This window comes from Streptomyces sp. SP17BM10 (assembly GCF_036322405.1).
Classification (GTDB): domain Bacteria; phylum Actinomycetota; class Actinomycetes; order Streptomycetales; family Streptomycetaceae; genus Kitasatospora.
Genome location: NZ_JAQYXB010000409.1, coordinates 1 through 57,456 on the forward strand (window position 1 = coordinate 1; position 57,456 = coordinate 57,456).

General features: G+C 73.1%; 49 protein-coding genes, 1 rRNA gene and 2 riboswitches (1 of these 52 only partly in view). Of the genes, 29 read left to right on the forward strand and 21 right to left on the reverse strand.

Annotated features, from left to right (window positions below; translation table 11 throughout):
• Positions 1–15: 15 nt before the first annotated feature.
• The 12 genes from rrf (at position 16) to PUR71_RS03410 (ending at position 11,850) form a co-directional block, all read left to right on the forward strand.
• A 5S ribosomal RNA gene (gene rrf, locus PUR71_RS03355) occupies positions 16–132 on the forward strand.
• 97 nt (positions 133–229) lie between these two features.
• The gene (locus PUR71_RS03360) at positions 230–850 is read left to right on the forward strand and encodes a CDP-alcohol phosphatidyltransferase family protein (RefSeq protein ID WP_329924789.1); all 621 of its coding nucleotides are present in this window, start codon (positions 230–232) and stop codon (positions 848–850) included.
• A 124-nt stretch (positions 851–974) separates the two neighbouring features.
• Positions 975–3,470: a mannose-1-phosphate guanyltransferase gene (locus PUR71_RS03365; RefSeq protein ID WP_329924790.1), complete on the forward strand. Its 2,496-nt coding sequence runs from the start codon at positions 975–977 to the stop codon at positions 3,468–3,470.
• 145 nt (positions 3,471–3,615) lie between these two features.
• Positions 3,616–4,677, forward strand: coding sequence for a DUF881 domain-containing protein (locus tag PUR71_RS03370; RefSeq protein WP_329924791.1), 1,062 nt, complete (start codon positions 3,616–3,618; stop codon positions 4,675–4,677).
• Positions 4,674–5,006 (forward strand): small basic family protein, encoded by a 333-nt coding sequence (locus PUR71_RS03375; RefSeq protein WP_266273207.1) that lies wholly within the window; start codon positions 4,674–4,676, stop codon positions 5,004–5,006. Before PUR71_RS03370 ends, PUR71_RS03375 begins: the two co-directional genes overlap by 4 nt.
• 31 nt (positions 5,007–5,037) lie before the next feature.
• Complete coding sequence (locus PUR71_RS03380) at positions 5,038–6,099, forward strand: DUF881 domain-containing protein (protein WP_329924793.1); 1,062 nt, start codon at positions 5,038–5,040, stop codon at positions 6,097–6,099.
• 559 nt (positions 6,100–6,658) lie between these two features.
• Positions 6,659–7,201 carry an FHA domain-containing protein gene (locus PUR71_RS03385; protein WP_443077334.1) on the forward strand — a complete coding sequence of 181 codons (543 nt, stop codon included), beginning with the start codon at positions 6,659–6,661 and terminating at the stop codon, positions 7,199–7,201.
• Between the two features lie 131 nt (positions 7,202–7,332).
• Complete coding sequence (gene ftsR / locus PUR71_RS03390; RefSeq protein WP_329924856.1) at positions 7,333–8,070, forward strand: transcriptional regulator FtsR; 738 nt, start codon at positions 7,333–7,335, stop codon at positions 8,068–8,070.
• 74 nt (positions 8,071–8,144) lie between these two features.
• The gene (locus PUR71_RS03395) at positions 8,145–8,621 is read left to right on the forward strand and encodes a bifunctional nuclease family protein (RefSeq protein ID WP_329924794.1); all 477 of its coding nucleotides are present in this window, start codon (positions 8,145–8,147) and stop codon (positions 8,619–8,621) included.
• Between the two features lie 224 nt (positions 8,622–8,845).
• Positions 8,846–9,490, forward strand: a complete 645-nt coding sequence (locus PUR71_RS03400; RefSeq protein ID WP_329924795.1) for a MerR family transcriptional regulator — start codon at positions 8,846–8,848, stop codon at positions 9,488–9,490.
• A 105-nt stretch (positions 9,491–9,595) separates the two neighbouring features.
• The gene (locus tag PUR71_RS03405) at positions 9,596–10,318 is read left to right on the forward strand and encodes a SanA/YdcF family protein (RefSeq protein WP_329924796.1); all 723 of its coding nucleotides are present in this window, start codon (positions 9,596–9,598) and stop codon (positions 10,316–10,318) included.
• Between the two features lie 107 nt (positions 10,319–10,425).
• Positions 10,426–11,850 carry a DNA polymerase IV gene (locus tag PUR71_RS03410; protein WP_329924797.1) on the forward strand — a complete coding sequence of 475 codons (1,425 nt, stop codon included), beginning with the start codon at positions 10,426–10,428 and terminating at the stop codon, positions 11,848–11,850.
• 172 nt (positions 11,851–12,022) lie between these two features.
• On the opposite strand, the gene PUR71_RS03415 is transcribed toward PUR71_RS03410, so the two are convergent.
• Both PUR71_RS03415 and PUR71_RS03420 read right to left on the reverse strand, forming a co-directional pair.
• Positions 12,023–13,519: an MFS transporter gene (locus PUR71_RS03415; RefSeq protein WP_329924798.1), complete on the reverse strand. Its 1,497-nt coding sequence runs from the start codon at positions 13,517–13,519 to the stop codon at positions 12,023–12,025.
• A 200-nt stretch (positions 13,520–13,719) separates the two neighbouring features.
• Positions 13,720–14,826 (reverse strand): PRC and DUF2382 domain-containing protein, encoded by a 1,107-nt coding sequence (locus PUR71_RS03420; RefSeq protein WP_329924799.1) that lies wholly within the window; start codon positions 14,824–14,826, stop codon positions 13,720–13,722.
• A 152-nt stretch (positions 14,827–14,978) separates the two neighbouring features.
• Positions 14,979–15,082: riboswitch (glycine riboswitch) on the forward strand.
• Between the two features lie 240 nt (positions 15,083–15,322).
• Between PUR71_RS03420 and gcvP the strand changes: the two genes are divergently transcribed.
• Positions 15,323–18,223 (forward strand): aminomethyl-transferring glycine dehydrogenase, encoded by a 2,901-nt coding sequence (gene gcvP, locus PUR71_RS03425; protein WP_329924800.1) that lies wholly within the window; start codon positions 15,323–15,325, stop codon positions 18,221–18,223.
• Between the two features lie 112 nt (positions 18,224–18,335).
• On the opposite strand, the gene PUR71_RS03430 is transcribed toward gcvP, so the two are convergent.
• On the reverse strand, positions 18,336–18,527 hold the full coding sequence (locus PUR71_RS03430) for a DUF5999 family protein (protein ID WP_148641485.1): 192 nt from the start codon (positions 18,525–18,527) through the stop codon (positions 18,336–18,338).
• A gap of 371 nt (positions 18,528–18,898) precedes the next feature.
• Positions 18,899–19,471, reverse strand: coding sequence for a hypothetical protein (locus PUR71_RS03435; RefSeq protein WP_329924801.1), 573 nt, complete (start codon positions 19,469–19,471; stop codon positions 18,899–18,901).
• A gap of 367 nt (positions 19,472–19,838) precedes the next feature.
• Here PUR71_RS03435 and PUR71_RS03440 point away from each other — a divergent pair, with 367 nt between their 5' ends.
• Together PUR71_RS03440 and PUR71_RS03445 are read left to right on the forward strand one after the other, a co-directional pair.
• Positions 19,839–21,344: a glutamate--cysteine ligase gene (locus tag PUR71_RS03440; protein ID WP_329924802.1), complete on the forward strand. Its 1,506-nt coding sequence runs from the start codon at positions 19,839–19,841 to the stop codon at positions 21,342–21,344.
• A gap of 148 nt (positions 21,345–21,492) precedes the next feature.
• Complete coding sequence (locus PUR71_RS03445) at positions 21,493–22,281, forward strand: CPBP family intramembrane glutamic endopeptidase (RefSeq protein WP_329924803.1); 789 nt, start codon at positions 21,493–21,495, stop codon at positions 22,279–22,281.
• Here the strand turns inward: PUR71_RS03445 and PUR71_RS03450 are convergent.
• The 5 genes from PUR71_RS03450 to PUR71_RS03470 form a co-directional block, all read right to left on the reverse strand.
• Positions 22,271–22,792: an HAD domain-containing protein gene (locus PUR71_RS03450; RefSeq protein ID WP_443077336.1), complete on the reverse strand. Its 522-nt coding sequence runs from the start codon at positions 22,790–22,792 to the stop codon at positions 22,271–22,273. The genes PUR71_RS03445 and PUR71_RS03450 overlap by 11 nt on opposite strands.
• A 129-nt stretch (positions 22,793–22,921) precedes the next feature.
• Positions 22,922–23,623 (reverse strand): dienelactone hydrolase family protein, encoded by a 702-nt coding sequence (locus PUR71_RS03455; protein ID WP_329924805.1) that lies wholly within the window; start codon positions 23,621–23,623, stop codon positions 22,922–22,924.
• Between the two features lie 56 nt (positions 23,624–23,679).
• Positions 23,680–25,092, reverse strand: coding sequence for a sugar porter family MFS transporter (locus tag PUR71_RS03460; protein WP_329924806.1), 1,413 nt, complete (start codon positions 25,090–25,092; stop codon positions 23,680–23,682).
• A 187-nt stretch (positions 25,093–25,279) separates the two neighbouring features.
• Entirely contained in the window at positions 25,280–25,906 is a 627-nt protein-coding gene (locus PUR71_RS03465; protein WP_329924807.1) for an FMN-binding negative transcriptional regulator, read from the reverse strand.
• A gap of 59 nt (positions 25,907–25,965) precedes the next feature.
• Positions 25,966–26,697: a pyridoxamine 5'-phosphate oxidase family protein gene (locus PUR71_RS03470; RefSeq protein WP_329924808.1), complete on the reverse strand. Its 732-nt coding sequence runs from the start codon at positions 26,695–26,697 to the stop codon at positions 25,966–25,968.
• 35 nt (positions 26,698–26,732) lie between these two features.
• Here PUR71_RS03470 and PUR71_RS03475 point away from each other — a divergent pair, with 35 nt between their 5' ends.
• Both PUR71_RS03475 and PUR71_RS03480 read left to right on the forward strand, forming a co-directional pair.
• Entirely contained in the window at positions 26,733–28,070 is a 1,338-nt protein-coding gene (locus PUR71_RS03475) for an aminotransferase class I/II-fold pyridoxal phosphate-dependent enzyme (RefSeq protein ID WP_329924809.1), read from the forward strand.
• 252 nt (positions 28,071–28,322) lie between these two features.
• Positions 28,323–29,528, forward strand: a complete 1,206-nt coding sequence (locus tag PUR71_RS03480) for a GDSL-type esterase/lipase family protein (RefSeq protein ID WP_329924810.1) — start codon at positions 28,323–28,325, stop codon at positions 29,526–29,528.
• 69 nt (positions 29,529–29,597) lie between these two features.
• On the opposite strand, the gene PUR71_RS03485 is transcribed toward PUR71_RS03480, so the two are convergent.
• The gene (locus PUR71_RS03485; RefSeq protein WP_329924811.1) at positions 29,598–30,956 is read right to left on the reverse strand and encodes an NAD(P)/FAD-dependent oxidoreductase; all 1,359 of its coding nucleotides are present in this window, start codon (positions 30,954–30,956) and stop codon (positions 29,598–29,600) included.
• A 274-nt stretch (positions 30,957–31,230) separates the two neighbouring features.
• On the opposite strand from PUR71_RS03485, the gene PUR71_RS03490 reads away from it, so the two are divergent.
• The 4 genes from PUR71_RS03490 to purB all read left to right on the forward strand — a co-directional run bounded on the left by PUR71_RS03490 (position 31,231) and on the right by purB (position 34,418).
• Positions 31,231–31,986, forward strand: a complete 756-nt coding sequence (locus tag PUR71_RS03490; RefSeq protein WP_329924812.1) for a HipA family kinase — start codon at positions 31,231–31,233, stop codon at positions 31,984–31,986.
• Positions 31,983–32,369: a DUF3037 domain-containing protein gene (locus PUR71_RS03495; RefSeq protein WP_329924813.1), complete on the forward strand. Its 387-nt coding sequence runs from the start codon at positions 31,983–31,985 to the stop codon at positions 32,367–32,369. Before PUR71_RS03490 ends, PUR71_RS03495 begins: the two co-directional genes overlap by 4 nt.
• A 98-nt stretch (positions 32,370–32,467) precedes the next feature.
• On the forward strand, positions 32,468–32,923 hold the full coding sequence (locus tag PUR71_RS03500) for a MarR family winged helix-turn-helix transcriptional regulator (protein ID WP_329924814.1): 456 nt from the start codon (positions 32,468–32,470) through the stop codon (positions 32,921–32,923).
• Between the two features lie 55 nt (positions 32,924–32,978).
• Complete coding sequence (gene purB, locus PUR71_RS03505; RefSeq protein ID WP_329924815.1) at positions 32,979–34,418, forward strand: adenylosuccinate lyase; 1,440 nt, start codon at positions 32,979–32,981, stop codon at positions 34,416–34,418.
• A 7-nt stretch (positions 34,419–34,425) separates the two neighbouring features.
• On the opposite strand, the gene PUR71_RS03510 is transcribed toward purB, so the two are convergent.
• A complete protein-coding gene (locus tag PUR71_RS03510) occupies positions 34,426–35,958 on the reverse strand; it encodes a DHA2 family efflux MFS transporter permease subunit (protein ID WP_329924816.1) in 1,533 nt (510 codons plus the stop codon).
• 311 nt (positions 35,959–36,269) lie between these two features.
• A riboswitch (cyclic di-AMP (ydaO/yuaA leader) is annotated at positions 36,270–36,449 on the forward strand.
• Between the two features lie 2 nt (positions 36,450–36,451).
• On the opposite strand from PUR71_RS03510, the gene PUR71_RS03515 reads away from it, so the two are divergent.
• Positions 36,452–37,408, forward strand: a complete 957-nt coding sequence (locus tag PUR71_RS03515; RefSeq protein ID WP_329924817.1) for a M23 family metallopeptidase — start codon at positions 36,452–36,454, stop codon at positions 37,406–37,408.
• Between the two features lie 187 nt (positions 37,409–37,595).
• Here the strand turns inward: PUR71_RS03515 and PUR71_RS03520 are convergent, their stop codons facing one another.
• The 5 genes from PUR71_RS03520 to PUR71_RS03540 form a co-directional block, all read right to left on the reverse strand.
• Entirely contained in the window at positions 37,596–39,080 is a 1,485-nt protein-coding gene (locus PUR71_RS03520) for a sensor histidine kinase (RefSeq protein WP_329924818.1), read from the reverse strand.
• 273 nt (positions 39,081–39,353) lie between these two features.
• Positions 39,354–40,076: a DUF2470 domain-containing protein gene (locus PUR71_RS03525; protein WP_329924819.1), complete on the reverse strand. Its 723-nt coding sequence runs from the start codon at positions 40,074–40,076 to the stop codon at positions 39,354–39,356.
• Between the two features lie 108 nt (positions 40,077–40,184).
• On the reverse strand, positions 40,185–40,601 hold the full coding sequence (locus PUR71_RS03530) for a RidA family protein (RefSeq protein WP_329924820.1): 417 nt from the start codon (positions 40,599–40,601) through the stop codon (positions 40,185–40,187).
• Positions 40,602–40,623: 22 nt separating this feature from the next.
• Positions 40,624–41,373: an IclR family transcriptional regulator gene (locus tag PUR71_RS03535; protein ID WP_329924821.1), complete on the reverse strand. Its 750-nt coding sequence runs from the start codon at positions 41,371–41,373 to the stop codon at positions 40,624–40,626.
• The gene (locus PUR71_RS03540; RefSeq protein ID WP_329924822.1) at positions 41,370–42,605 is read right to left on the reverse strand and encodes a sugar kinase; all 1,236 of its coding nucleotides are present in this window, start codon (positions 42,603–42,605) and stop codon (positions 41,370–41,372) included. The genes PUR71_RS03535 and PUR71_RS03540 overlap by 4 nt, the downstream gene beginning before the upstream one ends.
• Before the next feature lie 254 nt (positions 42,606–42,859).
• Between PUR71_RS03540 and PUR71_RS03545 the strand changes: the two genes are divergently transcribed.
• From PUR71_RS03545 to PUR71_RS03565, 5 genes are all read left to right on the forward strand, one after another.
• Positions 42,860–44,176 carry an alanine racemase gene (locus PUR71_RS03545; RefSeq protein ID WP_329924823.1) on the forward strand — a complete coding sequence of 439 codons (1,317 nt, stop codon included), beginning with the start codon at positions 42,860–42,862 and terminating at the stop codon, positions 44,174–44,176.
• Positions 44,176–45,807, forward strand: a complete 1,632-nt coding sequence (locus PUR71_RS03550) for an N-acyl-D-amino-acid deacylase family protein (RefSeq protein ID WP_329924824.1) — start codon at positions 44,176–44,178, stop codon at positions 45,805–45,807. Before PUR71_RS03545 ends, PUR71_RS03550 begins: the two co-directional genes overlap by 1 nt.
• Positions 45,804–46,451 carry a bifunctional 4-hydroxy-2-oxoglutarate aldolase/2-dehydro-3-deoxy-phosphogluconate aldolase gene (locus PUR71_RS03555; RefSeq protein ID WP_329924825.1) on the forward strand — a complete coding sequence of 216 codons (648 nt, stop codon included), beginning with the start codon at positions 45,804–45,806 and terminating at the stop codon, positions 46,449–46,451. The genes PUR71_RS03550 and PUR71_RS03555 overlap by 4 nt, the downstream gene beginning before the upstream one ends.
• A 100-nt stretch (positions 46,452–46,551) precedes the next feature.
• A complete protein-coding gene (locus tag PUR71_RS03560) occupies positions 46,552–48,129 on the forward strand; it encodes an alpha-amylase family glycosyl hydrolase (RefSeq protein WP_329924826.1) in 1,578 nt (525 codons plus the stop codon).
• Positions 48,130–48,282: 153 nt separating this feature from the next.
• Positions 48,283–49,356, forward strand: coding sequence for an ABC transporter permease (locus PUR71_RS03565; protein ID WP_329924827.1), 1,074 nt, complete (start codon positions 48,283–48,285; stop codon positions 49,354–49,356).
• Positions 49,357–49,485: 129 nt separating this feature from the next.
• Here PUR71_RS03565 and PUR71_RS03570 read toward each other — a convergent pair whose 3' ends face one another.
• Positions 49,486–50,220, reverse strand: a complete 735-nt coding sequence (locus tag PUR71_RS03570) for a (2Fe-2S)-binding protein (protein WP_329924828.1) — start codon at positions 50,218–50,220, stop codon at positions 49,486–49,488.
• Positions 50,221–50,375: 155 nt separating this feature from the next.
• A complete protein-coding gene (locus PUR71_RS03575) occupies positions 50,376–50,675 on the reverse strand; it encodes a hypothetical protein (protein ID WP_329924829.1) in 300 nt (99 codons plus the stop codon).
• Positions 50,676–50,828: 153 nt separating this feature from the next.
• Between PUR71_RS03575 and PUR71_RS03580 the strand changes: the two genes are divergently transcribed.
• Positions 50,829–52,052 carry a sensor histidine kinase gene (locus PUR71_RS03580; RefSeq protein ID WP_329924830.1) on the forward strand — a complete coding sequence of 408 codons (1,224 nt, stop codon included), beginning with the start codon at positions 50,829–50,831 and terminating at the stop codon, positions 52,050–52,052.
• A gap of 181 nt (positions 52,053–52,233) precedes the next feature.
• Here the strand turns inward: PUR71_RS03580 and PUR71_RS03585 are convergent, their stop codons facing one another.
• Positions 52,234–53,817 carry a purple acid phosphatase family protein gene (locus PUR71_RS03585; protein WP_329924831.1) on the reverse strand — a complete coding sequence of 528 codons (1,584 nt, stop codon included), beginning with the start codon at positions 53,815–53,817 and terminating at the stop codon, positions 52,234–52,236.
• Positions 53,818–54,000: 183 nt separating this feature from the next.
• Here PUR71_RS03585 and PUR71_RS03590 point away from each other — a divergent pair, with 183 nt between their 5' ends.
• On the forward strand, positions 54,001–54,699 hold the full coding sequence (locus PUR71_RS03590) for a response regulator transcription factor (RefSeq protein ID WP_329924832.1): 699 nt from the start codon (positions 54,001–54,003) through the stop codon (positions 54,697–54,699).
• A gap of 309 nt (positions 54,700–55,008) precedes the next feature.
• Here the strand turns inward: PUR71_RS03590 and PUR71_RS03595 are convergent, their stop codons facing one another.
• Both PUR71_RS03595 and PUR71_RS03600 read right to left on the reverse strand, forming a co-directional pair.
• On the reverse strand, positions 55,009–56,673 hold the full coding sequence (locus PUR71_RS03595; protein WP_329924833.1) for a peptide-N4-asparagine amidase: 1,665 nt from the start codon (positions 56,671–56,673) through the stop codon (positions 55,009–55,011).
• Positions 56,674–56,866: 193 nt separating this feature from the next.
• Positions 56,867–57,456 carry the 3' portion of a LysR family transcriptional regulator gene (locus tag PUR71_RS03600; RefSeq protein ID WP_329924834.1) on the reverse strand. Its footprint extends 313 nt past the window's final position, so 590 of the gene's 903 nt are visible here — the last part of the coding sequence; its start codon lies beyond the right edge, outside the window; it ends in the stop codon at positions 56,867–56,869.

Genomic DNA, 57,456 nt, shown 5'->3' on the forward strand with positions numbered 1-57,456 from the left:
ACAGTTTCATAGTGTTTCGGTGGTCATAGCGTGAGGGAAACGCCCGGTTACATTCCGAACCCGGAAGCTAAGCCTCACAGCGCCGATGGTACTGCAGGGGGGACCCTGTGGGAGAGTAGGACGCCGCCGAACAATCATTCGAGAGAAGCCCCCGCCGGTGAACCGGTCGGGGGCTTCTCTGTTGTAAGGTCAGTGTGCATTGTCATCGCACGGTACAGGAGGCCCCCGGGTGGAGGTCCAGGAGACGCGGGTCCAGACCGATCGCGTCCTCACCATCCCCAACTTGCTGAGCATGGGCCGGCTGGTGGGTGTTCCGCTCTTCCTCTGGCTCATTCTCTGGCCGGTGTTCGACGGGCCCAACAACGACGGTTGGGCGTTGCTGATCCTGGCGCTGAGCGGGGTCAGTGACTACCTGGACGGAAAGCTCGCCCGGCGGTGGGGGCAGGTCAGCCGGGTCGGGCAGCTGCTCGATCCGCTGGCGGACCGGCTCTATGTGCTCTCGACCCTGGTCGGTTTGACGTGGCGTGAGATTCTGCCGTGGTGGGTGACGGGCATTCTGCTGGCCCGCGAGGTCTTTATCGCCGCGCTCCTGCCCATTCTCAACCGGCACGGTTACGGGCCGCTCCAGGTGAGTTTCCTGGGGAAGGCCGCGACCTTCAACCTGATGTACGCGTTTCCGCTTCTCCTCCTCGGCAGCGGGCACAGCTGGATCGCGCGGCCGGCCGAGGTGGTGAGCTGGGCCTTCATCTGGTGGGGGACGGCGCTGTACTGGTGGGCCGGAATTCTCTATGCGGTTCAGGCCCGGCAGATCGTGCGGGCGAGCACGAAGGGCTCCGCGTCCACAGTCTGAGACGCGATCTGAGAGAAGTGCCACGGCGCCCCGGTGCGTCGGACGATGCCTTCCGGGTAGATGACCCTCTGGAACGGTTTGATGGGCCTAGTGGTCCAGCACCGCGAAGGAGGACGCACCCGTAATGAAAGCCGTTGTCATGGCAGGGGGCGAAGGCACCCGACTCCGCCCGATGACCTCCAGCATGCCGAAACCGCTGCTTCCGGTCGCCAACAGGCCGATCATGGAGCACGTGCTTCGACTACTGAAGCGGCATGGCCTCTCCGACACCGTCGTGACCGTGCAGTTCCTGGCGTCACTGGTCAAGAACTACTTCGGTGACGGTGAGGATCTGGGCATGCACCTCACCTATGCCCACGAGGAGACACCGCTCGGCACCGCGGGGAGTGTGAAGAACGCCGAGGACGCGTTGAAGGACGACTCCTTTCTGGTGATCTCCGGTGACGCGCTGACCGACTTCAACCTCTCCGAATTGATCGACTTTCACCGGAGCAAGGACGCTCTGGTCACCGTCTGTCTCACCAGGGTGCCCAATCCGCTGGAGTTCGGTATCACGATCACCGACGACGACGGACGGGTCGAGCGCTTCCTGGAGAAGCCGACCTGGGGGCAGGTCTTCTCGGACACGGTGAACACCGGTATCTACGTGATGGAGCCAGAGGTCTTCGACTACGTCGCCGCGGGGGAGTCCGTGGACTGGTCGAGCGACGTGTTCCCACAGTTGCTCAAGGAGGGCAAGCGGGTCTACGGGTACGTCGCGGAGGGCTACTGGGAGGACGTGGGCACCCACGAGAGCTACGGCAAGGCCCAGGCGGACGTCCTGGAGGGCAAGGTCGAGGTCGAGATCGACGGGTTCGAGATCTCCCCGGGCGTGTGGGTGGCCGAGGGCGCCGAGGTCGACCCGGAGGCGGTCCTGCGCGGGCCGCTGTACATCGGGGACTACGCCAAGGTCGAGGCCGGCGTCGAGATCCGCGAGCACACCGTGCTCGGCAGCAACGTGGTCGTGAAACGGGGCGCCTTCCTGCACCGCGCCGTCGTCCACGACAACGTCTACGTCGGGCCGCAGAGCAACCTCCGCGGCTGCGTGGTCGGCAAGAACACCGACGTGATGCGGGCCGCGCGGATCGAGGACGGCTCGGTGATCGGGGACGAGTGCCTGATCGGCGAGGAGTCGATCATCGGGGCCAACGTCCGGGTCTATCCGTTCAAGACGATCGAGGCCGGCGCCGTCGTCAACACCTCGGTCATCTGGGAGTCCCGCGGGCAGGAGCACCTGTTCGGCGTGCGCGGCGTGTCGGGGATCCTCAACGTCGAGATCACCCCGGAGCTCGCCGTCCGGCTGGCCGGTGCCTACGCCACGACCCTGAAGAAGGGCGCCACCGTCACCATCGCGCGTGACCACTCGCGTGGTGCGCGTGCGCTCAAACGGGCGATGATCTCGGGGCTCCAGACGTCCGCGATCGACGTCCGCGACCTGGAGAACGTGCCCATGCCGGTCGCCCGGCAGCACACGGCGCGCGGGAGCGCGGGCGGGATCTTCCTGCGGACCACGCCCGGGGTGCCGGACTCGCTGGACATCCTGTTCTTCGACGAGCGCGGGGCCGACCTCTCCCAGGCGGGGCAGCGCAAGCTGGATCGCGTGTACGCGCGCCAGGAGTACCGGCGGGCCTTCCCCGGTGAGATCGGGGACCTGACCTTCCCGTCCAGCGTCTTCGACTCCTACGCGGGCAACCTGCTGCGGACCGTCGACACGACGGGGGTCCGCGAGGCCGGGCTGAAGGTGGTCGTGGACACCGCGCACGGCAGCGCGGGGCTCGTCCTGCCGAGCATCCTCGGCCGGCTCGGGGTGGAGGCCCTCACGGTCTCCAGCGGGCTGGACGAGGCGCGGCCGACGGAGGACGCGGAGACGCGGCGGGCCGGGCTGGCCAGGCTCGGCGAGCTGGTGGCCTCGTCCCGGGCGGCGTTCGGGGTCCGGTTCGACCCGGTCGGCGAGCGCGTCGCGTTCGTCGACGAGCTGGGGCGGGTGATCGACGACGACCGGGCGCTGCTGGTGCTGCTGGACTTGGTCGCCGCCGAGCGGCGCAGCGGGCAGGTGGCACTGCCGGTCACGACGACCCGGATCGCGGAGCAGGTGGCCGCCTACCACGGCACCCAGGTCATCTGGACCACGACGACGCCGGACGACCTCGCGAAGGCGGCGTCGGCCGAGGGCACGGTGTTCGGCGGGGACGGGCGCGGCGGGTTCGTCGTGCCGGAGTTCAGCGGTGTGCTGGACGGCGCCGCGGCGTTCGTCCGGCTGGTCGGCCTGGTGGCGCGGACGCAGCTCACCCTCAGCCAGATCGACGCGCGGATCCCGCAGGCGCACATCCGGCGGCGGGACATCGCGACCCCGTGGGCGGCCAAGGGCATGGTGATGCGCTCGGTCGTCGAGGCGGCCGGCAACCGGCGGCTGGACACGACGGACGGCGTGCGGGTGGTCGAGGCGGACGGGCGCTGGACGCTGGTGCTGCCGGATCCGGCGGAGGCCGTCACCCACCTGTGGGCGGAGGGCCCGGACGACGAGGCCACCGAGGCGTTGCTCGACGAGTGGGCGGCGGTGGTCGACGGCGCCGGGCGCTAGGCGATGCCAGGGCGGGGGCGTGCGGTTGGTTCGCACGCCCCCGCTGTCTGTTTTCGCATCATTCGGTGCGATCCGTGCTCTATGTCGTGTGCGCAGGTCAGGGGCTGTGCACGAGGCCCTTCGCCGACGTGGGACGATGGTCCGCATGCCAGCGACGCCGAGTGCCAGCAACGGACGGTACAACCGTCCGGACGCCTCGATGTCCCTGCTGACCAACGTGATGGACCACAGCCTCGACGAGGGCTACGCGGAGGCGGCCGAGGCGCGGGGCGGTGAGCGCGACAGCCGGATACCCGTGACGCTCCGGGGGCTGGTCACGCTGGGCGCGGGGCTGGCGCTGGTGGGCACGGTGCTGACGATCGGCGCGGTGAACGCGCACGAGGCGGAGCCGACGCTCGCGAAGGAGCGGGACGCGCTGATCCACCGGGTCAACGACAGCAACTCCGCCGCCGACCACCTCCAGCAGCAGGTTCAGGACCTGCGGCAGAAGGTGGACAGCGCGCAGCGCCAGGCGTTCCCCGCGGGGGGCGGCGGCGCGGACGCGCTGACCGGGCTGGTGGGACTGGGCGAGGTGACCGGGCCGGGCGTGAAGCTCGTGCTGGAGGACGCCGCCGGGACGGGCGGCGGGGGCAACGTGGACCCGCGCGCCGGGCAGGGTTTCTCCAACAGCGGCCGGCTGCGGGACCGCGACCTCCAGCTCGTCGTGAACGGGCTCTGGGGGAACGGCGCGGAGGCCGTGTCGATCAACGGGCAGCGGCTGACCGCGCTGTCGGCGATCCGGGCCGCGGGCGAGGCCGTCCTGGTGGACAACCGGCCGCTGGTGCCGCCGTACACCCTCCAGGCGATCGGGGACGGACCCGCGCTCCTCGCCGCCTTCGAGAAGGACATGGCCGGGGAGTACCTGCGGCTGCTCCAGGAGAAGTACGGGATCAAGTCGACGCTCTCGACGCAGAAGAGCTTGACGCTGCCGGCGGCGGTGGGCGTGACACTGCGGACGGCGCAGCCGGTGACGCCCGAGCCCTCGCCGACGGCGTCTCCGTCGGCCGGGCCGAGCCCGAGTCCGACGCCGTCGGCCGGCGGCGGAACTTCCGAGAGCCCGAGTGCGTCCGTTTCACCGTCCGCCACGGGCGCGAGCCCGAGCACCAGGCGGCGCCCCACGGGCGGGACCACGAAGACCACGACAGCGACAGGAGCAGCTAGACCGTGATTGCCGTACTGGGTCTCGTGATCGGGGTGGTCGTCGGGCTGTTCGTCCAGCCCGAGGTGCCGGACGCCGTCGTGCCGTACCTGCCGATCGCGGTGGTGGCGGCTCTGGACGCGGTGTTCGGCGGTGTCCGGGCGATGCTGGACGGGATCTTCGACGACAAGGTGTTCATCGTGTCGTTCCTGTCGAACGTGGTCGTCGCGGCGCTGATCGTCTTCCTCGGCGACCAGCTGGGCGTCGGCTCGCAGCTGTCCACGGGTGTGGTCGTCGTCCTCGGCATCCGCATCTTCTCCAACGCGGCGGCGATCCGGCGTCATGTCTTCCGTGCCTGAGCCGGGCCGCGGTCCGGCGGCGGAGGAGAACGTGGAGCGGGTGGACGGCGTGGTGGAGGCCGCTGCGGCTGCTGAGGAGAAGGCCGCTGCGGAGAAGGCGGCCGAGGTGAAGCCGGCCGAGGAGAAGGACGTCCCGAAGGGGCCGGTCGCGGAGGAGGCCGAGGAGGCCGTCGCGAAGCCGTCGGGTGCTGCGGAGCCGCCCGCGAGGACTGAGGAGGAGTCCGAGGCCGATCCGGAGGTGGAGCCGGAGGCCGGGTCTGGGGCGGCGCCCGTCGCGGAGTCCGCGCCGGAGCCGGACCGGGCTGCCGAGCCCGTGGCGGAGGCGGCCGCGGAACCCGCCGTCGAGCCTACCGAGGCGAATGACCGGAACGCCGGTCGGCGGCGGCTGAAGGCCGCGCTCTGGCCGCCGCGGCTGTCGCGCGGGCAGCTGGTGGTGGCGCTGCTGCTGTTCTCGCTCGGCCTGGCCCTGGCGATCCAGGTGCGCTCGACCAACGACCACCACAATCAGCTGCGCGGGGCCCGTCAGGAGGACCTGGTTCGGATCCTCGACGAACTGGACAGCCGTCAGCAGCGTCTCCAGCAGGAGAAGGCGGAGCTTGAACAGTCCTTGGGCAAGTTGGAGAACAGCTCCAACCAGGCCAAGGAGGCCCAGGAGCAGACCAGGAAGAAGGAGACGGAGCTCGGCGTGCTCGCCGGCACCGTCAAAGCCACAGGTCCGGGCATCGTACTCACTGTCGATGATCCCCAAGGGCAGGTGAAGGCAGATATGCTGCTGGACACCCTGCAGGAACTCCGGGCAGCGGGGGCGGAGGCGATTCAGATCAACGATGTTCGCGTGGTGGTCAACACCAACTTCACGGACGTGACGGGCGGCGGTGTGCAGATCGACGGCAAGAAGGTCGCGCAGCCGTACCGCTTCACGGTCGTGGGGAACCCGCAGGACCTGACGCCCGCGCTGAACATCCCGGGAGGTGTCGTCCGCACGCTGGAGAGCCACCAGGCGCGGGCGACGATCACCACTGCGCAGAAGGTCGTCGTCGACGCGGTCGTCGACCTGAGGACGCCGCAGTACGCCAAGCCGGCTTCGAAGTGACGGGGCGCCTGGCGAACGGCCCGTCACGTGCGGGCGGCACCCGGTGCGGGGCGCCGTCGTGGCGTGGGCGAGACTGGTTCATACCAGAACGCAACGGAGCAAGAACCGCCGCACCAACCGTCGGAGTACCACTCCAGCAGGCTCGATCCGCGACCGGGCCCGCAGCCTGTCCGAGGTCCTCACCCTGCCCCGCGGGCGGGTCTGTCACACGCAAGGGGATTCGCCCGTGAGTTTCTTCTCTAAGTTGTTCGGTCGTAACAAGGGCCGCGACGCGGCCGTCGAGGCACCGACCGCGCGCCATCGCCGGTCCGACGACGAGCCGGCCGTGCCCGGCATGCGCCCCGCCCCCGAAGCGGGGGAGTATGCCGAGCGTCAGCTGTACCGCGACGGCGGCGCCCAGTACGCGGGGAATCCGGCGGGCTACGGCGCGTCGGTTGACCCCTCCGGGGACCCGCGCATAGGTTTCGCGTCAGGACCCTCAACCTCTGGTGGAGGGTTCGCCCCGGATCCGTACGCCGGGCACAACCCGTCGGGTGTGCCGCGCCAGGAGGCTGTGAACATGGCTGGCCCCACTCCGTGCCCGCGGTGCGGCAACCAGAACCCGGCCGCGGCCCGGTTCTGTTCCAACTGCGGCACGGCGCTGCGCGGCGGTGCGCTGCCCGAGGGGGCGGCGGAGACCACGTCGACCATCTCGATCTCCGGCCTGGAGTCCTACGACCCGAACACCACGACCGGCACCGGCGCCACGCCGGCCCTGTCCGCCGAGGTGCTGGCGGCGATCGACGCGCTGCCGCCGGGTTCGGCGCTGCTGATCGTGCAGCGCGGCCCGAGCTCGGGCAGCCGGTTCCTGCTGGACGCCGACGTCACCACCGCGGGCCGCCACCCGCAGGGCGACATCTTCCTGGACGACGTGACGGTCTCGCGGCGGCACGTGGAGTTCCGCCGCACGCCGGCCGGCTTCAGCGTCGCGGACGTGGGCAGCCTCAACGGCACCTACGTCAACCGGGAGCGGATCGACGAGGTGCCGCTGAACAACGGCGACGAGGTGCAGATCGGGAAGTACCGGCTGGTCTTCTTCGCCGGTCACAACCGGGGGTACTGAACCCAACGTCGGTAGGAGCCCGAGTGAATACGAATACCTCCGATTCATCGCTCGGGGCGGCCACGCCCGCGTCCTCCGGTCCGCAGACGGACCGGGACGGTCGCGGGGTGGTCGCGGGCCCCAGGCAGCCGCTGCGGCCGGAACGCGCGGGCGCGCGGCACCGCGGCGGCGAGCTGCTCAGCATCGGCGCGGTGCTGGCCCACCTGCGCGAGGAGTTCCCCGAGGTCACCATCTCCAAGATCAGGTTCCTGGAGGCGGAGGGCCTGGTCGAGCCGCAGCGCACGCCCTCGGGGTACCGCAAGTTCAGCCCGGCCGACGTCGAGCGATTGGCCTACGTGCTGCGGATGCAGCGCGACCACTACCTCCCGCTGCGGGTGATCCGCGAGCACCTGGACGCGATGGAGCGCGGGGAGGCGCCGCCCGCGCTGCCGCCCGCCGACGCCCGGCCCGGGCCGATGGAGGAGGCGGACCGGGAACTGGTGGCCTCCGCCGAGGCCCTGTCCGGGGTCCGGCTGGGACGGGCCGAACTGCTGGCCGCCGCCGGGGCCGGCGACGGGGACCTGACCGAGTGGGAGGCCTACGGGCTGGTCGCCGCCGGGTCGGACGGCGGGTACGACGGCGATGCGCTGCAGGTGGCCCGGCTGGTCGCGGAGCTCGGCCGGTACGGGCTCGAACCGCGGCACCTGCGGGCCGTGAAGGCCGCCGCGGACCGGGAGGTCGCCCTCGTCGAGCAGGTGGTGGCGCCGCTGCGCCGGCACCGCAACCCGCAGACCAGGGCCCATGCCGAGGCCACGGCGCGGGAGCTCGCGACGCTGGCGGTGCGGCTGCACGCGGCGATGGTCCAGGCCGGTCTGCGGACCCGCCCGTGACGCCCCCACCCCGCTGACCAGCGGCGTCGGGTCTGCGCTTTCATATCCGGGTCCAGAGCCATAGGGTTGCCTGTGTGAATGAGCTCGACGTCGTGGGTGTCCGGGTGGAGATGCCTTCCAACCAGCCGATCGTGCTGCTGCGGGAGGTCGGGGGCGACCGGTACCTGCCGATCTGGATCGGCCCCGGCGAGGCGACCGCGATCGCCTTCGCGCAGCAGGGGATGACCCCGGTGCGCCCGTTGACGCACGACCTCTTCAAGGACGTCCTGGAGGCGCTCGGCCAGCAGCTCACCGAGGTCCGGATCACCGATCTGCGCGAGGGCGTGTTCTACGCCGAGCTGGTCTTCGCGGGTGGGGTCGAGGTGAGCGCCCGGCCGTCCGACGCGATAGCGCTCGCGCTGCGGACCGGTACGCCGATCTTCGGGAGCGAGGAGGTGCTCGCGGAGGCGGGCATCGCGATCCCGGACGAGCAGGAGGACGAGGTCGAGAAGTTCCGCGAGTTCCTCGACCAGGTGTCGCCCGAGGACTTCGGGGGCAGTGGTCCGCAGTAGCGCGGACCGGCCGGTGCACAGAGCGTGCTGTCGTTTTGCCAAAAACCGTCCTCTTACCCACACTAGGGGCACGAAAAACCACTCTCCTGAGTGATGCGGTTTGGTCGGCTCGGCGTGGCGATCGTTGACGGGTCATAGGGGACTGCCTACCGTCAGGAGTGGCTGCCCGGGCGACCGACGCCCGCAGTCTGGGTTGCCCGCAACACGAGTGGACGGAGGTAGGCATGAGCAGCACCGGCGATGACGCGGCCGCGGGAGGCGTGTGCGCCGTGCACGTGCCGCGCACCGCCCGGACCGTGACGGACCTTCCCCGGGTGGGCCGGTTCCCCGCCGTGCAGCCCGGCCAGCCGGCCATCGAGCGGCTGGCACCGACCTCCGAACTCATCGGCTACCGCGGCCCGACGGCCTGCGCGGCGGCCGGCATCACCTACCGCCAGCTGGACTACTGGGCCCGGACCGGGCTGCTGGAGCCCAGCGTCCGTTCGGCCTACCCGGCGACCAGTCAGCGGCTCTACAGCTTCCGGGACATCCTGCTCCTCAAGATCGTCAAGCGGCTGCTCGACGCTGGCGTCTCGCTGCAGAACATCCGGGTGGCCGTCGCCCACCTGCAGGCCGCCGAGCAGGGCGACCTGGCCGGGCTGACGCTCATGTGCGACGGCGCGACGGTCTACGAGTGCACCACGCCCCAGCAGGTCGTCGACCTGCTGAAGGGCGGTCAGGGCGTGTTCGGCATCGCGGTGGGGGCGGTCTGGCAGGAGCTGGAGCTGACCGTCGGGCGGCTGCACGCCGAGCGGACGGACACCGGCGAGACGCTGCTCGGGCACGACCCGGGGGACGAGCTCGCCCAGCGCCGCAACCGGGCGGTCTGACGACCCGGTAGCAGCACGGAACGACGAGGCCGCGGGCCCGGACGGGGAACCGTCCGGGCCCGCGGCCTCGTCGTCGTGCCTGGTGGAACGATCTAGGGAGGGCACGTGAGCGTCGGCTCCGGAATAGCGGGCCTGTTGCGGCGCCGGGCCGGGCAGTGGGCCGTCCGGCTGCGGCAGCGGCGGACGCAGCGCAGGGTCTACCAACTGGCCGTCCTCTGCTGCGGGGTGGCGCTGGCGCCGATGTCCTGGCTGTGGTTGTCGGCGGGGGACCGGGTGGGCACGGTGGAGTCCGCGCCGTCGGCGCCGGTGGCGGTCGTCTTCGGGGCCGGGCTGGACCACGGACAGCCGACGCCCTACCTGGAGCACCGGCTGGTCGGGGCGCTGGACCTCTACCGGGAGGGGAAGGTCCGGGCGATCCTGGTGACCGGCGACAACGGGCGGGCGGAGTACAGCGAGCCCGACGCGATGTTCCGCTACCTGGTCGACCACGGCGTTCCGCAGGACCGGGTGGTGCGGGACTACGCGGGCTTCACCACGTGGGACTCGTGCACCCGGGCCCACCGGATCTTCGGGGTGGACCGGGCGGTGCTGGTGAGCCAGGACTTCCACGTCCGGCGGGCGCTGGCGCTGTGCCGGGCGGCCGGGATCGAGTCGTACGCCGTCGGAGTGCCGGAGCTGCACGACGTGACGTGGCTGTACGGCGGCCTGCGGGAGATCCCGGGGGCCGGCAAGGCGGCGCTGAGCGCCTGGGTGCGGCCGAACCCGGTGTTCCTCGGGCCCAAGGAGGACGGGATCCCGAAGGCGCTCGCGCAGGCCGCCGAGCGGTAGCGGCGCGGCCTGCGCAGGCAGGGGTTCGGCCGGGGGTGTGGCGGGGCCGTGGCCGGGGCGCGGCCGGGTTCGCACGCACTGTCGGACCCTTGCGGCATGATCGGCGGGTGCGGTCACTGCCGAGCATCATCCACCTCGACATGGACGCCTTCTTCGCGGCGGTGGAGCAGGCGGCCAAGCCGAGCCTGCGCGGCAAGCCGGTGATCGTCGGCGGGGTGGGCGGGCGGGGGGTGGTCTCCACCGCGTCGTACGAGGCGCGGAAGTTCGGGGTGCACTCGGCGATGCCGACGGCGCAGGCGCGCCGGCTCTGCCCCAACGCGGCCTTCCTGACCGGGCGGTTCGAGGCCTACCGGCAGGTCAGCGAGATCGTCATGGGACTGCTGCGGGAGCTGTCGCCGCTGGTGCAGCCGCTGAGCCTGGACGAGGCGTTCGTCGATCTGGAGGCCGGCCCGTACGGCCCGGCGCTGGCCGGGGCGGACCACCAGACCGGGGAGCGGCTGGTGCTGGCGCTCGCGGAGGACCTGCGGGCGGACATCCGCCGGCACACCGGCGTGACCGGGTCGGTCGGGGCGGCCGGGTCCAAGCTGATGGCGAAGATCGCCTCCGAGCGGGCCAAGCCGGACGGGCTGGTGCTGATCGAGCCCGGGCAGGAGCGGGCCGTGCTCGGCCCGATGCCGGTGCGGGCGCTGCCCGGGATCGGGCCGGCCACCGAGCAGGTGCTGCGGCGGGCCGGGCTGGTCACGGTGGCCGACCTCACCGACGCCGGGGAGGCGGAGCTCGTCCAGCTGCTCGGCAAGGCCCACGGCAGCGGCATCCACGCCATGTCGATAGGGCTGGACGACCGGCCCGTGGTGGCCGACCAGGACGCCAAGTCGGTGTCGGTGGAGGACACCTTCGAGGTGGACCTCGCCGACCGGGACCGCGTGCTGCGCGAGGTCGAGGTGCTGGCCGCGCGGTGTGTGCGGCGGCTGCGGGCCGCCGGGCGGTCGGGGCGGACGGTGGTGCTCAAGGTCCGCCGCTTCGACTTCTCGACGCTCACCCGGTCGGAGACGCTGCGCGGGCCGACGGACGACGAGACGGTGATCACCGAGACGGCGCGCCGGCTGGCGTCCCAGGTGGACATCACGGGCGGAGTGCGGCTGCTCGGCGTCGGGGTCTCGCAGCTCGCCGACTACACCCAGGAGGACCTGTTCGCCCAGGCCGTCCGGGAGGAGGCCGCGCTCGAACACGCCGGGGAGGAGGGCGCGGGGGCCGCGGAGGAGCCGGAGGCGCCCGTCCTGCGGCGCTGGATGCCCGGGCAGGACGTCCGCCACGTGGAGTACGGGCCCGGGTGGGTGCAGGGCAGTGGCGTCGGGCGGGTGACCGTGCGCTTCGAGACGCCGTGGAGCGAGCCCGGGCGGGTGCGGACCTTCTCGGTCGACGACCCCGACCTGGAGCCGTCCCGGCCGCTGCCGCTGGTCGAGGGGGAGGACTGGGGCGGCAGGCGGTTCGGCGGCGGGGGTGCCGGCGGTGACGACGGGGAGGAAGAGTAGGGCTGACAAAGACGATGAGAGCGGCTGAGAACGCGACGCGGCCCCACCTGGAAGGGGAGTACCAGGTGGGGCCGCATTCCGTGACCGGGCCTCGGGCGGTCGCGATGCCCTCCCGACCGCGTGAGGTCCGGGCCCCCGCGCCCTGTCCCTGAGCGCGGCGGCGGACGCCTCGTCAGGCGTCGGTCTTGACCAGCTCGTCGCTGGGGACCTGCCCGCCCTGGGCACCGGAGGCGGTGACCACGGCGGAGTTCTTGACGGTGCGGATCAGGAACGGGACCACACCGGCGATGATGCAGACCACGGCGGTGGTCCAGAACGCGTGCTTGTAGGCGTCCAGCGTCGGCAGCTGCACCGGGATCTTGATCGGCAGCTTCATGGTGTCGCCGGTCAGGATCGCGGTCATCACGGCGGTGCCGATGGCGCCGCCGACGGTGCGCAGCACGGAGTTCATGCCGTTGGCGATGCCGCTCTGCTCGACCGGGACGGCACCGTTGATGTATGCCGGCATCGCGGCGAAGGCGAGGCCGATGCCGAGGCCGAAGATCGCGGAGGCGGTGTAGATGTCGCCCTCGTGGCTGTGGCGCAGCGCCAGGTAGGCCATCGCGATGGCGCCGAGGACGCCACCGAGGACCAGCGGCAGGCGCGGGCCGCGGCGGGCGATCAGCATGGCGCCGACCGGGGCGGCCACCATCGAGCCGATGGCGGACGGCAGCAGCATGACGCCGGCGTGCAGCACGGTGGCGGTGAAGCCGTAGTGGGCGAGCTTCTCGGGGGTCTGGGCGAAGTTGCTGATGACCATGAACGAGCCGTACATGCCGAAGCCGATCAGCAGGCCGGCCAGGTTCGTGAAGGCGACCGCGGGGCGGGACATCATGCTGAGGTCCACCAGCGGGTGCGCGACCTTGACCTCGATGACGCCCCAGATCAGGGCCACGACGGCGGCGACGGCGAACAGGCCGAGGGTCTTGGTGGAGGTCCAGCCCCAGTGGTTGCCCTGGCTGACCGCGACCAGCAGGGCGGAGAGCCAGCCGGCCAGGGTGAGGGCGCCGAGCGGGTCGGCGCCGCCCTCCTTGTCGGTCACCGGGTCGGTCGGGACGCGGAAGGCGACCAGGGCGACGGCGATCAGGCCGAAGACCAGGCCCATCCAGAAGATCGACTTGTAGTTCCAGTGCTCCAGCAGGAGACCGGTGGCCACCAGGCCGAGGCCGGAGCCGACGCCCATCGAGGCGCTGATGGCGGCGACGCCGCCGGTCACCTTCTGCTTGGGCAGCTCGTCGCGGACGATGCTGATCGCCAGCGGCATCACGCCACCGCCGGCGCCCTGGAGGACGCGGGCGACGATCAGCAGGCTGAACGAGTGGGTGCTGACGGCCAGGGCCGAACCGGCGACCAGACCGGCCAGCGAGATCAGCAGCATCGGCTTGCGGCCCCGGAGGTCGCCGAAGCGGCCCAGGAGGGGAGTCAGCACGGCGGCGGACAGCAGGTTGGCGGTCATCAGCCAGGTGATGTTGGAGCCGGAGACGTCCAGTTCCTTGGCCAGCGAGGGCAGGATCGGGACGACCGCGGTCTGCACCACGCTGAACGACAGCATCGCCAGGATGAGGGCCGGCAGGACCCGGCTGCTGCTCTGCTTCTCGGCCGCGGTGGTGGGCTGAGGTGCCTCACTCACGGTTGCTTCCTCCCGTACATAGTGAATGAACTGAAATAACCATGCAGGGAGATACTTCAGAGTGTCAAATATCGAGTGGTTAAGGTTTGGCAAAGGGGGGTGGTCGGGTGGGGGTGGGGGTGCCTGACGCGGGCTGGGGGAGGGGGCGGGGACATGGCAAAGGCTCCCGGTGGGGGCCGGGAGCCTTTGCCGGGTGGGGCTCAGGAGAGGGGGCGGAGGGAGGTGCCGTTCGGAGCGGGGGTGCCGTTGGGGGCGGTGGGGGTGTCGTCGTGGACCTCGACGTTCTCACGGCGGAGTTCGTCGTGGATGACCTCTTCCGCGGTGTAGCGCTCGACGACGAGGCGGACCCGCTCGATCGGGGCGAGGTACTTGTGGACCACCGGGCGCTCCTCACGCAGGGTGACCTCCTCCACCGCCTCGGCGATCTCCTTCTCGGTGAGGGCCGCCCGTTCGGCGTCGCCCACCGGCATCCGCTCCACCCGGACGCGTTCGCGGACCACCGGGACCCGGCGTTCGACCTGCTCGCTCGTCACGTACTTGCGCAGCTTCGCCGTGCCCAGCACGTGCCACTCGGTGGAGATGTCCAGCCGCTCCTCGCGACACGTGATCTCCACCGGGCCGCTGGGGGCGGACGGGGCCCCGGTCGCCGGCGCGGTCCGGGGCTTGGGCTGGACGAGGGGCTGGGCGGTGGGGGGTTGGGCGGTGGGGGGTTGGGCGGTCGTGGTCGCGGCCGCCATGGGGGTGGCTGCCGGCGCGGGGGTGCTGAGGGTCCGCATGTCGGCCTCCGTGGCGGTCGTGGTGGGAGCGGTGGTGAGGGTGGTCGTGGGGGCGACGGTCGACGTGGTGGCGGCGGCGGTGGTGCCGAAGTCGAGGTCGGGCTTCGGGGGCCCCGCCGCGTCGCCGTTCACCGGCCGGCCGTTCACCGGGGTGTCGAGGCCGTAGTAGCGGTAGAGCTGGAGCTCCTGGGCCGGCGACAGGTGCTGGCCGACGCCGAAGTCCGGCGACTCCTTGACCAGCGACTTGTCGTACGGCACGCGGAGCTCGTCGCCGGAGAACTCGCTCGTGGTGAGCGGGACGAAGGCGTCCCGGCCGAAGATGCCGGTGCGGACGGCGGCCCACTCGGGCTGGCCGGTGGCGTCGTCCAGGTACACCTCGTCGACCGTGCCGATCTTGTCTCCGTTGCGGTCGACCGCCTTGTGGCCGATGAGGTCGCGGGGGTCGATATCGGTCTGCACTCTTTCCTCCAGTGCGCTGCGCCTGCGGAACGCCCGCAGGACGGCGGCCGGAGCACCCGTGCCGTCCGCCACTTCACACCAAAAGCCATCAACCGGACGGCCGCGAGCGGGGTGCGTCCGGACGGGCTGCGGGGTGGGCCGTTCGGGGGACGCGCGTAGACCCCGGGTGACCGGACACACCCGTGATCGAACGGGCTCCCGCTGGTACCCTGGGCCGCGACCGCCGAGCCCGCTCGGGAGAGTCCCCGAAGGCGAAAACCGCTGGTCGGGGCGCCGAAGGAGCAACTCCTCCCCGGAATCTCTCAGGCATCCGTACCGTGTGGGATAGGTCACTCTGGAAAGCAGGGCAGGACCGCCGGCGAGGGAGCCGACGGCCACCACCCTCACCGACGGTGCAAGCCGGCGGAGCGCCCACGGCGCGCCGCGCGGGCGAAGCTCTCAGGTCCCGATGACAGAGGGGGAGGCCTGTCGGGTCCGCCCGCCAGCAGGCCCGTCCGCTGTCCGCAGCGGTGCAGGCCGACCGGCGTGCGTACCCCCGCCGGTCCGTGACCAGGAGGCCTCGACCACCATGAACGCCCAGTCGAACGCGGGACGCCCGAGCGGCGCCGTCACCCTCACCGAGCTCGAGCAGGCCAGCCCCTTCGAGAACCGCCACATCGGCCCCGACGCCGCCGCGCAGGAGAAGATGCTGGCCCAGGTCGGCTACGGCTCGCTGGACGAGCTCGCCGCCACCGCCGTGCCGGAGGCGATCCGTTCCATCACGGGCCTGGACCTGCCCGCCGGCCGCAGCGAGGCCCAGGTCCTCGCCGAGCTGCGCGAGCTGGCCGGCCGCAACCAGGTGCTCCAGCCGATGATCGGCCTGGGCTACTACGGCACCTTCACCCCGCCGGTGATCCTGCGCAACGTCCTGGAGAACCCGGCCTGGTACACGGCCTACACGCCGTACCAGCCCGAGATCTCGCAGGGCCGCCTGGAGGCGCTGCTCAACTTCCAGACCCTGGTCTCCGACCTGACCGGGCTGCCCACCTCGGGCTCCTCACTGCTCGACGAGGGCACCGCCGCCGCCGAGGCGATGGCGCTGGCCCGCCGCGTCACCAAGGTCAAGGGCGGCGTGTTCCTCGTCGACGCCGAGACCCTGCCGCAGACCGTCGCGGTGATCAACACCCGGGCCGTGCCGACCGGCGTCGAGGTCGTCGTCGCGGACCTGTCCGCGGGCATCCCGGCCGAGGTCGCCGAGCGCGGCGTCTTCGGCGTGCTGCTCCAGTACCCGGGCGCCACCGGTGTCGTGCGCGACCTCACCCCCGTCATCGAGCAGGCCCACGGCCTCGGCGCGATCGTCGCGGTCGCCGCCGACCTGCTGGCGCTGACCCTGCTCAAGTCGCCCGGCTCGCTCGGCGCCGACATCGCCTGCGGCACCTCGCAGCGCTTCGGCGTGCCGATGGGCTTCGGCGGCCCGCACGCCGGCTACCTGTCGGTGCGCGCCGAGTTCGCCCGCTCGCTGCCCGGCCGCCTGGTCGGCGTGTCCGTCGACTCGGACGGCAACCGCGCCTACCGCCTGGCACTGCAGACCCGCGAGCAGCACATCCGCCGGGAGAAGGCCACCAGCAACATCTGCACCGCCCAGGTGCTGCTCGCCGTCATGGCGTCGATGTACGCCGTCTACCACGGCCCGGACGGCCTGGCCGACATCGCCCGCCGCACCCACCGCTACGCCGCCGCCCTCGCCGAGGGCCTGCGGGCCGGTGGCGTCGAGCTGCTGCACGGCGAGTTCTTCGACACCGTCACCGCCGTCGTCCCGGGCCGCGCCGCCGAGGTCGCCGCGGCCGCCCGCGCCAACGGCATCAACGTCTTCCAGGACGGCGAGGACCGGATCTCGGTCTCCACCGACGAGACCACCACCCGCGAGCACCTGGCCGGCGTCTGGGCCGCCTTCGGCGTGCCCGCCGTCGAGATCGCCGAGTCCGCCGAGGCGCTGCCCGCCGCGCTGCTGCGCGAGGACGAGTACCTCACCCACCCGGTCTTCCACAGCCACCGCTCGGAGACCGCCATGCTGCGCTACCTGCGCCGCCTGTCGGACCGTGACTACGCGCTGGACCGCGGCATGATCCCGCTGGGCTCCTGCACCATGAAGCTCAACGCGACCACCGAGATGGAGCCGGTGACCTGGCCCGAATTCGGCCAGCTGCACCCGTTCGCGCCGATCGACCAGGCCCAGGGCTTCCTGAGCCTGATCCGTGAGCTGGAGCGGCAGCTGGTCGAGGTGACCGGCTACGACGCCGTCTCGATCCAGCCGAACGCCGGTTCGCAGGGCGAGCTGGCCGGTCTGCTGGCCGTCCGCGCCTACCACCACGCCAACGGCGACACCCAGCGCGACGTCTGCCTGATCCCGTCCTCCGCGCACGGCACCAACGCGGCCTCCGCCGTGATGGCCGGCATGCGGGTCGTCGTGGTGAAGACCCTCGTCGACGGCGACGTGGACGTCGAGGACCTGAAGGCCAAGATCGAGCAGCACCGCGACAGCCTGTCGGTGCTGATGGTCACCTACCCGTCCACCCACGGCGTGTACGAGACCGAGATCACCCAGATCTGCGCCCTGGTGCACGAGGCCGGCGGCCAGGTGTACGTGGACGGCGCCAACCTGAACGCCCTGGTCGGCCTCGCCAAGCCGGGCAAGTTCGGCGCGGACGTCTCGCACCTGAACCTGCACAAGACCTTCTGCATCCCGCACGGCGGCGGCGGCCCGGGCGTCGGCCCGGTCGCGGTGCGCGCCCACCTGGCGCCGTACCTGCCGAACCACCCGCTGCAGGAGGAGGCCGGACCGGCCACCGGCGTCGGCCCGATCTCGGCGGCGCCGTGGGGCTCGGCCGCGATCCTGCCGATCTCCTGGGCGTACGTCCGGCTGATGGGCGGCGAGGGCCTCAAGCGCGCGACCCAGGTCGCCGTGCTGAACGCCAACTACATCGCCAAGCGCCTGGCCCCGCACTTCCCGGTGCTCTACACCGGTCCGGGCGGGCTGGTCGCGCACGAGTGCATCATCGACCTGCGGCCGCTCACCAAGGAGACGGGCGTGACGGTGGACGACATCGCCAAGCGCCTGATCGACTACGGCTTCCACGCGCCGACGATGTCGTTCCCGGTGGCCGGCACGCTGATGATCGAGCCGACCGAGTCCGAGGACCTGCACGAGATCGACCGGTTCTGCGACACGATGATCGCGATCCGCGCCGAGATTGACAAGGTCGGATCGGGTGAGTGGGCGGCCGACGACAACCCGCTGTGCAACGCCCCGCACACCGCCGCCACGCTGGCCGGCGACTGGGCGCACGGCTACTCGCGGCAGGAGGCCGTCTTCCCGGCGGGCGTGAACCCGGCGGACAAGTACTGGCCGCCGGTCAGCCGCATCGACGGTGCGTACGGCGACCGCAACCTGGTCTGCTCGTGCCCCCCGCTGGACGAGTACGGCGTCTGAGTCCGGTCGGGCAGGCGTGAGTGGCAGGGCCCCGGTGGTGACGTCCGCCGGGGCCCTGCCCGTTCTCGTGGGCCGCCCCGCCCGCGATGCGTGCGTTTGGTCGGGCCGCGGGTCAGGCCGCGTGGGCGACCGGGCGGCGCGGCGCGATCACCCGGCCGTCGGGCAGCAGCTCTCCGGTGTCCTCGAACAGGAGGACGCCGTTGCAGAGCAGGCTCCAGCCCTGCTCCGGGTGGCAGGCCACCGGCACGGCCGCCTCGCGGTCCTCGGACTCGGCCGACGGGCACTCAGGACGGTGCTGGCACATACGCGTACCCTCGCTTCGCTCTGCGATCCTCCCCGTGGGGCGGCCTCCGACGGCGTGCCGTCGGGAACCGCCGCGCAGTCGGATCCTGTCCGCGCGCCGATCAGGTGTTGAGCGGCGCTCAAGTGGGTAGGACAGGTGGTCCTTCCACGCTGGTTCCCAGTGTCGGCATACGCGGACGCGCGCGCAGCGATTTGGTGACATGCGCCACAACTCCCGGGCAGAGATCACCCGTTCAGGTGGGGTCGGGCGGGAAATTCGCACGGACGGGTCAGGCGCAAGGTGACCCATCAGGGCCATGGACGGTAACCCGTCCGGGTGAGTGAGGGGTCCGGAGAACCCTGGGGTAGGGGGTGCCGCCAGGGGTGCCCGGGTCAGGAGGTGCCGAGGAGCAGTGGCTTGGTGAGGGGGGCGCGCGCGAGCAGCGGGAGGAGCTCGGCGGCCGGGTAGGCGCGGTGTGCGGTGACACCGAGCGGGGCCGGGGCGAGTGGGATCAGCAGGTCGGCGGCCGGGCTGGTGTCGGGGCTGTGCAGCCACAGTGCCGTCGCGTACTGGCCGGGGAAGGTCAGCAGGCGGGGCTGGTGGCGCACCCGGGAGCCCTGCGCGAGCTGCCAGGCCTGGCGCAGCGCCCGGACGGTGGAGTCCAGGTAGGGGCCGGCGGTGAAGTGGGAGAAGGTGTGGCCCTCGATGTCCAGCACCACTTCCGCGGCGGCGGCCACGTCGGCGCCGTCCTTGATCAGGAAGCGCCAGCCGGTGCGCCGGGCGGCGGTGAGCTCGGGGTGCGGGCCGTCCAGGACGTGGACGGCGAGCGGGTGCGCGGGCAGCAGGGGGCCGGCCGGATGACGGAGCGCTGCGGCAGCGGGTTGGCGCAGCGCGCTCTCCGAGTCGAGTGCGGCGAGGACCGCGCGCAGGGCGCTCGGTGGGGGTTGCGGGGTCTGCAGAGTCATGGCGAGGTCGCCTCTCCGTGTGAGATCGGCGTGCGAGTGCGGCATACCGGCGTGGCGCGGTGTGTCAACGGTGACGGGACCTGGCCGTGTCCGGTTGTGCAGGATCGCGGAGCCGGCGCGGTCGCCGCCGTCGGCGAAGGCCTCGGGCGTGGAGCGGACCGGCCGGAGCGCAGTGCGAATTCTATCGAACAGGTGCGCAGGGTGACCTGTTTATCACAGGCGGTGGCGCCGGGCAAGTCGGCAGATACCCTGAATAGTCGTCAGTTTCCTTGCATTGCAAGCCAGTACGAGCCGTCGGGTATCGATCTTCCGGGTGGGCATGATGTCTGGCACGGTCGGTCGGCCGGTGGCTCAGGAGGAGGGGACCATGGGCGAGAAGGTCGTGGCGACTCGGGCGGATCTGGCGGACCGGCAGCTGTACCGACGGAAGCTCCAGGCCTGTCTCGACGCGCTCGGGCGGATGCTGCGGGAGGACCGCTTCGACCGGCCGCGCGCGGTGATGGGCGTGGAGATCGAACTCAACCTGGCGGACGAGCAGGGCCTGCCGGTGATGCGCAACGCGCAGGTGCTGAGCTCGATCGGCTCCAGCGACTTCCAGACCGAGCTCGGCCGGTTCAACATCGAGGTCAACATCGCGCCGCACCGGCTGGGCGGGCACGTCTTCGAGGAACTGCGCGAGGAGATCGACACCGGGCTGCGCTACGCCGACCGGCGGGCGGCCGAGGCGGGCGCGCGGATAGTGATGGTGGGCATCCTGCCGACGCTGGAGCACGACCACACCGGGCTGGACGCGATGTCCCACAACCAGCGCTACAGCCTGCTGAGCGACCAGATCCTGGCCGCCCGCGGCGAGGACATCTCGCTGGACATCGAGGGCGTCGAGCGCCTCCAGCTGGAGTCGATCACCATGGTGGCGGAGGCGGCGGCGACCTCGCTCCAGCTGCACCTGCAGGTGACGCCGCAGCGGTTCTCCTCGGTGTGGAACGCGGCGCAGGCGATCTGCGGGCCGCAGCTCGCGCTGGGCGCCAACTCGCCGTTCCTGTTCGGGCGCGAGCTGTGGCGCGAGACCCGGCCGGTGCTGTTCCAGCAGGCCTGCGACACCCGTTCGGCCGAGCTCAAGGCGCAGGGTGTGCGCCCGATCACGTGGTTCGGCGAGCGCTGGGTGGACTCGGCGTACGACCTGTTCGAGGAGAACCTGCGGTACTTCCCGGCGCTGCTGCCGATCTGCGACGACGAGGACCCGCTGAAGGTGCTGGCCTCCGGCGGCGCGCCCCGGCTGGCCGAGATGCGGCTGCACAACGGGACGATCTACCGGTGGAACCGGCCGGTGTACGACGTCAGCGGCGGCGTGCCGCACCTGCGGGTGGAGAACCGGGCGCTGCCGGCCGGCCCGACCGTCGCGGACACCCTGGCCAACGCGGCGTTCTACTACGGGGTGGTGCGGGTGCTGGCCGAGCAGCCGCGGCCGGTATGGACCAGGCTGCCGTTCGACCGGGCGGACGAGAACTTCCGGCAGGCGGCGCGGTACGGCATCGACGCCGTCTTCCAGTGGCCGCGCTCGGGCCGGGCGGGGCGCGGCGGCGGGCTGACCACGGTGTCCGCCGTCGACCTGGTGCTCGGGGAGCTGCTGCCGATGGCCCACCAGGGCCTGGACGCGTGGGGCGTGGAGCCGGCCGACCGGGACCGCTACCTCGGGATCATCGAGCAGCGGTGCCTGCGGCGCACCAACGGCGCGTCCTGGCAGAGCGCGACCTTCCACCGGCTACGGGAGCAGTACGGGATGGACCGGCCGGCGGCGCTCGCGGCGATGACCCGGCGGTACATCGAGCACATGCGGGGCGGCGAGCCGGTGCACACCTGGCCGGTGGGGTAGGCGCCCACCGGTGGGATCGGGGGCCGGGGGCCGGGGCGGTGCCCGGGGCAGGTGGGCGGCGGCCGGATCGGGTGGCCGCTGTGTCAGGATGATCGCCCCGGCGGTCGGCCGACGGCCGGAGGCCTGATCGCCGCACTGGAGCCCGCCCGTGACCACCGTCCCGACCGAACCGGGGACCGCCCGGCCCACGCGCCGGCTGCTCGGCGCCGAGCTGCTGATCGTCCTCGGGCTGTCGCTCGGGGCCAGTGGCATCAGCGCGGTCATCGACTTCGCGGGGTCGCTCACCGCGCCGCTCTCGCTCGGCCAGCAGGTCGCGACGCTCAACGGCTCGCGGGCGCCCGGGCGGCCGTGGCTCGACCTGACCTGGCAGCTGTACTACATCGGGCGCGGGCTGATGCCGGTCGTCCTCGTCGGCTACCTGCTGGTGCGCGAGGGCGCTGCGCTGCGGGTGCTCGGCTTCGACCTGCGGCAGAAGTTGCGCGACCTCGGGCGGGGCGCGGGCGTCGCCGCCGCGATCGGGGGGTCCGGGCTGCTGCTCTACCTGGCCTCGCAGGCGGCCGGGTACAACCTGACGGTGGCGCCGTCGGGGCTGCCGGACGTGTGGTGGCGGGTGCCGGTGCTCGTCCTCTCCGCGTGGCAGAACGCGATCCTGGAGGAGGTCGTCGTCCTCGGCTACCTGCTGCGCCGGCTCGGGCAGTTGGGGTGGTCGTGGCCGGCGGCGCTGGTCGCGAGTTCGGTGCTGCGCGGCTCGTACCACCTGTACCAGGGCGTCGGCGGGCTGGTCGGCAACATGGTCATGGGCGCGGTGTTCTGCGTGGCGTACCGGCGGTGGGGGCGGGTGATGCCGCTGGTGGTGGCGCACGCGCTGATCGACACGGTGGCCTTCGTCGGGTACGCGCTGCTCGCCGGGCACGTCAGCTGGCTGCCTACCCCTTGACCGTCAGCCTGCTCTGGGACCTCGGCGGGCGGGCGAGGAGCCGGTCGACATGCCGGCGCTCCAGGCCCTGGCCGGGGTCGATGGGCAGCAGGACGCGGTCGCGGCGCCAGAGCGAACTGCGCACCAGGCGCTGGGGGATGACGTCGTCCATCCAGGCGAACGGGCGGCCGTCGGCGTAGCGCAGCAGCGGGGCCCACTTGCGGGACGAGAACAGCTGCATGAGGGGGACGTGCGGGTCGTCGGGCTGCGGGACGTAGCCGGTGAAGCGGACGAACGGGAGCGCGGGCAGGCCGATCGCGGGGGAGATGTGGGTGTTGGCGTGCTCCTCCCACGTGGTGGCCCACACGAGTTCGTACGTGTCGGCGAGTTCGCGCAGCCAGTCGCCGTGGCGGGCGGAGAGCAGGACCGAGTAGCCGAGCAGGGTGTGGGTGTCGAACCCGGCGTCCGGGTGCGGGCAGACCGGGTTGAGGACGCCGTCGACGTCCAGGAACAGCAGAGGCTTCGGCACCAGTGGCCCCCCAGGTGGCGTTGATTGACTCACCTGGTCGGACGAACAGCGTGCGCCGGTGGTTGCGCACCGCCGGGCGCACGCGGGGCGCAGGGGGCGCTCGTGCAGGCGGGTGCGAGGGGGTGTTCCTGATCACCCCAGGTGGCCCCGGAGGAAGCTGAGGGTGCGGCGCCAGGCGGTGCGGGCCTGGAGGGCGTCGTAGGTGCCGAGCGGGTTCTCGTCGTTCATGAAGGCGTGCCCGGCCGGGTAGAAGTGGATCTCCGGGCGGATGTCGGTGGCCTCGCCGATGCGGGTCGCGGCCTCGTCGACGGCGGACACCGGGATCGAGCGGTCGTGCTCGCCGAAGTGGCCGAGGACGTGGGCGGTGAGGCCGCGGTAGTCGAAGTCGGGGTCGGGCGGGAGGCCGTAGAAGGGAACGACCGCGGCCACCTTGTCGCCCGCGTGGGTGGCGAGCAGCAGAGCGAAGCCGCCGCCCATGCAGAAGCCGACCACGCCGACCGCGTCGCCGACGACGCCGTCCAGGGCGAGCAGGTGGTCGACGGCGCCGGCGAGGTCCGTCACGGCCCGCTCGACGGGCAGTTCGCGCTTGAGCCGGGCGGCTTCGGCGCCGTCGTGGGTCGTCGCGCCGCCGTACAGGTCGGGGGCGAGGACGGTGAAGCCCTCGGCTGCGAAGCGGTCGGCCATCGTGGCGACGTGGGTGGTGAGGCCCCACCACTCCTGCACGAGGACCAGGCCGGGGCCGACGCCCTGCGGCGGGCGGGCCAGGTAGCCGTGCGCGGTGCGGCCGTTGCTCGGGAAGGTGACGTTCTGCCGGGAGCCGCCCTGGTCAGGCATGGCTTCCTCTCGGTGGGTCGGGCCGCGTGCGGCGGTCGTCGGAAGGGATCGGGTGGTCAGCCCATCTCCTCCAGGGCGCGGCCCTTGGTCTCCCTGATGCAGAAGGCCACGAACGGGATGGAGAGGAGTGCGAAGAGCGCGTAGATCACGTACGTCGCCGAGAGGTTCCAGTCGGCGAGGTCCGGGAAGCTCACGGTGATGGCCCAGTTGGCGATCCACTGGGCCGAGGCGGCGACGGACAGGGCGAGGGCGCGGATCCGGTTGGGGAACATCTCGCCGAGCAGCACCCAGACCACCACGCCCCAGGAGAAGGCGAAGCAGAGCACGAAGACGTGCGCGGCGACCAGGGCGACGGTGGCGTGGGTGTTGTCGAGCGTCGCGGTGTCGCCGGTGCCGTGCCGGTAGGAGAACGCCCACGCGGCGGTGCCGAGCGCGAGCGCCATGCCGATCGAGCCGGCGAGGGCGAGCGGCTTGCGGCCGATCCGGTCCACCAGCACCATCGCGATCACCGTGCCGATCACGTTGATGATCGACGTGGAGAGGCTGATCAGCAGCGAGTTGGACTCGTTGATGCCGACCGACTGCCAGAGGAACGACGAGTAGTAGAAGATCACGTTGATGCCGACGAACTGCTGGAACGCCGAGGCGCCGATGCCCACCCAGACGATCGGCAGGAGGCCGAAGCGGCCGCCGAGCAGGTCCTTCAGGCGCGGCTTGTGCGCGGACTCCAGCACGGCCCGGATCTCGGCCACCCGGGCGTCCAGGTCGACGCCTTCGCCCTCGACCTCCTCGAGCACCTTGCGGGCCTGCGCCTCGCGGTGGTCGGCGATCAGGTAGCGCGGCGACTCCGGGATGGCGAGCGCCATCAGCCCGTACACCAGCGCCGGGATGGTCTCCACGCCGAGCATCCACTGCCAGGCCTGGATGCTGCCGAGGTGGCCGGTGGACTCGCCGCCGGCGGCCTGGTTGAGCGCCCAGTTGGCCAGCTGGGAGACGGTGATCCCGAGCACGATCGCCATCTGCTGGAACGACGCGAGGCGGCCGCGGTAGGCGGTGGGGGCGACCTCGGCGATGTAGGTGGGGGCGATGACGGAGGCGATGCCGATCGCGACGCCGCCCACCACGCGCCAGGTGGCGAGCACCTGGATGCTCGGCGGGAACATCGAGCCGAGTCCGCTGATCGCGAAGAGCGTCGCGGCCAGCAGCATCGTGCGCACCCGGCCGAGGTGGTCGGCGAGCCGGCCGGCGGCCACCGCGCCGGCGGCCGAGCCGAGCAGCGCGATGGCCACGACGAAGGCCGTCTCGCCGTTGCCCACCCCGAAGTGCCGCTGGATGCCGGTGACCGCGCCGTTGATCACGGCACTGTCGTAGCCGAACAGGAAGCCGCCCATCGCCGCGGCCGCCGAGATGAACACGACATGTCCGAGGTGGGCCTCTCCGGCGGTGGACCGGGTGTTGAGTGTGGACACGCGCGCTCCCCGAGGTGGACGGGCCCGCCCGGCGGGGACGGCGGCGTGCGGGGCGCCGGATCCGCCGGGCGGGCAGGGTACGTCTCACATTCGACCAGCGGCGGGGGGCGCGGGCCCGGTTTCGTGGGCCGATCGGGTGATGCCGTGTCAGGGGTGGGGCGGGTGCGCCTGCTGGTGCGGAGCGGGTTCAGTCGACGGTGCGTCGCTGGTTGCGGCGCAGCAGCTGGACGCGGGCCAGCGCGTCCTGGCCGCCGCCGCGTTCGGCGAGGCGGTCGGCGATCGCGTGCTGCGCCTCGGCCGGCTTCTTGTCGTCGTACTTGAACTTGGCGCGCACCTGGAGGACCGTCAGGCGCAGTCCGCGCAGGCCCGGGAGCAGCCGGGAGAACTCGCCCTCGCCCGGGACGACCCGGGTGTCCGGGGTCTCGGGCTGGAAGTGGGCCAGCTGGCGGTTGAGGATCTCGGCCTTCCCCGCGGCCGACTCCACGATCTCCGCCGTGCACTCGAAGTGGACGGAGGCGTAGTAGCTGGTGGGCGTGCCGGGGGCGCCGCGCCAGTGACCGGGCGCGAAGGCGTAGCCGTCGGTGACCGCGAGGGTGACGTGCGGATCCCTCCGGACGGCGGCGAGCAGCGGGTTGGGCGCGGCGAGGTGCAGCAGGACCTCGCCGCGGTCGGCGTCGAGCAGGAAGTGCGTCGGGACCAGGACGGGGCCCTCGCCCTGCCCTCCGTTGGCGGCGAGCAGGCCGAAGTCCCGGCCCTCGGCGAGCCAGGCGCGCCACTCGGCCTCGTCGCCGCGGTCCCACGAGCGGATCAGCATGTCCGGTTCTCGTTCTGGTTCTCGTACTGGTTCTGGTCGTGCATCGTCGGGTGCCTCGGTCAGCCGGCCAGCTCGCGCAGGTTCTCGGGGAGCGGGACGGTGGTGGAGGCGGCAGGGGCGGGGGTGCCGAACCCGCTGGTGACGGGGACGACACCGGCCCAGTAGGGCAGGTCGACGTCGTCCGGGTCGTCGTCGGCGCCGTCGGCACGGGACTTGGCGGAGACCTCGTCCAGGTCGAGGCGTATCACGGCGGTGGCGGCGAGCTCCTTGGCGTTGGCCGGGCGGACCTCGGCGGAACGGCCGGGGACGGTCTGGTCGACCAGCGCGTCGAGCGCGACCTTCAGCTCCTGCGGGTCGGTGACCTGGTGGGCGGTGCCGTGGGCCACCACCGAGCGGAAGTTGACGGAGTGGTTGAACGCGGACTTGGTCAGGACGAGCGCGTCGACGAGGGTGACGGTGACGCAGACCTTCAGGCCTTCGTCGCCCTTGGCGCCGCGCAGCGGGCGGCTGCCCGTCGAGCCGTGGACGTAGAGGCGGTCGCCGACGCGGGCGTAGATCGTGGGCAGGACGACCGGCGCGCCGTCGGCGACGAAGCCGAGGTGGCAGAGGTAGGTGCTGTCCAGGATCGCGTGGATCGCGTCCCGCTCCCAGGTGGCCCGGTCCTTGTACCGCGTCGGTGTGGTGCGGGGGGTGCGGGCGTACGCGGTGCTGTCGGGAGTGGTGCTGTCGGGAGTGGTGCTGTCCGGCGTGGCGCTGGTCGACGTGCTGCTGTCCGTGGCGGGGACCGACATGACAAACCTCTATGTACTAGTGCATAATTTGCTTTGTGCTAGGAGACTATCCGCTGAAAGGGCGACGCGCCAGTGAAATCGCGGCCCACATCGAACAGGGCGTCAGCGACGGCCAGCTCGCGCCCGGGACCGCGCTGCCCCCGCTGCGCGACCTCGCCGCCGAGCTCGGCGTCAACGCCAACACCGTCGCGGCCGCCTACCGCCTGCTGCGCGACCGCGGTGTGATCGAGACCGCCGGCCGCAAGGGCAGCCGCATCCTGCCCCGGCCCGCCCTCACCACCCGCGACCAGATCCGGGTGCCCGTGCCCCCGCACGCCCGCGACCTGTCCGCCGGCAACCCCGACCCGGCCCTCCTGCCCGACCTCGCCGCGGCCCTCGCCGCCGCCGCGGAGGCGGCCCGCGCCGAACCCGTCCTCTACGGGCACCCCTTGGTCGACCCGGGCCTGCTCGCCCTCGCGAGTGCCTCCTTCGAGGCCGACGGGCTGCCCGGCGGCCCGGTCGCCGTCGCCTCCGGCTCCCTCGACACCGTCGAGCGCATCCTCGGCACCCGGCTGCGCCCCGGCGACGCGGTCGCCGTCGAGGACCCGGGCTGGAGCAGCCTGCTCGACCTGCTGCCCGCGATGGGGCTGCGGCCCGCGCCCGTCCGGCTCGACGACCAGGGCCCGCTGCCCGACTCGCTCGCCGCGACGCTCGACGAGGGAGCCCGCGCCGTGATCGTCACCAGCCGGGCGCAGAACCCGACCGGCGCGGCCCTCACCGCCGCCCGGGCCGCGGCGCTGCGCGAGGTGCTGGCCGGGCACCCCGACGTGCTGCTGATCGAGGACGACCACGGCCACGGCATGGTCGACCAGGCCTACCACCCGCTGGCCGGCGCCGGGTCGCGGCACTGGGCGGTCGTGCGCTCGGCCGCCAAGGCGTACGGGCCCGACCTGCGGCTGTCCGTCGCGGTCGGCGACGCGGACACCATCGGGCGCGTCTGCGGACGGCTGCGGCTCGGCGCGGGCTGGGTCAGCCACCTGCTCCAGCGGACCGTCGCCGAGCTCTGGCGCACCGACGCCGCGCCCGTCGCCACCGTGGCCGCCGTCTACCGGGCCCGCCGGGCCGCGCTGCTCGGCGAGCTCGCGGTGCGGGGCATCGCGGCGCACGGCGAGAGCGGGCTGAACGTCTGGGTGCCGGTGCCGGACGAGACCTCCGCGCTCACCGCGCTCGTCCAGCGCGGGTGGGTCGCTGCGCCCGGTGCGCGGTACCGGATCCAGTCGCCGCCCGGGATCCGCATCACCACGGCGGACCTCAGGCCGGAGGAGGCGCCGCGGCTGGCGGAGGACCTCGCGGGGGTGCTCGGGGCCGGCGGGGGTGGCTCGAGGCTGGTGTGAGTGCGGGTGCGGTGGGGACGCACGGGGACGCGTGGGGGCTTGTCGGGGGCGCGTCGGGGCTCGGCGCGCGGCGGCTGAACGGGTGGGGCTGATCCGAACCCGTGGGTAACAAAGCGGGAAACCTGCTGCAGATACCTAGCGGTAACCATCGCGCTCATGCCATCTTCATCGCGCCACCGGCGCCGGCGGCCCCACCCTCACACGCGTCTTCCCGTCCCCACCACGGGCAGACCGAGCCGCAGGAGTTCCGCCGTGCCCGAAAACGGTTCGAGAAACACCCGCACGACCCCGCGACTCTCCCGCAGGCTGCTCAGCGCGGCCTTCGCCCTCCCGCTCGCGATCGGCGGCGGTGTCGCCGTCGCCGCGCCGGCCTCCGCCGCCCCGGCCGCTCTCGCCGTGGTGCCGAGCGGGCCCACCGCCAGCGTCACGCTCGGTGACAGCTACATCTCCGGCGAGGCCGGCCGGTGGATGGGCAACTCCGTCGACGGCAGTGGCAACCGGACCGGCACCGACCGCGCCTGGAACGGGAGTTCGTACGACCCGAGCACCGTCTACGGCGCCACCGCCGCGAACGGCTGCGACCGCTCCGACGTCGCCGAGGTGACCGGCGCGTCCGCCGTGGCCGACCAGCAGATCAACCTGGCCTGCTCGGGCGCCGTCACCACCAACGTCTTCCGCGCCTCCAGCGGCGGCCAGCCGCTCAAGGGCGAGGCCCCGCAGGCCGACCAACTCGCCACCGTGGCAGCCCAGAACCACGTCAAGCTGATCACGCTGTCCATCGGCGGCAACGACCTCGGCTTCTCGGACGTCATCTCGACCTGCGTCAAGGACTACCTCTTCTGGTACAGCTACTGCCACGGTTCGCAGCAGTCCGTGATCGACTCGAAGATGCCGGCGGCCATGGCCGGCGTCGGCAAGTCGATCGACGAGATCCGCGCGGTGATGTCCAACGCGGGCTACGCGCGGGGGGATTACCGCCTGGTCCTGCAGTCCTACCCGTCGCCGATCCCCCGCGGCTCCGAGATGCGCTACCCGGAGTCCGGCTGGACCCGCTCCGACACCGGCGGCTGCCCGTTCTGGGACGGCGACGCCGACTGGGCGCGCGACTCGATGGTGCCGCAGATCTCCAAGGCGCTGGCGCAGGTCGCCGCGACCAAGGGCGTGCAGTTCCTCGACCTCTCCGACATGCTGCAGGGGCGCGAGGTCTGCTCCACGGCCACCCAACAGCCGACCGCAGGTGCCGCGCCGTCCGCGGCCACCAGCGAGTGGGCGCGCTTCCTCGACGGCGGGCTCAACACCACCCAGGGCGCGCTGCAGGAGTCGATGCACCCGAACTACTACGGGCAGCAGGCGCTGGGCAGTTGCCTCACCCAGCTGTTCGCGCGGAGCAGCGGCAACTATGCGTGCCGCAACACGGCTGGGCAGGGCGCCGGCGGGATGTATCTCGCTGCGGAGTGACGTGACATGGCCTGGCCTGGCCCTGGTCTCCCCTGTGTGGATGGGGGAGGCCAGGGCCGTCGGGGGCGCTCAGCCCTTGGCGAGCAGTGCCTGGGCGTGGGCGCGCACCTGATCCTTCGTCAAGTACGCGTCCGTGTACTCGAAGTCCTGCAGTCGGGCGGGCTGGCGGGCCAGGAATCCGATCCGGACGAACTCGTCGCCGGCCGTCGCGTTCAGCAGCCAGTTGGCGCCCACCCGGAACTTCGCCACGTTGGTGCGCATCGCCATCAGGTGGTAGCCGCGGGCCACCAGCTGCGCCGGCACTCCGCGCAGCTCCACGCCGACCGGCTTGGACACCGCGTCCTTGCCGCCCAGGTCGACCACCAGGCCCAAGTCCTTGTGGTAGTAAGGCTCCAGCGGCTGGTGGCGGAGCGATGCGATCACGTTGTTCGCGACCGCGCGGCCCTGCCGGGCCGAGTGCTGGGCGGTCGGCGGACACACCGCGCCGTCGCCCTTCGCGAGGTCCGGGACCGCCGCGGCGTCACCCAGCGCGAACACCCCGTCGAACTGCGGCACCCGCATCTCCGCCGTCACCGCGATCCGGCCCCGCACCGTCTCCGCGTCCAGCGTGCCGATCAGCGGGCTCGCGGCCACGCCCGCCGTCCAGATCAGCGTCCGGCACGGGAGCACCCGGCCGTCGGTGAACTTGACCGACTCGGCGCCGACTTCGGCCACCGACACGCCCAGCGACACCTCGATCCCGCGCGCCCGCAGCACCTCCAGCGCCGCCGTGCCCAGGGCGTCGCCGAGCTCGGGCATCAGCTTCGGGGCGATGTCGATCAGGTGCCACTTGATCTGCCGCGCGTCCAGCCGCGGGTAGCGGCGCGCCGCGGCGGTCGTCAGGCGCTGCAGGCAGGCCGCCGTCTCGGTGCCCGCGTAGCCGCCGCCCACCACGACGAACTGCAGCCGGGACTCCCGCTCGTTCTGGTCCAGCGTCGTGGAGGCCAGGTCGAGTTGGGCGATCACGTGGTCGCGGACGTAGGCGGCCTCGGCGAGCGTCTTCATGCCGCGGGCGTAGTCGGTGAGGCCCGGGATGTCGAACGTGCGGGTGACGCTGCCGGGGGCGAGCACGAGGATGTCGTACTTCTGCGCGATCACCTCGTCGGTGATCTTCCGGACGACGCAGACCTTGGACGCCGGGTCCACCCCGATGGCTCCGCCGGGGACGATGTGGGTCCGGCGCAGGCTCCGGCGCAGGGACACCGCCACCGACTGCGGCGTCAGGACGCCGGCGGCGACGTGTGGCAGCAGCGGCAGGTAGAGCTGATAGCTGAACGGTGTGACCAGCGAGATCTCGGCCTCGGAGGGCGCCAGCTTGCGTTCGAGGCGGCGGGCGCACTCCAGGCCGGCGAAGCCACCGCCCACGATCAGGATCCGGGGTCGTTCCATCGCTCATCCCTTTTACCGTACGGGTGTTACCGGGAGGGTGCTTGGTGCTGTCCGCCACACTCGCACGGGGGACGGGGTGGTGCCACTTGGGGCGGGGCGGATGGGGTTCCGCTGCGCGGGGCTTGTGTGTGGGGGTGGGCTTTCGGGTGGGTGGGTTCGCCGGGGGTGGCGGAGGGGGTGGCTGCGGAGAGGGGGTGGTGGGGGTGGGTGCGTTGGGGCGCGGTCGGGGTAATGCGGGGTGGAGTTGGGCTGGGGCACCGATAGGGTGGGGGGCGTGCTTCCTGAGGTGACGGCGGTCCGGTATGTGACGCCACTGCGAGAAGGCGGTTCGATGCCGGGCCTGGTCGAGGCCGACGACCGTCGCTTGTACGCGCTGAAGTGGGTCGGTGCCGCGCAGGGGCGCAAGGCGCTGGTCGCCGAGGTGTTGGCCGGTGAGCTGGGGCGGCGGCTCGGGTTGCCGGTGCCGGAGCTGGTGGCCGTCGACCTGGATCCGGTGCTCGCGCGCAGCGAGCCCGATCCGCAGGTCCAGGAGCAGATGCGGGCCAGTGGCGGGACCAATCTCGGGATGGCGTTCGTCAGCGGGGCCCTCAACTTCGACCCGCTGTGCTTCGAGGTCGACACGGGCCTGGCCGGGCGGGTGCTCTGGTTCGACGCGCTGATCGGCAACGTGGACCGCTCCTGGCGCAACCCCAACCTGCTGGTCGCCACCGGTGGGCTGCGCCTGATCGACCACGGCGCGAGCCTGATCTTCCACCACAACTGGGCGGGCGCCGACGCGTGGATCCGCCGTCCGTACGACGCCTCCGACCATGCTCTGGTGCGCTCCGGACCGGACCTGGCGGCTGCGGACAAGGACCTCGCTCCGCTGGCCGAAGCGGCGGTCGAGGGCGCCGTGGCGCGGATCCCGGACGTCTGGCTGGCGGACGAGCCGGGCTTCGACTCGCCGGACGCGGTGCGTGCCGCGTACCGCGCCCAGCTGACCGCGCGACTGGCCGGTCCCCGTGACTGGCTGCCGGAGGTGCCCGCATGAGCGTCGAACTGCACGACTACGAGTACGCCGTGATCCGCGCGGTGCCGCGGGTCGAGCGCGGCGAGTGCGTCAATGTCGGCGTGCTGCTGTACTGCCGGCAGAACGCGCACCTGGCCGCCCGCACCCACCTGGACCAGGCCCGGCTGCTGGCGCTCGACCCGGTGGCGGACGTGCACGGGGTGCGGAAGGCGCTGTACGGGATCGAGGCGGTGTGCGCGGGTGGTTCTCAGGCCGGGCCGGCGGCGTCGGACAGTCCGGGGCAGCGGTTCCGCTGGCTGACGGCCCCGCGCAGCGCGGTCGTCCAGCCGGGGCCGGTGCATACCGGGCTGACCGCGGACCCGGAGGCGGAGCTGCGGCGGTTGTTCGACCAGTTGGTTCTCTGAGGGTGGTCGCCGGCGCCGCTGCGCCGAGCGGTTGATTCCGTGACGGTTGCCGTGGTCAAAGCTTGAGTTACTGAAGCACTCGGCCGTACCCTGGTCGCATGGGTTCGACAGCGACGACGACCGTACCGACCAACGCCGAGTTGATGGAGGTGCTGGCCGCGGTCGGCGCCGCCTACTTCCAGGACTTCGCGGCGGCCGCGGCCCGGCACGGCCTCTCCTCCTCGCAGGCCAAGGCGCTCGGTGCGGTGCAGGAACCGGTGCCGATGCGCGCGCTGGCCGGGCGGCTGGGCTGCGACGCCTCCAACGTCACCGGGATCGTCGACCGGCTGGAGTCGCTCGGGCTCGCCCACCGCGAGGCGGCGGCGGGTGACCGGCGGGTGAAGATCGTCGTGATCACCGAGCAGGGCCGGGAGATCCTCACCCGCATCCGCGGCGAGATGGCGCGCACCCACCAGGCCTTCGAGGCGATGACGGACGAGCAGCGCGTCGCGCTGCACTCGATCTGCTCCCAGGTGCTGCCGGTGCTGGCCGGCCGGACGGGCGGCGCGCAGTAGCACCGCCCGGTGGCGGGGCGGCCGCCGACGGTCGGCGTGACCTCGGCTGTTAGGCTTGCGAAGCGTGAGCGCGAAGCCCCAGATCCCCAATGTCCTGGCCTCCCGGTACGCCTCGGCGACCCTGGCCCAGCTCTGGTCCCCCGAGCACAAGGTGGTCCTCGAGCGCCACCTGTGGCTCGCCGTCCTGAAGGCCCAGCAGGACCTCGGCGTCGAGGTACCGGCGAACGCCGTCGCCGACTACGAGCGGGTGATCGACCAGGTCGACCTCGGCTCGATCGCCGCCCGTGAGCGGATCACCCGGCACGACGTGAAGGCCCGGATCGAGGAGTTCAGCGAGCTCGCCGGGCACGAGCAGATCCACAAGGGCATGACCTCCCGGGACCTCACCGAGAACGTCGAGCAGCTGCAGGTCCGCCAGTCGCTGGAGCACGTGCGCGACCGCACGGTGGCCGTGCTGGTGCGCCTGGCGAGCCTGGCCGCGCAGCACTCCGAGCTGGTCATGGCCGGCCGCTCGCACAACGTCGCCGCGCAGGCGACCACGCTGGGCAAGCGCTTCGCGTCCATCGCCGACGAGCTCCTGGTCGCCTTCCGCCGCCTGGAGGAGCTGATCGCCCGCTACCCGCTGCGCGGGATCAAGGGCCCGGTCGGCACGGCCCAGGACATGCTGGACCTGCTGGGTGGGGACACCGAGAAGCTGGCCGAGCTGGAGCGCCGGGTCGCCGGCCACCTGGGCTTCGAGAACGTCCTCACCAGCGTCGGCCAGGTCTACCCGCGCTCGCTGGACTTCGAGGTGCTCACCGCCCTCGTCCAGCTCGCCGCCGCGCCGTCCAGCCTGGCCAAGACCATCCGCCTGATGGCCGGCCACGAGCTCGTCACCGAGGGCTTCAAGGAGGGCCAGGTCGGCTCCTCCGCGATGCCGCACAAGATGAACACCCGCTCGTGCGAGCGCGTCAACGGCCTGGCCGTCATCCTGCGCGGCTACGCGTCGATGACCGGCGAGCTGGCCGGCGACCAGTGGAACGAGGGTGACGTCTCCTGCTCGGTCGTGCGCCGGGTCGCGCTGCCGGACGCGTTCTTCGCCTTCGACGGCCTCCTGGAGACCTTCCTGACCGTCCTCGACGAGTTCGGCGCCTTCCCGGCCGTGGTCGAGGCCGAGCTGGACCGCTACCTGCCGTTCCTCGCCACCACCAAGGTGCTGATGGGCGCGGTGCGCGCGGGCGTCGGCCGGGAGACCGGGCACGAGGTCATCAAGGAGCACGCCGTCGCCTCCGCGCTCGCGATGCGCGCCGGCGCCCGCGAGAACGAGCTGCTGGAGCGCCTGGCCGCCGACGAGCGGATCCCGCTGGACCGCGCCGCCCTGGACGCGCTGCTGGCCGACCGGCTGTCGTTCACCGGCGCGGCCGGTGCGCAGGTGGCCGAGGTCGTCCGTCAGGTCGAGGACGTCGCCGCGCGCTACCCGGAGGCGGCCAAGTACGCACCGGGCGACATCCTTTGATGCATTGTCAGCTTCTTGAGGGCCCTGCTGCCGGATCGGTGGCGGGGCCCTCGGGCGTGTGGACGTGGCCGGGGTCGAGGGGCGGGGTCGTGCCGCAGCACCATTCGGTGTCCGGCTCCGCGACCGGGTGGTCCTCGGGGGCCAGCACGTTGCCGCGGATGGTGACGAACGCGGTGATCGCCCCGGTGGTCAGGAGCCCCGCGCAGATCAGCATCGCGGTGTGGAAGGCGTCGTCGACCGCGGACGGCACCCGGTAGGCCTCGCCGCTCAGACCGGCCAGCGCCGGGAGGGCCGCGACCGCGAGCAGGCCGGCCGCGCGGGCGGCGGCGTTGTTGACCCCGCTCGCGATGCCCGCGTGCCGCACCTCCACGGCCGCGAGCACGGTCGCCGTCAGCGGGGCGACCAGCAGCGTCATGCCGGAGCCCATCACCGTCACCGCGGGCAGGACGTCCGCCCAGTAGGAGGAGCCGGCGCCGATCCGCAGCATCAGCAGCACCCCGGCGGCGCACAGCAGCGGGCCGACGGTGAGCGGGATCCTCGGGCCGATCCGCTTGCCGAGTCGCGCGGCGCGTGAGGACAGCGCGAGCATCAGCACGGTGATCGGGACCAGCGCCAGGCCGGACACCAGCGGCGAGAAGTGGGCGACGATCTGCAACTGGACGACCAGCAGGAAGAACACCCCGCTGAACGCCGCGTACACACAGAGGGTGACGAGGTTCACGGCGGTGAACAGCCGTGAGGAGAACAGTCCCAGCGGCAGCATCGGCTCGGGGGCACGGCGTTCGACGGCGATGAACGCCGCGCAGAGGACGAGTCCGAGCACGCCGGTGACCCAGACGGCGGGGGACAGGCCCTCGCCGGCCGCCGTCAGCGCGTAGGTGATGGCGCCGAGCGCGAGGGCGGCGAGCACCGAGCCGAGCACGTCGAAGCGGCCGGTGGCGCTCTCGTCCCGGCTCTCGGGGACGTGGCGGGTGGCGACCGCGATGACGGCGGCGGCGAGCGGCAGGTTCAGCAGGAAGATCCACCGCCAGCCGGGGCCGTCCACGAGCCAGCCGCCGAGGAACGGGCCGACGGCCGCCGACACCCCGCCGAGGCCGGACCACAGGCCGACCGCGGCCGAGCGGTCGTCCGGGTGGAAGACCGCCTGGAGCATGGCGAGCGAACCGGGCGTCAGCAGCGCCCCGCCGATGCCCTGGACGGCGCGCGCGGCGATCAGCACCTGGATGTTCGGTGCGGCGGCGCAGGCCGCGGAGGCGACGGCGAACCAGACCACGCCGAGCAGGAAGACCCGGCGCCGGCCGTAGCGGTCGCCGAGCGCGCCGCCGAGCAGGATGAGCCCGGCGAGCGTCAGCAGATAGGCGTTCAGCGTCCACTGCAGGGACGCGAGGGAGGCGCCGAGGTCCGTGCCGATGCGGGGCAGGGCGACGTTCACCACCGTGCCGTCGAGCATCGCCATGCTGGAGCCGAGCACCGTTGCCAGGAGGACCCAGCGTCCCTGTGCGGTGCCCAGACGCAGGGTGCCGGCGTTGGTTGTGGCCACGGCCCGATCCTCCGCCTGTCGGGGTGCACGTGACAAGGGTCACCGGTGGCGCGTCCGGTGGATGCGGACGGTGACGGTTCGCTTGCGGAGGGGTCGGGTTGTCGGCGGAGGGTTGCCGATCTGTTGCGAGGGGTGAATGGATTGTGTACGGAGAGTGTTTCGGGTCGTTCGGAGTGTCATCGGGGCGGTCGGGGTTGTTGCGGGTTCAAGAGATCGACATTGCTTCACCCGGACGGATGAGTTTTAGTTCAGCGACCGACCGGCCAGCCCGGACGGATCCACCGGGCGGAACGCCGAGTCCTGCCGCTGCCCGGTGGCTCGAACTGAACTCTGTACGGCAGGAGCGGGGGACCCACAGGTAAGTCGCCGGACCGGAATTCGCGCTGTTCGCGTGGAAGTCCAGGACCGGCTTGGGGTGAAGCCGCGCATGCGGCCGGGCAACTCCAGCCCGAACCCGACAGCTCACCTCGCAGGCGTCGGAGAGGAAACTTCCATGCCTGCTCAGGCTCGTCGTATCACCCTGCCCCGCGCCGCCCGCATCGGCATCGCGACCGCCGTCACCGGTGTCTCCTTCGCCCTCCCGCTCGTCACCGCGATGAGCGCCCAGGCCCACACCGCCCCCGGCGCCCCCGCGGCTCCGGTCGCCGCCGCCCCGGCTCCGGCCGCTCCGGCCGCCCCGGTCGCCGCCCAGGCCGACGCCTCCTACCGGGTCGTCAGCGGTGACTCCCTCTCGAAGATCGCCGACGCCAAGCACGTCGAGGGCGGTTGGCAGGCGCTGTACGCGCACAACCGTTCGGTCGTCGGCGCCGACCCGAACCTGATCTTCCCGGGTCAGTCGCTCGCGATCGCCGCCCAGGCCGCCCCGGCTGCTCCGGCCGCTCCGGCCCAGAAGCCCGCTGCTCCGGCCGCCAAGCCGCAGTCCGCTCCGCAGCAGAAGGTCCAGGTCAAGACCGAGGCCACCACCCCAGGTGCCCAGGTCCAGACCCAGGCCACGGTGGCCCAGCCGGCCAAGGCGCCGGCCGCCGCCCCGGTCGCCGCCACCTCCGGCTACGTCGCCCCGCTGGCCAACCCGGTGCTCGGCGAGGCCTATGGCGTCGCCGGCTCGATGTGGGCCTCCGGCCACCACACCGGCCAGGACTTCGTCGCCTCCACCGGCACCCCGGTGCGCGCCGTCGCCAACGGCGTCGTGGTGAAGGCCGACAACGGCGGTGCCTACGGCAACGAGGTCGAGATCAAGCTCGCCGACGGCAAGTACGCGCAGTACGCGCACCTGTCCGTGATCGGTGTGACGGTCGGCCAGTCCGTGACCGTCGGCCAGCAGCTCGGCCTGTCCGGTGCGACCGGCAACGTGACCGGCCCGCACCTGCACTTCGAGATCCGCACCGGACCGGAGTACGGCTCGGACATCGACCCGGTCGCCTACCTCCGGGCGCACGGCGTCGCGCTCTGAGCAGTCCCCCTTGGGGATGACGGACCACCGCGGGTGCGGGGCGAAACGATCGACCGGGATGGTCATGTCGGGTGACCGCTCGACCGGGTGATCGCCGCACCGGCGGACATGGGCGCGGGACACGCCCTGACCGGCCCGGCCACGAGGACTCCTCGTGGCCGGGCCGGTCGCTGTCGTTCTCCGGCCCTCAGTTGGGCGGCGTCTGCGGCGGTGGCGTGGCCGCGCCCGGGAGCCGGACGGTCGCGACGGTGCCGCCGTCCGGGCCGGCCGGTGCGAGCGCGACCTCGCCGCCGGACGCCCGGACCGTGCGGGCGACGATCGCCAACCCGAGTCCGGAGCCCGGCAGTTGGCGGGCGGACGGGGAGCGCCAGAAGCGGTCGAAGACGTGCGGGAGGTCCTCGGTGGCGATGCCGGGGCCCTGGTCGCGGACCGCGAGTTCGCCGTCCGTCAGCGACACGTCGACGCGTCCGCCGGGCGGGCTGAACTTCACCGCGTTGTCGAGCAGGTTGATCACGGCGCGCTCCAGCGCGTGCGGGTCGGCGCGGACGTACCAGGGCGTCAGGTCGGCGCCGAACGCCAGGCCGGGGCCGCGCGGTTCGGCCCGTTCGACGGCTCTGGCCGCGATGTCGTGCAGGGCGACGACCGGCAGCGGCCTGGCGCCGCGGGCGTCGGCGGGGCGAGACAGTTCGAGCAGGTCGCCGATGAGGGTGGAGAGTTCCGTCATCTGCGCCTTCATGTTGCCGAGGATGCGGGTGAGCGTCGCCTCGGGCAGCGGCCGGCCGGAGTCCTTGCTGCGGATGAGCAGGTCGACGTTGGTGCGCATGGATGCCAGCGGGGTGCGCAGTTCGTGGCCGGCGTCGGCGATCAGCCGGGCTTGGCTCTCCAGCGAGCCGGCGAGGGCGGTGCTCATCGCGTTGAAGGCCTCGCCGAACCGTGCGATCTCGTCGTGGCCGGAGACCTCGATCGTCATGCCCGGCTCCTGGGTGCGGGCGATGTGCTGGGCCGCGCGGGTGAGGCGGTCGACCGGGCGCAGCGCGGTGCGGGCGATCCACAGGGCGCCCGCGGCGGCGAGCGCGATGACGACGGCCGCGGCGCCGGCGGTGATCAGGGCGAGTTCGGTGAGCGCGTCCTGCACCGGTTCGAGCGGCTGGGCGAGTGCCACGGCGGCGGTGGAGGCGGTGTCGTCGAACATCACCGGGCCGAAGCTGACCACGTAGACCCGCACCGGGGTGCCGTCGACGGTGCGGCCGTCGCGGAAGAGCGATGCGGCGTGCGGGCCGGTGCTCCCGCTCGCGGCGACGGGCAGGTCGTCCGGGGTGACGACCACGGCGCGGGGGTCCTTCTGCGGGCAGGAGGTGCCGTCGGCGACGATCACCGTGGGGACGGTGTCCCCTTTGGGCATCCAGGGCTGCCCGGCCGTGCCGTTGCACCAGTCGTTCAGCGCCTTGATCTGCGTACCGCTCGGCGGCCGGTTGCCCGGCATCCACGCGCGGGACAGCGTCTGGTCGACCTGGTTGACCATCTCGTCGCGCGCGACGAACCAGCCGGCCACCGCGCAGGCCACGACCGCCAGCGAGACCGCGGCCGCGGTGAACAGCGCGAGCCGGCCCCGGAGCGTCATCCGGCCGAACCAGCGGGCCGCGCCCGGCCCTTCCTTGCCCTCTGCCGTCATGGCTCCAATTCCCCCGGGTGCTCGTCCATCGTCGGGCCACGATCCACCGCGACCGTGAGACCGCCATGAGAACCAGCTGACGTGGAGATCAAGAGAAATCGGGTGGAGCGGACGAGACTGTCGTTCGTTGACGATGTTCTCGGGGTGCGGGCCTTCGGCGTGCTGCGACGGCGCCGATCGGCGCAGGTCGGCGCAGGTCGAGTGCCTGTTCGGGGCCGGGGAGCGGGCGGTGCCGGGCGGGGTCGACCGGCTGAAGCCGGGGTCGGCGGCCGGTCAGATGCGGTGGACGGGCAGCGCGTGCTGGGCGGCGGCCAGCAGGTCGTGCATGCGGTGGCCGAAGTCCTCGGTGTCGGCGGCCGGTTCGGGGAAGACCAGGCGCACGTCGCGATGGCCGCGGGGGTGGTCCAGGCGCAGCACGAGGCCGTAGCGGTCGAGGGCGAGCGGGCGGACGGCGGGGCGGCCGGCGAGGAGTGCGGGGTCGAGCAGGCGGGTGAGGACGGCGAGCGCGTCGGCGTGGTCGTCGGCGAGGTGGGTGAGCAGGCCGGCCTCGGTGCGGGCGAGCGGGTCCGGGGCGACGAGGGCGAGTTCGGCGGCGGTGACGGCGGCGGTGCCGTACGGGGTGGAGAGGACGGCGTGGGCGGTGTCGATGCGCAGGTGGACGGCGAGACCGTCGTCGGTGAGGTGGGCCAGGCGCAGTCGGCCGGCGAGCGAGAGGCGGCCGCGGATCCGGTCGCGGACGGCGACGGGGGAGACGTCGGTGACGTCGAGGACGACGGCGAGGCCGTCGGGGGCGTCGACGGCGGCGAGGGTCAGTGGGGCGTCGATGGGGGCGCGCAGCCGGAGGTGGGAGCCGTGGACGGCGACCGGGGTGGCGAGGTCGTGGTGCTCGCCGAGGGCGCGGACGGTGAGCGAGGCGGTGGCGGTGAGCAGGCTGTGGACCCGCTCGGCGGTGGTGGGCTCGGCGACCTCGTCGGGGTACTGGCGCGCGGTGGCCATGCGGACCTCCTGTTGATTAGGTGAGCCTAACCTAAGGGTGGCGGGCGCCGGTGGCAAGCGGGCCCGGACGCCTCGCGCGTCCGGGCCCGCCGATCTTCTCGTGGTGTGTCAGAAGACGACGGCCTGCGCGTCGATCTCGACCAGCATCGGCTCCTGCGGCAGCTCGACGAAGATCGTCGTGCGGCAGGGCTTCACGCCGCCGGGCTTGATGTTCTCGTCGATGAACTCGCCGTAGACCTCGTTCATCAGGGCGAAGTCGGCGCGCTTGGTGAGGTAGACGCGGAACATCACGACGTCCTCGATGCTCGCCCCGCCGGCTTCGACGATCGCCTTGACGTTCTCCAGCGTCCGCCGGGTCTGGGCCTTCACGTCCCCGTGGTACAGGTACTCGCCGGTGGCCGGGTCCTGCGGGCCCTGGCCGGAGACCTGGAGGATCGGGCCCTTGCGCACGCCCTGGGAGAACAGCCAGGCCGGGGCGGGAGCGCCGTCGGTGCGGATCTCGGTCTTCTCGGTCGGGTCGCTCATGTGGCAATCTCCTGATGAACGGTCAGTTGTGGTCCGGCCGACCGCAGTCGGCCGAGATGGCGCGGGTGGCGGCGAGCAGCTGCGGGAGCAGGTCCAGCACGTCTTCGTACGGGAGGAGGACGTCCGGCACCGAGATCGACGCGGCGGCGACGACCCGGCCGCTCGCGTCCCGCACCGGCGCGGCCACGCAGTTGATGAAGGCCTCGTGCTCCGCGTGGTCCTGCGCCCAGCCCTGCGCGGCCACCCGCTCCAGCTCGGCGAGCAGCGCCTCGGGCGAGGTGAGGGTGTTGGCCGTGTGCGGGGTGAAGTCGATGCCCGCCACGACCCGGCGCCGCTCCGGCAGCGGCAGGTCGGCCAGTAGCACCTTGGAGACGGCGGCGCTGTGCAGCGCCGCGCGCAGCCCGATCCGGGAGTACATCCTGACCGGGTGGCGGGAGTCGAACTTGTCGATGTAGACGACCTCGCCGCCCTCGTACGCGGCCAGGTGCACGGTCTGGCCGGTGGCGGCGTTCAGCTCGGCCAGGTGCGGGGCGGCGATCCGGCGGATGCCGCGCTGCTCCAGGGCCAGGCCGGACAGGGCGAACAGGCCGGCGCCCAGGTGGTAGCGGTAAGCGGGGTCGCGGTAGACGAACCGCTCCTCCTCCAGGCTCTGGAGCAGGCGCAGCACGGTCGTCTTGTGCACGCCGAGCACCTCGGCCAGCTGGTCGAGGGAGCGCTCGCCCTCGCCGAGCTCGGCGAGGATGCGCAGGGCGCGGCTGACGGTCTGGCTCATCGGGCTCCGCTCGCAGGGGTCCGGCTCGCCCGGGAGTCGAGCGCGGGGCTGCTGATGGCGGCCGCCGTGACGCGGGTGGCGGCCCAGGCGGCAGGGGCGGCGTCGAGCAGGGCGGTGACGACGGGCGCGGGCGGCAGCTCGGGCTGGTCGCCGTGGGCGGTGAGCGCGCAGGCGGCGCTCAGGTGGCCGAGGCGCAGGCGGCGGCGCTGGTCCAGGCCGTGGAGCGTGCCGGCGAGGTAGCCGGCCGCGAAGGCGTCGCCGGCGCCGGTGGATTCGACGACCTCGACGGCGAGGGCGGGTTCGGTGACGGCGGTGCCGTCCCGGTCGAGCGCGGTGGCGGCCCGGGCGGCGTCCTTGACGACGACGGTGGCGGGGGACGGGAAGCGGCGGCGCAGGCCGACCGGGTCGCCGGTGCCGAACGCGGCCTCGGCCTCGTCGGCGCCGAGCAGCAGGACGTCGGCGGCGTCCAGCAGGGGAGGCAGGACGGCCGGGTCGCGGTCGCGCCAGAGGGCGGGGCGCCAGTTGAGGTCGAAGCTCACCAGGCGGCGGGGGGTGGTGGGGGTGCTGCTCGGGTCGTTCCGGCTGTTCGCGTGGCTGGTGTTCGCGTGGCTCGTGCTCGTGAGGCTGGTGTTCGTGATGCTCGTGCTCGTGCGGCTGGTGTTCGCGTGGCTCGTGCTCGTGAGGCTCGGGTGGCGGTCGGCGAGCAGGGCACGCAGGAGGGCGAGGCAGTCGTCGGAGAGCGCGGCCGTGATGCCGGACAGGTGCAGCAGTCGGGCGCCGGTCAGCATGCGGGCGGCTGTCGGGTCGTCCAGCAGAGCGGGGGAGAGGGCGGCGGCGGCCGAGCCGCGGCGGTGGTAGTGCAGGCGGCTGCGGCCGGGCCCGAGGTCGTGGTGGTGGCCGGTCGATCCGCCGACCTCCTTGAGGTAGAGGCCCGTCGGCCGGTGCGGGTCCACCGCGACCGCCGAGACGTCGACCCCGCGCGCGGCCACCTCGGCGAGCAGCCGGCGGCCGAAGCCGTCGTCGCCCACCCGGCTGATCCAGGCGGTGGGCACGCCGAGCGCGGCGAGGGCCCCGGCGACGTTGGACTCCGCGCCGCCGACCGACAGCCGGAAGGAGTCCACCGCCTCCAGCGGGCCCGGTCGGTCCGGCAGCAGGACGGCCATCGACTCGCCCACGCACACGGCGGCCGGCGGGCCGGGGCGTGCCGGGCCCGGGGGGTCCTTCGGAGGCATCTGCTGGGCTCCTCGTGTGCGGCTGTACCCGGGGCGGCGGCGTCGGACCGGCTCCGGTGGTCGGGGTCGGTTCCGGTGGTCGGGGTCGGTGGCATCGGACCGGATCCGGCGCGGCCGTGGTCAGGGGTCGCCACTGTCGACCGCGCTCCGGGGTCGCTTCCGTTGACCGTGGTCCGGCGCCGATGCTAGAACCGTGATGCCAGCATGTGCAACCCTCGTTGCGCATGTTGCAATCTGGCTGATGGAGGACGACAGTGGGGCAGACCATCGCACGCGGCGCATTCGCCTGCGCCGGCACCGGGCCCGGCATCGACGCGGCCGCGGTCGCGGCGCTCGCCGACGAGGTGCTCGACTGGCGGTTCAAGGCCGTCCCGGCCGACGGGTACGGCCGCACCGTCCGGGACTGGCTGGCCACCGGGCCGACCCTGAGCGGCCTCGGCACCCCGCTGCTCACCCTCGACGCCACCGCCCTCGACCACAACCTGCGCACCATGGCCGACTGGTGCGCCAAGGCCGGCGTCGCCCTCGCCCCGCACGGCAAGACCACCATGGCGCCCGCCCTCTGGAAGGCGCAGCTGGACACCGGCAGCCATGGCATCACCCTGGCCAACCTGCCCCAGGTCCGCGTCGCCCGCGCCTTCGGCGTCCGGCGGATCCTGCTCGCCAACACCCTGCTCGACCCGGCCGGGCTGCGCTGGCTCGCCGGCGAGCTCGACGCCGATCCGGACTTCGGCTTCGTCTCCTGGGTGGACGGTGTCGAGAGCGTCCTCCTGATGGACGAGGCGCTGCGCGCCGCCGGGGCCGAGCGTCCCGTCGAGGTGCTCGTCGAACTCGGCGGCCCCGGCGGGCGGACCGGCGCCCGCGGCGTCGACGCCGCCGTCGAGGCCGCCGCCGCCGTGCTGCGCGCGCCGACCCTGCGGCTGGCCGGCGTCGGCGGGTACGAGGGCGCGCTCGCCCACGACGCGACGGCCGAGAAGCTCGCCACCGTCCGCGGCTACCTGAAGGCGCTCGCCGACCTCCACGGACGGCTCGCCCGCGCCTACCCCGACGAAGCGCCGCCGATCGTATCGGCCGGCGGCAGCGCCTACTTCGACCTGGTGGTCGAGGAGTTGGCCGCGCTGCCGGACGCGTTCACCGTCCTGCGCTCGGGCGCCTACCTCGCCCACGACGACGGCTTCTACCGCGGCATCTCGCCGCTCGTCCGCGGCGCCGGCGACGCGCCCTTCCGCGGCGCCCTGCACGGCTGGGCGCGCGTCGTCTCCCGGCCCGAGCCGCAACTCGCGCTGCTGGACGCCGGGAAGCGCGACCTGCCCTTCGACGAGGGCCTGCCGGAGCCGCAACTCGTCCGCGGGGGAGTCGATCTGACCGGCACGGCGGCCCGGATCACCGCGCTCAACGACCAGCACGCGTTCCTGCGGGACGCCGGCGACCTCGCACCCGTCGGCGCGGTGCTGCGCCTCGGCGTCTCGCACCCGTGCACCGCCTTCGACAAGTGGACCGCGATTCCCGTGCTGGACTCCGCGGACGCGGCCGAGCCCACGGTCACCGGGCTGGTCAGGACGTTCTTCTGATGAACCGGGGCGAGGACGGGGATCCGGACCGGGAGGTCGTCTTCCGGGGCGCGACCGTCATCGACGGCACCGGCGCCGAGCGCCGCCGGGCCGACGTCCGGATCGCCGGCGGGCTGATCGCCGAGGTCGGGGCCGGTCTGGACGGCGGGCGCGCCGTGGACGCCGACGGGCTCGTCCTCGCCCCCGGTTTCATCGACATGCACGCCCACTCCGACCTCGCCCTGCTGCTCGAACCCGAGCACCCGGCCAAGGTCACCCAGGGCGTCACCTGCGAGGTCCTCGGCCAGGACGGACTGTCGTACGCCCCGGTGGACGACACCACCCTGCCCGCGCTGCGCCGCCAACTCGCCGGCTGGAACGGCGACCCGGCGGACCTCGACTGGGACTGGCGCGACGTCGGCGGCTACCTGGACCGCATCGACCGCACCCGCGTCGCCGTCAACGCGTGCTACCTCGTCCCGCACGGCTCGCTGCGCATGCTCGCCATGGGCTGGGCCGACCGCGGGCCCACTCGGCTCGAACTCGACCGGATGCGCCAGGAGTTGGCTCGCGGGCTGCTGGCCGGAGCGGTCGGCATGTCCAGCGGGCTGAGCTACACGCCCGGGATGTACGCGGACACCGCCGAACTGGTCGACCTGTGCACGGTCGTCGCGGCCTACGGCGGGTTCCATGCGCCGCACCAACGCTCGTACGGTGAAGGCGCGTTGGAGGGATACGCCGAGATGGTGGAGATCTCCCGGCGGAGCGGCTGCGGACTGCACCTGACCCACGCGACGATGAACTTCGGCGTCAACGCGGGCCGGGCCGGGGAACTGCTGGACCTCGTCGACGCGGCGCTCGCCGACGGCGTGGACCTCACCCTGGACAGCTATCCGTACCTGCCCGGATCCACCACCCTGGCCGCGCTGCTGCCGAGTTGGGCCACCGAGGGCGGCCCGGCCGCGACCCTCGCCCGGCTCGCCGACCCGGCGGCGTGCGAGCGGATCCGGCAGGCGGTCGAGGAGGCGGGCAGCGACGGCTGCCACGGTGTGGTCGCGGACTGGACGACGATCCAGGTCTCGGGCGTCCGCTCGGCCGGACTGGCGGACGCGGTCGGCCGGACGGTCGCCGAACTCGCCGCCGGGCGGGGGTGTGGCGGCACGGAGGTCTTCCTCGACCTGCTGCGGCGGGACGACCTGGCCACGACGGTCCTCCAGCACGTCGGCCACGAGGAGAACGTCCGGGCGATCATGCGCCATCCCGCGCACACCGCGGGCAGCGACGGGCTGCTCGTCGGCGCCCGTCCGCACCCGCGGGCCTGGGGCACCTTCCCGCGCTACCTCGGCCACTACGGCCGGGAGTTGGGCGTGCTCACGCTGGAGGAGGCGGTGGCCCGGATGACCGGGCGGCCCGCCGCCAGGCTCGGGCTGCACCGGCGCGGCCGGATCGCGCCCGGGTACCACGCGGACCTGGTGCTCTTCGACCCCGAGCGGGTGCGCGACGCCGCCACCTTCGAACGGCCCCGGCTGCCCGCCGAGGGCATCGAGCACGTCTACGTCAACGGCACCGCCGTCGTCCGGCAGGGCCGCACCACGGGCGCCAGACCCGGGCGCGCCCTGCGCCGCACCGACCGAGGAACCCGAGCCCTGTGACCTCCTCCGCGCCTTCCCGTGCCGCCCTCCAAGCCCTCGCCGCCTTGAAGGACGAGCGGGTCCTCGCCGTGGTCCGCGCGCCGCGGATACCGGATGCCGCGGCGCTGTGTGCCGCGCTCGCCGAGGGCGGCATCACCTGGACCGAATTCACCTACACCACACCTGATGTGACGGCGAGTCTGGCCGCTGCCTCGAGGGCCGGGTGGCGGGTCGGGGTGGGGACCGTCATGACCGCGGAGCAGGCCGAGCGCGGGGTCGCGGCCGGGGCGTCGTTCCTCGTCACCCCCGGCTGCCGGCCCGAGGTGGCCGTCGCCGCGCACGCCGCCGGGGTGCCGGTGGTGCTCGGCGCGCTCACCCCGACCGAGGTGGCGCACGCGGTCGACCTGGGCGCGGCGGCCGTCAAGATCTTCCCCGCGAAGGCCTTCGGGCCCGGCTACTTCAAGGACCTGCGCGGCCCCTACCCGGACGTCCCGCTGGTCGCCTCCGGCGGGGTGCACGCGGGCAACGCCGCCGCGTTCCTCGCCCACGGCGCGTTCGCGGTCTGCGCGGGCACGGACGTCGTGCCGCCGGACGCCGTCGCGGCGGGGGACTGGGCGGAGATCACCCGCCGGGCCCGGGCGTTCACGCGGGCGTGCGGGCGGTAGGGCCGCCCCGGTGTTCCGTGGTGCGGCGCACTGTCGGGGCGGGCGGGATTGCGCGAGAATCGGGGGATCCGGCCCCGGACCCGGCAGGAGGACCCAGCTCATGACCTCGACCCGCCCCGGCCCCGACTGGCTGGCCGACGCCGTCCTCTACCAGATCTACCCCCAGACCTTCGCGGACTCCGGCGGCGACGGCATCGGCGACTTCGCCGGCATCACCGAGCACCTCGACCACCTGTCCTGGCTCGGCGTCGACACGGTCTGGCTCAACCCCTGCTTCGCCTCGCCGTTCCGCGACGCCGGCTACGACATCACCGACTACTTCGCCCCCGCCCCGCGCTACGGCAGCACGGACGACCTGGTCGCCCTGGTCGAGGCCGCCCGCCGCAAGGGCATCCGGATCCTGTTCGACCTGGTCGCCGGCCACACCTCCGACCGCCACCCCTGGTTCCTGGCCGCCGCCGACGACCCGGCCGACCACCGCTACATCTGGTCCGACCGGCGGCTGGACGGCTTCGTCGCCTCGCCCGGCAGCCGTCCCGGCTTCTACCGGCCGAACTTCTTCGACTGTCAGCCGGCCCTCAACTTCGGCTACGCCCGGCCGAGTTCCGACGAGCCATGGCGCCAGCCGGTGGACGCGGACGGGCCGCGCGCCAACCGGGCGGCGCTGCGCGACGTCATGTCCCACTGGCTCGGCCTCGGCGTGGCCGGCTTCCGCGTCGACATGGCGTACTCGCTCGTCAAGGACGACCCGGACCGGATCGAGACCGGGAAGCTCTGGTCCGGGCTGCGCGACTGGCTCGACCGCACCCACCCGCAGGCCGCCCTGTTCGCCGAGTGGGGCGACCCGGCCGCCGCCGTCTCGGCCGGCTTCCACGCGGACTTCTTCCTCCACTTCGGCGGCGCCGACCACGGCCTCCCGCTGCGGTCCCTGTGGAACAACAACGGCGGCACGGTCGAGGAGTTCTGGCACCAGGACGCGTGCTACTTCGAGGCCGACGGCCGCGGCACGCCGCAGTTCTTCCTCGACGCGTGGCGCTCCGCCGCCCAACTCACCGAGGGCAGCGGCCACATCGTGCTGCCCACCGCCAACCACGACTTCTCCCGCCTCGCCGCCGGCCCGCGCACCGCCGCCGAACTGCCCGCCGCCTTCGCGTTCCTGCTCACCTGGCCCACCCTGCCCGCCGTCTACTACGGCGACGAGATCGGCATGCGGTACGTGCCGGGCCTGCCGGACACCGAGGGCAGCGTGCTCGGCCCGCGCTACAACCGGGCCGGCTCGCGCACCCCGATGCAGTGGACGCCCGGCCCGACGGCGGGCTTCTCCACCGCCGCGCCCGAGCGCCTCTACCTGCCCGTCGACCCGGACCCGCGCCGGCCGGACGTGCTCACCCAGCGCGCCGACCCGACGTCGCTGCTGCACACCGTCCGGCGGTTGATCGCGCTGCGTCGGTCGCACCCCGGGCTGGGCGCGTCGGGCGGGGTGGAGGTGCGCTGCGCCGGGTACCCGCTGGTGTACACGCGGTCGGGGCGGTACCTGGTGGTCGTCAATCCGCGGCGGGAGCCGGGGGTGGTGTTGTTCGGGGAGTCCGTCCGGGCGCTGGACGTCCAGGGCGTGCGGGTCGTGGACGGGGAGCTGCGGGCGGACGGGTTCGGGTACGGGGTGTTCGAGCTGGTGTGAGGCCGTGTGGGTCGGGGCCCGCTTCCGGTCGGTGCCTGATAGTTGTAAGCTACATCCATCGATGGTTGCATTTGCCACCTTCATTGGTTGTATTTACCATCTGCATTGAAGTAGTGCAGTGTCACCGCGTCATCGGAGGACGGTACGAACGCCATGAGCAGCACACCCCGGAACCCCGCCGCAGCACCCGCCCTGGGGCACTCGCTCAGGCACCTCGCCGTCCACCTGATCACCCCGCTGCTGATGTGCCTCGGCATGGCGCTCGCCTACCAGGGCGCCTTCCACCAGCCCGAGCCGCACCACCTCAAGGTCGCCGTCGTCGGCACCACCCCGCAGACGCAGGGCCTCGCGGAGGCGATCCGCGCGAAGGCCGGGGACGCCCTCGACGTCCGCACGCTGCCCGACCGCGCCGCCGCCGAGCGCCAGCTCAAGGACCGCGACCTGGTCGCCGCGTTCGTGCCGGACGCCCGCAGCCCCGAACTGATCGTCGCCAAGGGCAACTCGGACACCTCGGTCGTCGCCGCCACGGCGGTGTTCACCACCGTCACCGACCGGCAGGGCGCGCCGCTGCACGTCACCGACCTCACGACGCCCGCCAAGGGCGACCCGACCGGTCAGGGCCTGTTCTTCCTCCTGGTCGCGCTGAGCATCGGCTCGTACGCGAGCGTCGCCGTGATCGGCGCGGCGGGCGCGGGCCTGGGCATGCGGATCCGGGCGCTCGTCGGCCTCGCCGTCTCGCTCGTCGTGAGCGTGATCGGCATCGTCACCGCCGGCCCGCTCTTCCACGTCGTCGACCACGACGCGGCGGCGGTGTGGGCGCTCGGCTGGCTCTACTCGGCCGGCGTGATCCTCATCGGGATCGGCCTGCACACGTTCCTGAGGAAGTGGACCACGCTGACGATGATGGTCCTGTTCGTGATGCTCAACTTCACCACCTCCGGCGGCATCTACCGCCCCGAGCTGCAGAACGGCTTCTTCGGCACCCTGCACGGCTTCTGGACCGGCGCCGGCTTCATGGAGGGCGCGCGCAGCATCCTCTACTTCGACGGCGGGGCCGGCCTCGGCGGGCACGTCCTGACCCTCGCGGTGTGGCTCCTGCTCGGCGGGGCGGCCATGGTGGCCGCGGCCCTGTACGAGCGGCGCGGGCGCCGTCCGCTGGAGGGCGCGCCGGACGCGGGGACGGACGCCGAGGCCGAGGAGGAGATGGAGGAGGCGGTCGCGGTCTGACCGATGGCGGATGACGACTTCGCCCGGTGCCAGGGCATCGGCACCGGGCGGGGGATCGACGGCCCGCGCCCGGCCCTGGACAAGCCGGGTGCGGGCCGCTGTGTTCTGGTCGCGCCGCTCGCGATCGTCTCAGGGATTCCTGACGGCGGGTGGGCGGGTGAAGCAGCAGTCGCCGCACACGCCGGCGCCCGGGCCCACGCGGTAGTACAGGCAGCAGCTGCGGCGCCGGAACGCCGTGCCGTGCGCGCCCGTGCCGTCCGCTCCCGTGTGGAGCGCGCCCGTGTCGGCGAAGGGCGGCCGACCCAGCACCTCGGCGACCAACGTGCGGGCGGTGTCCGGGGCGTGGCCGTCCAGGACGCGCAGGGTGCCGGCGAGGGCGGACGCGGAGTTGCCGAGCAGTAGTCGGGCGGAGAGCGGGACGACGGCGCGGACGGCCTCGGCGAGGGGCTCCAACTGGCCTTCGACGATGACGTGGTGGAGCTGCCGGGGGAGTGTCCCGACGGTCGGCCGGCCCTGCGGTGTCCACAGGTCGATCGGGCCCTGGTCGGGGATCCGCATCCACGCCTCGTCGAGCGGCGGCACCGCGCCGAGCAGGACGGCCGCGCCCACGCCCACCGACCAGAAGCGCGCGGCCAGGCCGAGGTGCAGGATCGACGCGGCGACCCGGAGCTCGGCGGTGGCGAGCCGCTGCGCCACGACGTGCACCCGCGCCGCCAGCGGTCCGTCCGGTCCGCCGTCGTACAGCTCGCGCAGTGGCCGGTAGCCCGGCGGCGGGGTGTCGTCGGCGGAGGCGGGCGTGTCGAGGGCGAAGTACGGGCCGACGGCGGTGAGCCGGCGGAAGTCGGCGGTGGGCGCGGGGTTCACCGGCCATCCCCTGCGTGGTCGGTGAACCCCGCGGCCCGGGCGGATGGTTCGGGGTGTGCGGCGAGCGCGGCGCCGTGGCCGTGCCCGTCGCCGGACGGGGTGGTGCGGGCGGTCATCGGGCGCGCCTCCGGGCTCGGTCGGGCGGCCCGGCGGGCTCAGCCCCGCACGGTGAAGCCGCCGCTGGTGGTGGGGAGGAACGCTACCGCGCCCTGGCAGTCGGACACCGGCGCGCCGAACACGCCCCGCACCCGGGCGACCCGGCCCGCGTGCCGCCCGTCGCCCTGCACGGTGAGCGCCACCGTCTGGCCCACCGGCGTCCGGCCCGGGAACCACGGGGCCTCGCCGCTGGTCACCATGCCGGTCGCGACCGCCAGCCGATCGCCCGCGCCCAGGCACGTGATGTCGCCCGAGAAGAGCGAGAAGGCGGCTGCGGTGGTGGCGAGGCGGTGGTTCATGGTCCGTCCTCCGGTGGGTGGTTGCGGCGGGGGTCCGTCGGGAACCACTCTGCTCGCTGCGGATCCGCGGAACCTCCCGCTGCGGAGTGGAGTTGCCTCCATCGCGAGGAGGAGGTCGTCTCCCCCTGGAGAGCTGTCCGTAGGCTCGCGTGTGTGCGTACCGATCTCCCGCCTCCCGCGTCCGTCCCGTCCGTCCCGTCCGGCGTCAGCCGGGTGCGCCGCGTACCGGCTCTGCTGGCCGGGGTGGTCCTGCTGCTGCCCGCCGTGCTGGCGCACCCGGGTCAGCACGGGGCCGCACTGCTCGTCGCGGCGATGGCGGCGATGGTGACGGCAACCGCGTTGCTCCCGTGGCCGGTTGGGCGGATCGGGCTCGCGGCCGGTGCGGGGAGCATGGCCGGTCTGTCGCTGCTGCTCGACGTCGGGTACTCCGGGCCGTACCGGCTGCCCGCGTTCTGGCTGCTGTTCGAGTGGCTCGCGCTGGTCGGGGTGCTGTTCCGGGTCGTGCGGCGGGTGCCGGGGCGGTGGGTCGGCGTGGTCGGCGCGGCGGTCGGGTGCGCGGCTTCGCTCCTGCCGCTGCGCTTCACCCTGCGGATGCCGCACGGCAGTTGGTCCGGGTCGCTGATCGGCGTCCTGCTGGCGCTGCTGCCCGCCCTCGGTGTGGCCGGGGCCGCCCTCTACCTGCGCGTGCTGGACTCCCGGCGGGAGCGCGCCGTCGACCGGGCGCGCCGCGAGCAGCGGCTCGAAGTCGCCCGCGGGCTCCACGACTTCGTCGCCCACGAGATCACCGGGATCGTGCTGGAGGCGCAGGCGGGCCAACTCGGGCCGCAGGACGGGCAGGAGACGGCGCTGCTGCTGCGGCGCCTGGAGGAGGCGGGCCTGCGGGCGCTCGACTCGATGGACGAGATGGTGGGCGCGCTGCGTGATCCGCAGTCCGGCGAGACTGTCCGGGAAGCGCGCAGGTACGGGCCCGCCGACCTGCCCGAACTGGTCGCGCGCTTCGACGCGGCGGGCGGCATGCGCGCCACCGTCCACCTGCCGCCGGATCCGGGTGCCCTGCTGTCGGCCGAGGCGGGGGCCACCGCGTACGCCGTCGTGCTGGAGGCGCTGACGAACGTCCGTCGGCACGCTCCGGGGGCGGACGCGGTGGTCGTTCGGGTCACTGCTGTGGTGGGGGCGGGGGTTGAGATTTCCGTGACGAACTCTGGCGGCGGCTCCGCTGCGCGGCGGGGCCGCAGGCTGCTGCGCCGGCGCCTCGGCGCGGGCGGCACCGGGCTGGCCGGCCTCGCGGCGCGGGTCGCCGCCCACGGCGGGGCGTTGGCGGCCGGGCCGCACGAACCGGGTGGTTGGCGCGTCGTGTGCACCTTGCCGGGGCGGTGAGGCGGAGGTTCAGTCGGTCGGCGGGGTGAGGGCGCGGGTGGTGATGCAGGCGGGAGGGGTGGGGGTGCCGGGAGGCTGAGCGGCGGGGGTGCGGGTGGGGTGGGGCTGGGGTGCGGCGAACAGATGACAGATAACAGATGTTGAAAGTTGTCATCTGTTATCTGTCCGCCGTCGGCTGTCGTCAGAGCTCGCGCCCGCCGCCGCGGGACCCGCGCGGGCGGGTGAGCGTGAAGCGGTCGACGGGGACGAGGTCGCCGTACGGGCCGCTGACGGAGTAGTAGGTGACATTGATGCTGGTGTCGCCGCCGCGCTCGCCCGGGTCCACCTCGAACGCCGCGAAGCCGTACGGGTTGTCGGCGTCGCGGAAGGCCGACCACGGCGCGTCCTCGATCACGTACACCGGCGGCCGCTTGCCGGTGGCCGGGTCGACCGCGCCGACGCCGGTGATGACGCGGGCCTTGGCCGGGCTGAAGAACAGGTGGTTCGATGGCGCCGAGGTGCCGCCGCCGCCGATGACCATGTGGACGGTGCCCCGGGTGGTGTCGATCGTCGCGGTGTCGGTCGCGACCGGGATCGGCGTGCGGGTGTCGGTCGGCTGCTGGCCGCGGATCGGGTGCGAGCGCTCGTAGTGGTGCTCGTGGCCGCACACGACGAGGTCGACGCCGTACCGGTCGAACAGCGGCACCCAGGACTCGCGGATGCCGAGGTCGGCGCCGTTGAACTTGTCGGCGGTGGAGATCACCACCTGGTGCATGCAGACGACGATCCAGTCGATCCCCGGGTCGGCGTCGGCCGCGGCCAGTTCCCGTTCCAGCCAGCGCCGCTGGGCGCCGCCGGAGTAGCCGTGGACGTAGGAGTTGCCGGCGTCCTGGTAGGCGACATCGTCGTTGTTGAGGCTGATGACGCGCACCGCGCCCGCCGTGAACGCGTACCAGAGGCCGCGCAGTTCGTCGTCGGAGCCGGAGGACGGCAGGTCGAAGTAGGCCTGGTAGGCGCCGTAGCCGATCGGGCCGTTGCCCTTCTCGTTCTCGTGGTTGCCGGCCGCCGGCATCCAGGGGCGGTGGCGCGCGGAGCGGGAGTTGTTCTCGAACCAGTCGGACCACGTGCGGACGCGGTCGGTGGCCAGGTTGGCGTAGCAGAGGTCGCCGTTGACCAGGTGGAACAGCGGTGCGACGCGCTCGACCCCGGCGGTGGTGTCGCCGGCGGCGAGGCTGCCGAGGTTGTCGTTGGCCCAGCCGTTCGCGGTCTGCTTGCCGAGGGTGGGGGTGCCCTGGTCGCCGAAGCTGGTGAAGGTGAAGGCGGCCCGGCCGCGCGGCGCGGTGCGGACGGTGCCGAGCTCCGGGGTGGCGCCGTCGTGGACGGCCGCGTACACGTAGTCCGTGTCGGGGCGTAGGCCGCTGAGCCGGGCGTGGTGCACCTGGACCTCGGTGCCGGACCGGGCGTCGCGGTAGACGGTGGTCGACGCGTCCTCGCTGCGGCCGAATCCGCCGTGCGGAGTGCCGTACATCACCCGCGGGTTGGAGACGGAGGTGGTGGTGTGCCAGGACACCACCACCTCGCGGGAGGCGTCCGAGCCGAACTGGAGGTGCAGGCCCGCGACGCGCGGCGCACCGGAGCGGTCCGGCCGTTCCCACAGCAGTGGGGAGGCGGCGGCCGGCGCCGCCGCGACGCCGGAGAGGGACACGGCGCCGCCGAGCCCGAGGCCGGTGGCACCGGCCAGGAGACCGCGCCTGCTGACGGGGGGACGTCCACTGGATGCGTTCATGCCCGCCAGCCTGACGGTCCGCAGGTGAACCGCGCCGGGTTTCCGACGTGAACAACCCGACGTGAACAACCCGACGTGAACAACCCGACGTGGACCCTGCGACGTGAACACCCCGACGCGAACGGTCCCGCGTGAACGGGCCGCCCCGTCCGGGAGTGCCGCCCGCGTGGGAGACTGCCCGGCGTGACGAGTACGAACGGGGCTCCGGGCGAGCGGGTCATCCGGACGCTGATCGCGGACGATCAGGAGGCGGTCCGGCGCGGGGTGCGGCGGATCCTGGAGGCGCAGCCGGACATCGAGGTCGTGGGGGAGGCGGCGGACGGGGTCGCGGCCGTCGAGCTGGCCGGGCAGCTGCGGCCGGACGTCGCCCTGGTGGACGTCCGGATGCCGCGCATGGACGGGCTGGAGGTGACTCGGCGGCTCGCGGGGTCCGTGCACGTCGTGGTGCTGACCACCTTCGACCTGGACGAATACGTGTACCCGGCACTGCAGTTCGGCGCGTCCGGCTTCCTGCTGAAGCGCTCGGGGCCGGCGCTGCTCGCGGAGGCGGTGCGCGCGGCGGCCGGGGGCGAGAGCCTGGTCAGTCCGTCGGTCACGGTGCGGCTGCTCAAGCACGTGACGGCACCCGGCCGGGGCGGCGGCCGTCCGGCGCCCGTGGTGGCGCTGACGGAGCGCGAGGTGGAGATCGCCGGGCAGGTCGCGGCGGGGCGGACGAACGCGGACATCGCCGCGGACCTGTTCATCTCGGCCGGGACGGTGAAGACGCACGTCGCCAGCATCCAGCGGAAGCTCGGGGTGCGGAACCGGGTGGGCATCGCCGTGCACGCGTGGGAGATGGGCTACGCGGTGCCCGGCGGGCAGGGGCGGAACCAGCAGGCGTGACACCGGGACGAGGGGGAAGGACGCGGTCCACGGAGCCGAGGGGCTGCTCCGTGGACGCGCGGAACCTGCGAGGCGGAGGGGCCTCCGGACGTCGTGTCCTCCGGCCGCGGTAGTTCGATCGTCGACCGAGGTAGTTCACAGCGGCAGACCCTGATCCGTCTCGATCTGTCGCCACTGCCTCCTGCGGTCGAACTTCCTCGTCTACCTCGCAGGTCCATCTCTCATCATGCGCCTCCCCGGCGCCGTGCGCCAGGGCTTTTTCGCCTGAATTCTGCCGATTTTCGCGGCGGATGATCGCGCTGACGCACCTCAGGACACGGGCCAGCCGTCCACGGTCGTGATCGTGCGCCGGTACGGCCCGTCCGGCCCGGTGCTGCGGTAGTCCTCGGTGCTGGCGCCGGTGCGGACGGTGCGGTCTCCGTCGTGGCGGTGGGCGGTCGGGCGCAGCGTGTGGTCGACGGTGGCGACCGAGGTGACGTGGCCGCCGGTGGCTGCGGTGGCGACGCGGTGGTAGCCGAGGTCCATCGAGGTCACCTGGTCGCTGGTGCCGGCCGCGTCGCGGGTGAGGCGGTAGGTGACGTCGAGCGGTTCGGACTCGTGGACGGTGGTGGTGCGGTGCGGGCCGCCGCCCCAGGTGGCGGTGGAGCGGGTGAGGTCGGCGCCGTTGTGCAGGGTCACGTCGTTGCCGCCGTCGCGCAGTTGCTGGGCGGAGGAGAAGGAGAGGTCGTCGCGGACCTCGGTGGTGACGCGCCCGTGCGAGGTCTGCACCCAGCCGCGCGCGAGGTCGTGCCGTCCGGCGGTGACCGTCCAGTCGCCGCTGCCGCCGCCGTGGTCGGTGAGGGCGGTGGTGACGGCGGCCTCGGGGGCGACGCGGTACTCGGTGAGCTGCCCGGTGGTGCGGTCGGTGCCGTGGTCGGTGTCGGCGAAGAGGTTGACCTGACCGGTCCAGGCGTCGTTGCTCTGCGCCTCGGCGGCGTTGACGGTGATCCCGACGCTGTGCGGGCGGCCGTCGAGGAGCAGGCCGGCGTACGGGGTGAGGTCGAGGCGGTAGGCGGGCAGGTCGAAGGCGAAGAGGCTCGGGACGGGCCGCCACAGCAGTGGGTCCCAGCCGCCGGTGTAGATCACCGGATAGGGCCAGACGGCGCCGGCGACCCGGCCGTCCACGGTGAGCCGCAGTTCGCGGAACGGGCCCTTGCCGCACGCGCCGAGGCCGGGGTTGGCGCTGACGAAGGCGTCGGGGGCGGAGGCGTACGCGAACTCCTCGCAGGCGCCGCCGCCGCGGGCGTAGACCTCGGCGGTGAGGCGTTCGAGGTTCTGCGGGAAGGTGACGTCCCGGGTGGCGGTCGGGGCGGCCTGGGTGAGGGAGAACGGGCCGGTGGTGAGGAGCCGGTCGGCCGTGTGCGGGGCGGGCCAGCGGTCGGAGGTGGTGTAGAAGGTGAGGCTCGCCGAGATCGTGTAGACGCCGGTGTAGGTGGCGTCGGTGACGTTGGCGAGGTCGAAGTCGAACGGCTGCGGGCCGCCCGCGAACAGCGGCGCGTAGCGGGTCACGTCGTGCTCGACGTTCCACCGTATGCCGTCCTTCGACGGCTCCGGGGTGGAGGACAGCAGCACCTGGACGCCGCCGATCCGCACGCTGAAGATGCGGTCGAACTGCCGCCCGGCGACTTGGCCGTGGAGGTCCAGCACGACGGCGGACCACGGGCCGGCGCAGTCGGCGGGCGGGGTGAGCGTGGCGTCGTACGGGGTGTCCGGCGGGTTGCCGTAGCCGTTGCGGAACTCGCGCTCGTGCATGACCTCGACGGTGCACGAGCGGGTGTCGGGCCGGGTGAGGGGCTTCTCGGCGGTGTACGGGTCGTGGTAGCCGGAGCCGAAGTCGGCGTGCGCGGGGCCGGCGGCGGTGACGGCCGCGGTGAAGGCCAGGACGGCGGCGCCCATGAAGCGGGCGGCGCGGCGGAGCAGGGGGCGGACGGCCAACGGTTGTCCTCGGGTCGGGCGGCCCGCGGCGGTGCTGCGGACCGGGCGGGGCGGCCCGCGGTGGCGCTGCGGACCGGTGGGACGGGTCCGGGTCGTGCTGCGGACCGGTGGGACGGTCCGGCATCCTTCCGGTGGTGGCATGTGACCGTCAAGGCGTTCGTCGGTCAACGCTCCGGCCCCGGAGCGGCACCCGTCAGTCCGCCTCCAGCGCCGCCGCCTCCTGCCGGATCAGATCGCGCAGCGCCGCGAGCCGGGGTCGGGGGTCGTCGAGGCGCCACTGCATCTCCAGCGGCAGGGTCGCCCGGCCCTCCAGGCGGACGGTGGCGACGTCGCCGGTGAGGTGGCCGGTCATCGAGCCGGGCACGAGCGAGAACGCCCGGTTGCGGGCGAGCAGGTACAGCCGGGAGCCGACGATCCGCGGCGGGCTGACCAGCACCGGCGGGTCCACGCCGCGCTCGGCGCACAGGCCGAGGACGTGGTCGTAGTAGCGCGGGTGCTGCTCACGCGGCCACAGCAGCAGGGGCAGGTCCCGCAGTTCGGCGAGCCGGACGGCGGCCCGGCCCGCGAGCGGGTGGTCGCGGCCGAGCGCGACGCGGACGGGCTCGTCGGCGATCGGCTCCAGCCGGTAGCCGGGCACCTCGGCGAGGAAGCGGCCGAGGCCGATGTCGGCGAGTTCGGCGGCCAGCGTGGCGGACACCTGCCCGGTGTCGACGGCGAGTTCGGCCGCCACCAGTGCGGGCAGTTCCTGCTCGGCGCGGCTGATCACGGCCGGAAGGAGCCGGT

Excerpts from the sequence above, each read along its gene's own strand:
- PUR71_RS03440 (WP_329924802.1), top strand. The coding sequence starts at position 19,839 with ATGGGCGAGAAGGTCGTGGCGACTCGGGCGGATCTGGCGGACCGGCAG.
- PUR71_RS03485 (WP_329924811.1), bottom strand. The coding sequence starts at position 30,956 with ATGGAACGACCCCGGATCCTGATCGTGGGCGGTGGCTTCGCCGGCCTG.
- PUR71_RS03540 (WP_329924822.1), bottom strand. The coding sequence starts at position 42,605 with ATGCCTCCGAAGGACCCCCCGGGCCCGGCACGCCCCGGCCCGCCGGCC.
- PUR71_RS03385 (WP_443077334.1), top strand. The coding sequence starts at position 6,659 with ATGGCTGGCCCCACTCCGTGCCCGCGGTGCGGCAACCAGAACCCGGCC.
- PUR71_RS03495 (WP_329924813.1), top strand. The coding sequence starts at position 31,983 with ATGAGCGTCGAACTGCACGACTACGAGTACGCCGTGATCCGCGCGGTG.
- PUR71_RS03470 (WP_329924808.1), bottom strand. The coding sequence starts at position 26,697 with ATGTCGGTCCCCGCCACGGACAGCAGCACGTCGACCAGCGCCACGCCG.
- PUR71_RS03455 (WP_329924805.1), bottom strand. The coding sequence starts at position 23,623 with ATGCCTGACCAGGGCGGCTCCCGGCAGAACGTCACCTTCCCGAGCAAC.
- PUR71_RS03530 (WP_329924820.1), bottom strand. The coding sequence starts at position 40,601 with ATGAGCGACCCGACCGAGAAGACCGAGATCCGCACCGACGGCGCTCCC.
- PUR71_RS03565 (WP_329924827.1), top strand. The coding sequence starts at position 48,283 with ATGAGCAGCACACCCCGGAACCCCGCCGCAGCACCCGCCCTGGGGCAC.
- PUR71_RS03465 (WP_329924807.1), bottom strand. The coding sequence starts at position 25,906 with ATGCTGATCCGCTCGTGGGACCGCGGCGACGAGGCCGAGTGGCGCGCC.
- PUR71_RS03365 (WP_329924790.1), top strand. The coding sequence starts at position 975 with ATGAAAGCCGTTGTCATGGCAGGGGGCGAAGGCACCCGACTCCGCCCG.
- PUR71_RS03535 (WP_329924821.1), bottom strand. The coding sequence starts at position 41,373 with ATGAGCCAGACCGTCAGCCGCGCCCTGCGCATCCTCGCCGAGCTCGGC.
- PUR71_RS03500 (WP_329924814.1), top strand. The coding sequence starts at position 32,468 with ATGGGTTCGACAGCGACGACGACCGTACCGACCAACGCCGAGTTGATG.
- PUR71_RS03515 (WP_329924817.1), top strand. The coding sequence starts at position 36,452 with ATGCCTGCTCAGGCTCGTCGTATCACCCTGCCCCGCGCCGCCCGCATC.
- PUR71_RS03370 (WP_329924791.1), top strand. The coding sequence starts at position 3,616 with ATGCCAGCGACGCCGAGTGCCAGCAACGGACGGTACAACCGTCCGGAC.
- PUR71_RS03525 (WP_329924819.1), bottom strand. The coding sequence starts at position 40,076 with ATGGCCACCGCGCGCCAGTACCCCGACGAGGTCGCCGAGCCCACCACC.
- PUR71_RS03430 (WP_148641485.1), bottom strand. The coding sequence starts at position 18,527 with ATGTGCCAGCACCGTCCTGAGTGCCCGTCGGCCGAGTCCGAGGACCGC.
- PUR71_RS03520 (WP_329924818.1), bottom strand. The coding sequence starts at position 39,080 with ATGACGGCAGAGGGCAAGGAAGGGCCGGGCGCGGCCCGCTGGTTCGGC.
- PUR71_RS03400 (WP_329924795.1), top strand. The coding sequence starts at position 8,846 with ATGAGCAGCACCGGCGATGACGCGGCCGCGGGAGGCGTGTGCGCCGTG.
- PUR71_RS03550 (WP_329924824.1), top strand. The coding sequence starts at position 44,176 with ATGAACCGGGGCGAGGACGGGGATCCGGACCGGGAGGTCGTCTTCCGG.
- PUR71_RS03585 (WP_329924831.1), bottom strand. The coding sequence starts at position 53,817 with ATGAACGCATCCAGTGGACGTCCCCCCGTCAGCAGGCGCGGTCTCCTG.
- PUR71_RS03560 (WP_329924826.1), top strand. The coding sequence starts at position 46,552 with ATGACCTCGACCCGCCCCGGCCCCGACTGGCTGGCCGACGCCGTCCTC.
- gcvP (WP_329924800.1), top strand. The coding sequence starts at position 15,323 with ATGAACGCCCAGTCGAACGCGGGACGCCCGAGCGGCGCCGTCACCCTC.
- PUR71_RS03575 (WP_329924829.1), bottom strand. The coding sequence starts at position 50,675 with ATGAACCACCGCCTCGCCACCACCGCAGCCGCCTTCTCGCTCTTCTCG.
- PUR71_RS03435 (WP_329924801.1), bottom strand. The coding sequence starts at position 19,471 with ATGACTCTGCAGACCCCGCAACCCCCACCGAGCGCCCTGCGCGCGGTC.